The sequence below is a fragment of the Ilumatobacter coccineus YM16-304 genome (assembly GCF_000348785.1).
GTDB lineage: Bacteria > Actinomycetota > Acidimicrobiia > Acidimicrobiales > Ilumatobacteraceae > Ilumatobacter_A > Ilumatobacter_A coccineus.
This window is the reverse complement of sequence record NC_020520.1, coordinates 3,047,494-3,105,164: the sequence shown is the minus strand read 5'-3', so window position 1 is coordinate 3,105,164 and position 57,671 is coordinate 3,047,494. Positions and strand designations below refer to the sequence as shown.

51 protein-coding genes, 1 tRNA gene and 1 other RNA gene (2 of these 53 only partly in view) are annotated in these 57,671 nt (G+C 67.7%); 39 read left to right on the top strand and 14 right to left on the bottom strand.

Annotated elements, in window-relative coordinates; genetic code table 11:
* From YM304_RS14025 to YM304_RS14015, 3 genes are all read right to left on the bottom strand, one after another.
* Nucleotides 1-943, bottom strand: the 5' portion of a protein-coding gene (locus YM304_RS14025; protein ID WP_015442356.1) for a S41 family peptidase. 449 nt of this gene lie to the left of the window's left edge; only the first 943 of its 1,392 coding nucleotides appear in the window; it begins with the start codon at nt 941-943; its stop codon lies off the left edge, out of view.
* Between the two features lie 99 nt (nt 944-1,042).
* Nucleotides 1,043-3,532, bottom strand: a complete 2,490-nt coding sequence (locus tag YM304_RS14020; protein ID WP_015442355.1) for an ABC transporter permease — start codon at nt 3,530-3,532, stop codon at nt 1,043-1,045.
* A gap of 101 nt (nt 3,533-3,633) precedes the next feature.
* Nucleotides 3,634-4,431, bottom strand: a complete 798-nt coding sequence (locus YM304_RS14015) for an ABC transporter ATP-binding protein (protein ID WP_015442354.1) — start codon at nt 4,429-4,431, stop codon at nt 3,634-3,636.
* Between the two features lie 378 nt (nt 4,432-4,809).
* Between YM304_RS14015 and YM304_RS24795 the strand changes: the two genes are divergently transcribed.
* The 4 genes from YM304_RS24795 (at nt 4,810) to YM304_RS13995 (ending at nt 7,459) form a co-directional block, all read left to right on the top strand.
* Nucleotides 4,810-5,031: a hypothetical protein gene (locus YM304_RS24795; RefSeq protein WP_041298317.1), complete on the top strand. Its 222-nt coding sequence runs from the start codon at nt 4,810-4,812 to the stop codon at nt 5,029-5,031.
* Nucleotides 5,032-5,115: 84 nt separating this feature from the next.
* Nucleotides 5,116-5,835: a DUF4386 family protein gene (locus tag YM304_RS14005; RefSeq protein ID WP_015442351.1), complete on the top strand. Its 720-nt coding sequence runs from the start codon at nt 5,116-5,118 to the stop codon at nt 5,833-5,835.
* A 105-nt stretch (nt 5,836-5,940) separates the two neighbouring features.
* Nucleotides 5,941-6,477 carry a glycine cleavage system protein R gene (locus YM304_RS14000; protein WP_015442350.1) on the top strand — a complete coding sequence of 179 codons (537 nt, stop codon included), beginning with the start codon at nt 5,941-5,943 and terminating at the stop codon, nt 6,475-6,477.
* A 118-nt stretch (nt 6,478-6,595) separates the two neighbouring features.
* Nucleotides 6,596-7,459, top strand: a complete 864-nt coding sequence (locus tag YM304_RS13995) for a universal stress protein (RefSeq protein WP_015442349.1) — start codon at nt 6,596-6,598, stop codon at nt 7,457-7,459.
* Between the two features lie 52 nt (nt 7,460-7,511).
* On the opposite strand, the gene YM304_RS13990 is transcribed toward YM304_RS13995, so the two are convergent.
* Nucleotides 7,512-8,585 (bottom strand): AI-2E family transporter, encoded by a 1,074-nt coding sequence (locus YM304_RS13990; protein WP_015442348.1) that lies wholly within the window; start codon nt 8,583-8,585, stop codon nt 7,512-7,514.
* A 21-nt stretch (nt 8,586-8,606) separates the two neighbouring features.
* Between YM304_RS13990 and YM304_RS13985 the strand changes: the two genes are divergently transcribed.
* The 6 genes from YM304_RS13985 to YM304_RS13955 all read left to right on the top strand — a co-directional run bounded on the left by YM304_RS13985 (nt 8,607) and on the right by YM304_RS13955 (nt 15,625).
* On the top strand, nt 8,607-9,746 hold the full coding sequence (locus tag YM304_RS13985; protein ID WP_015442347.1) for an AI-2E family transporter: 1,140 nt from the start codon (nt 8,607-8,609) through the stop codon (nt 9,744-9,746).
* 194 nt (nt 9,747-9,940) lie between these two features.
* Complete coding sequence (locus tag YM304_RS13975) at nt 9,941-11,401, top strand: ABC transporter substrate-binding protein (protein ID WP_015442346.1); 1,461 nt, start codon at nt 9,941-9,943, stop codon at nt 11,399-11,401.
* Between the two features lie 135 nt (nt 11,402-11,536).
* Nucleotides 11,537-12,313: a HalD/BesD family halogenase gene (locus tag YM304_RS13970; protein WP_015442345.1), complete on the top strand. Its 777-nt coding sequence runs from the start codon at nt 11,537-11,539 to the stop codon at nt 12,311-12,313.
* 120 nt (nt 12,314-12,433) lie between these two features.
* Nucleotides 12,434-13,309, top strand: a complete 876-nt coding sequence (locus YM304_RS13965; RefSeq protein ID WP_015442344.1) for an LLM class flavin-dependent oxidoreductase — start codon at nt 12,434-12,436, stop codon at nt 13,307-13,309.
* 38 nt (nt 13,310-13,347) lie between these two features.
* On the top strand, nt 13,348-14,214 hold the full coding sequence (locus YM304_RS13960) for a pirin family protein (RefSeq protein ID WP_015442343.1): 867 nt from the start codon (nt 13,348-13,350) through the stop codon (nt 14,212-14,214).
* A 184-nt stretch (nt 14,215-14,398) separates the two neighbouring features.
* Nucleotides 14,399-15,625: a Fic family protein gene (locus YM304_RS13955; RefSeq protein ID WP_015442342.1), complete on the top strand. Its 1,227-nt coding sequence runs from the start codon at nt 14,399-14,401 to the stop codon at nt 15,623-15,625.
* 165 nt (nt 15,626-15,790) lie between these two features.
* On the opposite strand, the gene ssrA is transcribed toward YM304_RS13955, so the two are convergent.
* Nucleotides 15,791-16,176: a transfer-messenger RNA gene (gene ssrA / locus YM304_RS23465) on the bottom strand.
* A 48-nt stretch (nt 16,177-16,224) separates the two neighbouring features.
* Entirely contained in the window at nt 16,225-16,665 is a 441-nt protein-coding gene (locus tag YM304_RS24045; protein ID WP_162142073.1) for a cupredoxin domain-containing protein, read from the bottom strand.
* Nucleotides 16,666-16,923: 258 nt separating this feature from the next.
* Here YM304_RS24045 and YM304_RS13945 point away from each other — a divergent pair, with 258 nt between their 5' ends.
* Nucleotides 16,924-18,315, top strand: a complete 1,392-nt coding sequence (locus tag YM304_RS13945; protein WP_015442340.1) for a hypothetical protein — start codon at nt 16,924-16,926, stop codon at nt 18,313-18,315.
* 173 nt (nt 18,316-18,488) lie between these two features.
* Entirely contained in the window at nt 18,489-20,069 is a 1,581-nt protein-coding gene (locus tag YM304_RS13940) for a septum formation family protein (RefSeq protein ID WP_015442339.1), read from the top strand.
* A 30-nt stretch (nt 20,070-20,099) separates the two neighbouring features.
* Here the strand turns inward: YM304_RS13940 and smpB are convergent, their stop codons facing one another.
* Entirely contained in the window at nt 20,100-20,621 is a 522-nt protein-coding gene (gene smpB / locus YM304_RS13935; protein WP_015442338.1) for an SsrA-binding protein SmpB, read from the bottom strand.
* A gap of 43 nt (nt 20,622-20,664) precedes the next feature.
* On the opposite strand from smpB, the gene YM304_RS13930 reads away from it, so the two are divergent.
* The 8 genes from YM304_RS13930 to rdgB all read left to right on the top strand — a co-directional run bounded on the left by YM304_RS13930 (nt 20,665) and on the right by rdgB (nt 28,818).
* A complete protein-coding gene (locus tag YM304_RS13930; protein ID WP_015442337.1) occupies nt 20,665-21,081 on the top strand; it encodes a Mov34/MPN/PAD-1 family protein in 417 nt (138 codons plus the stop codon).
* A 120-nt stretch (nt 21,082-21,201) separates the two neighbouring features.
* Complete coding sequence (locus YM304_RS25220) at nt 21,202-22,734, top strand: DUF2510 domain-containing protein (protein ID WP_015442336.1); 1,533 nt, start codon at nt 21,202-21,204, stop codon at nt 22,732-22,734.
* A gap of 81 nt (nt 22,735-22,815) precedes the next feature.
* Nucleotides 22,816-23,802: a PLP-dependent cysteine synthase family protein gene (locus tag YM304_RS13920; RefSeq protein WP_231897594.1), complete on the top strand. Its 987-nt coding sequence runs from the start codon at nt 22,816-22,818 to the stop codon at nt 23,800-23,802.
* 172 nt (nt 23,803-23,974) lie between these two features.
* Entirely contained in the window at nt 23,975-25,708 is a 1,734-nt protein-coding gene (locus tag YM304_RS22665) for a hypothetical protein (protein ID WP_162142072.1), read from the top strand.
* Nucleotides 25,709-25,718: 10 nt separating this feature from the next.
* A complete protein-coding gene (locus tag YM304_RS13910; RefSeq protein WP_154723462.1) occupies nt 25,719-26,561 on the top strand; it encodes a hypothetical protein in 843 nt (280 codons plus the stop codon).
* Nucleotides 26,562-26,617: 56 nt separating this feature from the next.
* On the top strand, nt 26,618-27,427 hold the full coding sequence (gene murI / locus YM304_RS13905) for a glutamate racemase (RefSeq protein WP_015442332.1): 810 nt from the start codon (nt 26,618-26,620) through the stop codon (nt 27,425-27,427).
* 10 nt (nt 27,428-27,437) lie between these two features.
* A complete protein-coding gene (gene rph / locus YM304_RS13900) occupies nt 27,438-28,214 on the top strand; it encodes a ribonuclease PH (RefSeq protein WP_015442331.1) in 777 nt (258 codons plus the stop codon).
* Between the two features lie 19 nt (nt 28,215-28,233).
* On the top strand, nt 28,234-28,818 hold the full coding sequence (gene rdgB / locus YM304_RS13895) for an RdgB/HAM1 family non-canonical purine NTP pyrophosphatase (protein ID WP_015442330.1): 585 nt from the start codon (nt 28,234-28,236) through the stop codon (nt 28,816-28,818).
* Here the strand turns inward: rdgB and YM304_RS13890 are convergent.
* A complete protein-coding gene (locus YM304_RS13890; RefSeq protein ID WP_015442329.1) occupies nt 28,796-29,755 on the bottom strand; it encodes an endonuclease/exonuclease/phosphatase family protein in 960 nt (319 codons plus the stop codon). The genes rdgB and YM304_RS13890 overlap by 23 nt on opposite strands.
* 96 nt (nt 29,756-29,851) lie before the next feature.
* Between YM304_RS13890 and YM304_RS13885 the strand changes: the two genes are divergently transcribed.
* A tRNA-Leu gene (locus tag YM304_RS13885) sits at nt 29,852-29,925 on the top strand.
* Between the two features lie 77 nt (nt 29,926-30,002).
* Nucleotides 30,003-32,753 carry a putative bifunctional diguanylate cyclase/phosphodiesterase gene (locus YM304_RS22660; protein WP_015442328.1) on the top strand — a complete coding sequence of 917 codons (2,751 nt, stop codon included), beginning with the start codon at nt 30,003-30,005 and terminating at the stop codon, nt 32,751-32,753.
* 57 nt (nt 32,754-32,810) lie between these two features.
* Here YM304_RS22660 and YM304_RS13875 read toward each other — a convergent pair whose 3' ends face one another.
* Nucleotides 32,811-35,249, bottom strand: a complete 2,439-nt coding sequence (locus YM304_RS13875) for a helicase HerA-like domain-containing protein (RefSeq protein WP_015442327.1) — start codon at nt 35,247-35,249, stop codon at nt 32,811-32,813.
* Nucleotides 35,250-35,285: 36 nt separating this feature from the next.
* On the opposite strand from YM304_RS13875, the gene YM304_RS13870 reads away from it, so the two are divergent.
* Nucleotides 35,286-35,948, top strand: a complete 663-nt coding sequence (locus YM304_RS13870; protein ID WP_015442326.1) for a DUF2461 domain-containing protein — start codon at nt 35,286-35,288, stop codon at nt 35,946-35,948.
* A gap of 21 nt (nt 35,949-35,969) precedes the next feature.
* Here YM304_RS13870 and YM304_RS13865 read toward each other — a convergent pair whose 3' ends face one another.
* A complete protein-coding gene (locus tag YM304_RS13865; protein ID WP_015442325.1) occupies nt 35,970-36,806 on the bottom strand; it encodes an aminoglycoside N(3)-acetyltransferase in 837 nt (278 codons plus the stop codon).
* 64 nt (nt 36,807-36,870) lie between these two features.
* On the opposite strand from YM304_RS13865, the gene YM304_RS13860 reads away from it, so the two are divergent.
* Nucleotides 36,871-37,146, top strand: coding sequence for a hypothetical protein (locus YM304_RS13860; protein ID WP_015442324.1), 276 nt, complete (start codon nt 36,871-36,873; stop codon nt 37,144-37,146).
* 7 nt (nt 37,147-37,153) lie between these two features.
* On the opposite strand, the gene YM304_RS13855 is transcribed toward YM304_RS13860, so the two are convergent.
* Together YM304_RS13855 and YM304_RS13850 are read right to left on the bottom strand one after the other, a co-directional pair.
* Nucleotides 37,154-37,702, bottom strand: coding sequence for a hypothetical protein (locus YM304_RS13855; protein ID WP_015442323.1), 549 nt, complete (start codon nt 37,700-37,702; stop codon nt 37,154-37,156).
* A 132-nt stretch (nt 37,703-37,834) separates the two neighbouring features.
* On the bottom strand, nt 37,835-38,653 hold the full coding sequence (locus tag YM304_RS13850) for an SDR family oxidoreductase (RefSeq protein WP_015442322.1): 819 nt from the start codon (nt 38,651-38,653) through the stop codon (nt 37,835-37,837).
* A 114-nt stretch (nt 38,654-38,767) separates the two neighbouring features.
* Between YM304_RS13850 and YM304_RS13845 the strand changes: the two genes are divergently transcribed.
* The 3 genes from YM304_RS13845 (at nt 38,768) to YM304_RS13835 (ending at nt 44,205) form a co-directional block, all read left to right on the top strand.
* The gene (locus YM304_RS13845; RefSeq protein ID WP_083908590.1) at nt 38,768-40,297 is read left to right on the top strand and encodes a pyridoxal-phosphate dependent enzyme; all 1,530 of its coding nucleotides are present in this window, start codon (nt 38,768-38,770) and stop codon (nt 40,295-40,297) included.
* Between the two features lie 6 nt (nt 40,298-40,303).
* A complete protein-coding gene (locus YM304_RS13840) occupies nt 40,304-41,590 on the top strand; it encodes a pyridoxal-phosphate dependent enzyme (RefSeq protein WP_041298311.1) in 1,287 nt (428 codons plus the stop codon).
* 179 nt (nt 41,591-41,769) lie between these two features.
* Complete coding sequence (locus YM304_RS13835; protein WP_015442319.1) at nt 41,770-44,205, top strand: TolB family protein; 2,436 nt, start codon at nt 41,770-41,772, stop codon at nt 44,203-44,205.
* Between the two features lie 133 nt (nt 44,206-44,338).
* Here the strand turns inward: YM304_RS13835 and YM304_RS13830 are convergent, their stop codons facing one another.
* Nucleotides 44,339-45,526 (bottom strand): COG1470 family protein, encoded by a 1,188-nt coding sequence (locus YM304_RS13830; RefSeq protein ID WP_015442318.1) that lies wholly within the window; start codon nt 45,524-45,526, stop codon nt 44,339-44,341.
* Between the two features lie 151 nt (nt 45,527-45,677).
* Between YM304_RS13830 and YM304_RS13825 the strand changes: the two genes are divergently transcribed.
* Complete coding sequence (locus tag YM304_RS13825) at nt 45,678-46,274, top strand: ATP-dependent Clp protease proteolytic subunit (RefSeq protein ID WP_015442317.1); 597 nt, start codon at nt 45,678-45,680, stop codon at nt 46,272-46,274.
* Between the two features lie 85 nt (nt 46,275-46,359).
* On the opposite strand, the gene YM304_RS13820 is transcribed toward YM304_RS13825, so the two are convergent.
* The gene (locus tag YM304_RS13820; RefSeq protein WP_015442316.1) at nt 46,360-46,824 is read right to left on the bottom strand and encodes a hypothetical protein; all 465 of its coding nucleotides are present in this window, start codon (nt 46,822-46,824) and stop codon (nt 46,360-46,362) included.
* Nucleotides 46,825-46,983: 159 nt separating this feature from the next.
* Between YM304_RS13820 and YM304_RS13815 the strand changes: the two genes are divergently transcribed.
* The 11 genes from YM304_RS13815 to dxr form a co-directional block, all read left to right on the top strand.
* Nucleotides 46,984-48,504, top strand: coding sequence for a YifB family Mg chelatase-like AAA ATPase (locus tag YM304_RS13815; protein ID WP_015442315.1), 1,521 nt, complete (start codon nt 46,984-46,986; stop codon nt 48,502-48,504).
* Nucleotides 48,501-49,625 (top strand): DNA-processing protein DprA, encoded by a 1,125-nt coding sequence (dprA, locus tag YM304_RS22655; RefSeq protein ID WP_015442314.1) that lies wholly within the window; start codon nt 48,501-48,503, stop codon nt 49,623-49,625. Before YM304_RS13815 ends, dprA begins: the two co-directional genes overlap by 4 nt.
* Before the next feature lie 96 nt (nt 49,626-49,721).
* Nucleotides 49,722-50,600 carry a tyrosine-type recombinase/integrase gene (locus YM304_RS13805; RefSeq protein ID WP_015442313.1) on the top strand — a complete coding sequence of 293 codons (879 nt, stop codon included), beginning with the start codon at nt 49,722-49,724 and terminating at the stop codon, nt 50,598-50,600.
* Nucleotides 50,597-51,358, top strand: coding sequence for a FliA/WhiG family RNA polymerase sigma factor (locus tag YM304_RS13800; RefSeq protein ID WP_015442312.1), 762 nt, complete (start codon nt 50,597-50,599; stop codon nt 51,356-51,358). Before YM304_RS13805 ends, YM304_RS13800 begins: the two co-directional genes overlap by 4 nt.
* Before the next feature lie 72 nt (nt 51,359-51,430).
* On the top strand, nt 51,431-51,949 hold the full coding sequence (locus YM304_RS22650) for a murein hydrolase activator EnvC family protein (protein ID WP_015442311.1): 519 nt from the start codon (nt 51,431-51,433) through the stop codon (nt 51,947-51,949).
* Between the two features lie 195 nt (nt 51,950-52,144).
* Nucleotides 52,145-53,086, top strand: a complete 942-nt coding sequence (gene rpsB, locus YM304_RS13790) for a 30S ribosomal protein S2 (RefSeq protein WP_015442310.1) — start codon at nt 52,145-52,147, stop codon at nt 53,084-53,086.
* 5 nt (nt 53,087-53,091) lie between these two features.
* Nucleotides 53,092-53,880, top strand: coding sequence for a translation elongation factor Ts (gene tsf / locus YM304_RS13785; RefSeq protein WP_015442309.1), 789 nt, complete (start codon nt 53,092-53,094; stop codon nt 53,878-53,880).
* Between the two features lie 339 nt (nt 53,881-54,219).
* Nucleotides 54,220-54,951, top strand: coding sequence for a UMP kinase (pyrH, locus tag YM304_RS13780; RefSeq protein WP_015442308.1), 732 nt, complete (start codon nt 54,220-54,222; stop codon nt 54,949-54,951).
* Nucleotides 54,952-55,021: 70 nt separating this feature from the next.
* Nucleotides 55,022-55,579: a ribosome recycling factor gene (frr, locus tag YM304_RS13775; protein ID WP_015442307.1), complete on the top strand. Its 558-nt coding sequence runs from the start codon at nt 55,022-55,024 to the stop codon at nt 55,577-55,579.
* 36 nt (nt 55,580-55,615) lie between these two features.
* Nucleotides 55,616-57,151 carry a phosphatidate cytidylyltransferase gene (locus YM304_RS22645; protein WP_051071437.1) on the top strand — a complete coding sequence of 512 codons (1,536 nt, stop codon included), beginning with the start codon at nt 55,616-55,618 and terminating at the stop codon, nt 57,149-57,151.
* 19 nt (nt 57,152-57,170) lie between these two features.
* Nucleotides 57,171-57,671, top strand: the beginning of a protein-coding gene (gene dxr / locus YM304_RS13765) for a 1-deoxy-D-xylulose-5-phosphate reductoisomerase (RefSeq protein WP_015442305.1). 657 nt of this gene lie beyond the right edge of the window; only the first 501 of its 1,158 coding nucleotides appear in the window; the start codon lies at nt 57,171-57,173; its stop codon lies beyond the right edge, outside the window.

Here is a 57,671-nt window from a genome sequence, read left to right as displayed (position 1 = left end):
CGACGAGACGATCGACCGCTGCGTCGAGGTCGGCGATCGCCTCGTCGAGTCCGGCGGTGAGGGCCGCTCGGTCGGCGGCAGCGTCGTCGGTGCCGGAGAGCCCTTCGAACGCGGTCATGACGAGGTAGCCGACGTCGGGCGCGCCGTCGACCGTGCCCCACGCGATGGTGCCCGACGCATCGGTGCGCGGGTCGACGATGCGCTCGAACGTCGCCTCGAACTCGGCGCCGATGAGTTCGCCGAGGTCGGCGTCGGGCGCCAGGTCGGGCATGTCGAACGCCGCCCGATCGATGTCGAGTTCGAGTTCGTCGAACGTGGTGTGGCCGTCGCCGAGGTCGACCATGAACGAGACGAGCGCCTCCTGCAGCCCATCGGCTTCGTTGCCGACCGTCGCGGCGATGGCGTCGAACCGTTCGGACCAGTCGATCCCGCGTTCGTCGAAGAACGGGTAGTGCGTGGAGAACGCTTCGTCGAGCGCCGTCAGGGCGTCGGCGGGTGTGCTGTCGCACTCGGGTGCCGCGACGAGTGGCCGGAGTGAGTAGTCGGTGGTCGGGCCGACGAGGTCGAGCGTGATCACACCGCCGTCGTCGTCGGCATGGTCGACCGGGAAGTCGTTGTCGAACGGTTCGCCCGCGGTGCAGGTGCTCGCGGTGACGTACAGCGGTGTCACCTGGTCGCCGTCGACGGCGAGCACGGTGCCGTAGCCCGACAACTCGTAGGCCCCGTCGGGGAGGGCGAGCTCGCCGTCGACGACCGGCGCAACTCGCCCGCGGTCGACACCTGGGTTGCTGACCGAGGCGTCGCCCGAGTCGGCTGCCGCCGGCTCGCTTGCCGCGTCGGTGGTCTCCGACGCGGCATCGCCGTCCGACGAGCCGCAGGCGGCGAGCAGTGCCGATGCGGCGAGCGCTGCGGCGGCAATGTGTGTTCGTTGATGTTGGGTCATGGAAATCTCCAGAGGGTCGCGGGACGGTGGTCCCGACATGGGAGGGGTGGAACGTGCAGTGACTCGGCGGATCGACCGTGGCGAACCGACACGGACCGGTCAGCTGGTGCTGATGGCATCGAGGACGTTGCGGCGAGCCGCCGAGCGAGCTGGCAGCGCGGCGGCTGCCGTCCCGGCGAGGAGCGCGCCGATCACGATCGCGACGAGCGTCGACGACGGAACGGTGGCGCTGCGGAACCCGTCGTCGGCGAGCGTCGAGATCACGGCCGAGGTGAACCCGAGGCCCATCGCGAGTCCGAGCGTGGTGCCGAACAGGGCGATGAGGATCGCTTCGAGGCGGATCGAGCGTCGGAGCTGACGCCGGCTCAGGCCGACGGCACGCAGCACGCCGAGCTCGCGAGTGCGCTCGTGGATCGAGAGCCCGATGGTGGTGGCGATGCCGAGCACGGCGATCACCACGGCGAGACCGAGGAGGCCGAGCACGAGCGAGAGGACCGTGTCGAGCGGTCCCGCGAGCGCGGTCGCGTAGTCGTCGACCGTCCCGAGCAGCGCGGTGGGCACGCCGTCGGTGATGGATTCGGCAGTCGCGATCGCGTCGGCGTCGCCGTCGAACAGCACCACCTGATCGAGGCCGATGCCGTGCTCGGCCGCGGTCTCGTACGAGGTCACCAGCGCGGGGAGTGCGTTGGTCTGTTCGATCACCGCGCTCACCCGGAACTGCTCGGTGACACCGTCGGCGAACCCGATCTCGATGCGATCGCCGACCGACCACGAGCGGTCGTCGGCGAGCTCGTCGCCGATCACGACATCCTCCGAATCGGCGGTGATCTGTCCGTCGAGCACGTCGATCGACAACAGGCCGTCGGCGTCGACGAGGTCGATTCCGCCGATCGCTTCCATCTCGCCGTCGACGCGCACGGCGAGCGACTGGATCGGGAGGCTGGACGTGCCGGGCAGTTCTGCGAGCGCAGCTCCGAGGTCCATGGGGAGGCCGGGGTTCGAGCCGGCGGGCCGGATCACCCGGTCGGCGGTGATCACGTCGACGGCATCGCCGCGGATCGACGCACTCGCGGTCGATGCGAACATCGATGCACCCGCGACGAGCATCACGCCGACGGTCAGCGCCGAGGCGGTCGCTGCCGTGCGCTTGGGGTTGCGGAGCGCGTTGGCCGCGGCCAGGCGACCACTGGCGCCCATGTGGCGGAGCGGCATCGAGAGCACACGTGCCAGCGGGCGCACGATGACGGGTCCGAGGACCAGCGTGGCGTGGAACAGCGCGATGCTGCCGAGGCCGACCTTGCCGGGCGAGGCCTGCGAGATTCCCTGTACGAGGGCCGCGGTGCCGACGGCGGCGAGGAGCGATCCACCGACGACGCGTTTGCGGGACGTGGAGTCGGGTTCGATGCTGGCGTCGCGCATCGCGGCCACCGGGGCGACCCGAGCGGCACGTCGGGCGGGCACGATCGCGGCGCCGACGGTGACGACGATGCCGGCCACGAAGGCGGCGACGATCGTCGACGACTGGACGACGAGTGACCCGCCCGGGAACTCGAGGCCGACCTGTGCGAGCAACCACGTCAACGCCTTGGCCACACCCAGTCCGGAGGCGAGCCCGGCGATCGCCGCGATGGTGCCGATCATCGCCGCTTCGATGACGACCGAACCGAGCACCTGGCCGCGGCTGGCCCCGATGGCTCGAACGAGCGCGAGCTCCTTCGTGCGCTGGGCGACGGTGATCGTGAACGTGTTGGCGATGGTGAACGAACCGACGAAGAGCGCGATCCCTCCGAAGACCAGGAGGATCGTCTCGAAGATCCCGATCGCGTCGCCGAGATCGTCCTTCTGTTCGGCGGCTCGCTGCGCGCCGGTCACGACGTCGAGACCCGGCAGCGAGGCAGCGAGGGTCGATGCGAGTTCGGTGTCCGACACCGAGCCGTCTCCACGGGCGAGGAACCATTCCGCGGTGCCAGGGTCACCGAGCCGCTGTTCGGCGTCGGCGTCGGTGAAGAAGGTGAACGCCGAGTTGGCGACGCCGGGTACGCCGTCGAGGCGAGCGAGGCCGGTGACGACGAAGGTCTCGCGCCCGGCCGACGTGATCAACTCGACCCGGTCGCCGGTGGTCACGCCGGCTTCGTCGGCGCCGTCGAGTCCGAGGACCACCTCACCTGGTCGGTCTGGTGGTCGACCCGAGTCGAGTTCGAACATCGAGAGTTCGGTGTCGTCGATCCAGTTGAGCCCGACGCTCTGGAGCAGGTCGAGCGCCTTCCCGTCGGTGTCGAGGATCTGCGTGTAGCCCTCCCAGTACGGCGCCGCGGCGGCGATGCCAGGAGTGCTGCGGATCTGGTCGAGGTCGTCGAGCGGAACGGGCGCTCGGAGCGTGAACACCTCGTCTTCGCCGACGGGTTCGCCGCGGACGACGACGCCGACGCCGGAGGACACTTCGTCGAGTGCCGTCGAAATCGACGCGGTCATGGTGTCGGCGAGGATCATGGTCCCCGTGGTGAAGGCGACGCCGAGGACGATGGCGATCGCCGTGGTGACGAGACGCAGTTTCTTGGCGATGAGGCTGCGGAGTGAGAGTCGGAACATGATGGGCTGCTTTCGATGTCGAGGGATGTCGTTGGGTGTGGGTGTGTCGTCGAGCGGGGGCGTCGAGCGAGTGGCTGCTGATGTGACGTTGCCGTGAGCGGTCAGCGACCGAATCGCTTCATGCGGTCGAGGACCCGGTCGGACGTGGGGTCGGACATCTCGTCGACGATGTGCCCGTCGGCGAGGAACACGACTCGGTCGGCGTACGCCGCGGCGACCGGGTCGTGGGTGACCATCACCACGGTCTGGCCGAGCTGGTGGACGGCGTTGCGCAGGAAGGCGAGGATCTCGCTGCCGGAGCGGCTGTCGAGGTTGCCCGTCGGCTCGTCGCCGAACACGATCTCGGGCCGGCTGACCAGCGCACGGGCGACCGCCACGCGCTGCTGCTGACCGCCTGAGAGTTCGGCGGGGCGATGACCGAGCCGTGAGCCGAGGCCCACCGTGTCGACGATCGACTCGAACCATTCCCGGTCGGGCTTGCGGCCGGCGAGGTCGAGCGGAAGGAGGATGTTCTCCTCCGCCGTGAGCGTGGGGACGAGGTTGAACGCCTGGAAGATGAAGCCGATGCGATCGCGTCGCAGCCGGGTGAGTTCCTTGTCGGACAGCGTCGACAGTTCGACGTCGCCGATCGACACCGATCCCGACGTGAGCGTGTCGAGCCCGGCGACGGTCTGCATCAGCGTCGACTTGCCGGATCCCGACGGGCCCATGATGGCCGTGAAGCGACCTCGTTCGAAGGCGACGGTGACGCCGTCGAGAGCGTGGACGGCGGCGTCGCCTCGTCCGTAGGCCTTGACCGCATCGGTGGCCGACGCGGCGATCGATCGGAGCTGCTGCGGTGCAGCCGGCGGGGGAGTAGCGGGAGCGGCGGGGTGCTGGAGCGTGTCGGTTCGAGACATGGGGTTTCCTTCGTTCGGGTACGAGCCGAATCGCTCGTACGACTTGACGGATCCCACTGTCGGGGCGACCAGGGTGACCTGGTATCCCTCCGACGCGCATCTCACCCGGGTGACACCCCCACCACCCGTGAGGATGATTTCTGCCCAGGCTCGATGTCGTCGCGTGAGGGTGATTTCTGCCCAGGCTCAGAATCGTCGCGTGGGGGTGATTTCTGGCCAGGCTCGAAATCGTCGCGTGAGGGTGATTCTTGCCCAGGCTCGATGTGGTCGCGTGGGGGCGATTTTTGGCCAGGCTCGAAATCGTCGCGGGTGGCTCACCCGGGTGATCGCGGGTGACGGGCGATGCGGGGTCACCCGGAACGAGGCGACCGTGGGGTCATGTCAGAACGCACGACCTACGAGATCGAGATCCGGGGCCGGGCCAGTGAGCGAGCGCTCCGTCCCGTGGCCGACGAGTTCTCGATCGAAACCACCGACGCGGGCAACACCCGCATGATCGGGCTGATCCGTGACCCGTCACATCTCAACGGAATCCTCAGCCATTTCACCTCGCTCAACATCGAGGTGGTGCGCATCACGCCCACCTCCGACCAGCGCTGAGCACGTCGACGCCGGGAGGCGCACGACCCCCCCCACCTCTCAACAACAACCAACAATCACCCACCTTCAGACAAGGAGCACGCCATGACCCTTCACCTTCCACACACCGCCGACTCGTCCACCGTTCGTCCCCGCTTCCAACGTGCCGGCGGCATCGCCGCACTCGTCGCGGCGGCGACCTTCGTGTTCGGCATCGCGATGTTCGCGACCACCATGTCCGACTACACCGACCCCGACTCGACGCCCGCCGAAGCCGTCGACTTCCTCGTCGATCACCAGGGATCGCTGCTCGCCTGGTACCTCGGTATCTACATCGTCTTCGGTACGGCACTCGTCCCGATGGCACTGGCGCTCCACGAGCGTCTGCGTTCGGCCGCATCGTTGATGGTGCCCTCGGCGACCGTCTTCGGGTTCGTCTGGGTGGGCCTCATGTTCGCCACCGGAATGATCTCGAACATCGGCATCGAAGTCGTCGCCGACCTGGCCGAGACCGATGCCCAACAGGCCACGGCAGTGTGGTCGTCGATCGACGCCGTGACCGACGGACTCGGCGGCGGCAACGAGCTCGTCGGCGGTATCTGGGTCCTGCTCGTCTCGCTGGTCGCACTCCGCACGAACGTGCTCCCTCGGTCGCTGAACATCCTCGGCATCGTCAGCGCGGTGGCCGGCGTCGCCACGGTCATCCCGGCCTTCGAAGTGATCGAGATGGTCTTCGGGCTGGGCCTGATCGTCTGGTTCGTCTGGGTCGGAATCGCACTGCTGCGCTCGGAAGCGCCGGCGACCGTGGACCGCTCGATGGCCTGATCGGCCCGGCGATCGGCACGGCGGCAGCGCGTGCGATCGCGCCGGTGGACACCCCCGTGTTCGCGGCGTTGATCGCGCCGTCGCGCGGCGTGCCATAGTGACGGCATGATCGAACTGGTGTTGACCATCATCGGGCGTGACCGAGCCGGAGTCGTCGCGTCGCTCGCCGACGTGGTGCGCTTCCACGACGCGAACTGGAAGCGGAGCGAGCTGGCCGAGATCGCTGGCACGTTCGCCGGTGTGGTGGTCGTCGAGGTCGGCGATGATCGAGTCGACGAGCTCCTCGCCAACCTGCTGATCCTGCGCGATCAGGGACTGCACGTCACGGCGCAGCAGGTCGAGGCACCGACCTCGGCACCCGACGCCGAGGAGGTGCGCCTCCGTCTGACCGGCGACGATCGTCCGGGCGTGGTGCACGAGATCTCGAGCGCGATCAGCGAGCGCGGCATCAGTATCTCGCGTCTCGGAACGGTCACCGACCTGCCGGGTTCGAACGGAGGCAAGCGCTTCGAGATCACCGTGCAGCTGTCGATCCCGGTCGGCACCGACCTCGATGCCGTGCTCGACGCGATCAGCGAACTCGCCGTGAGCCTCGACGTCGCCCTCGACGTCGAAGACCTCACCGGCGACGACGCCGGCTGAGCGGCCCGACTCGGCAACACGGTCCGCGAGCCACGAACGCGGGCCACCGGGTGGAGGGCTCGCCGATTTGTGACTCAAGCCCCTAACGGCGACCGGTGACGACTCCCAGGATGGAGTCATGAGCAAGAAGATCACCGCTGGGTACAACGGAAGCGAAGCGTCGTCGGAGGCGGTTCGATGGGCGGCGAACGAGGCGCGAACCCGCGGCGTGCCGCTGCGGGTGGTGACGTGTCCGGATCTCCCTCCGACGACGAGCGCAGCTGCGTTCGGGACAGGCGCCGTGTACGACGCCGAACGGTCGCTGGCCGAAGTCAACGCCGAGACGGTTCGCTCCATGATCGGCGAGTCCCATCCTGAGGTGGCACTCGTCGTCGACATCGTGCCGGGGTCGCCGACCTCCGCGCTGCTCGAGGGCTTGGAGCCTCACGACCTCGTCGCCGTCGGCGCGAGCAGCCACGAAGGCGCCGCGCTCTTCTGGGTGGGCTCGACGACGCGCCACCTGGCGCATCACAGCCCGTGTCCGGTCGTGGTGGTCCGCGGGGCTGCCAGCCGAGGGACGCCCGATCGCGTGGTCGTCGGCGTCGACGGGTCGGAGAGCTCGGACGCCGCCCTGCGCTGGGCCGCCGACGAAGCGGACCTCCACGGGGCTGAACTCGTGGTGGTGCACGCATGGGACTACCCGTACCGGCCGACCGACGTCGGTTCGGCACAGGGACACGACATCACCGAGGTCGATGCGGCGTGCACGCTCGACACCGCCGTCGAAGCAGCGCGCGAGCGTTGCGCCGCCACCGTGACCCCAGCGCTGGTGGAGGGCGGACCCGTCGATGCGCTCCTCCAGACGGCACGCGACGGCGACCTCCTGGTGGTGGGATCGCGCGGCCGCGGTGCGCTGCGCTCACGGATCTTCGGGTCGACCGCCAACAGCGTCCTCGACGCCGCTGCGGTGCCCGTGGTGATCGTCCGACCCGACGACGCCTGATCACATCGGCGCCGGGCACCGGACGCCGGCGCCGAGATGCCAGGCCCGACCGTCAGGCAGGCGCGTCGGAGGCCGGAGCTGCGTCGGCTTCGTGCAGGCGGTGGCTGCTGTCGATCGCGTGCAGCACCGACAGTCCGAAGATCGCCGTGATCGTGCCGAACAGGGCGCCTCCGAACCCGTAGAGCTCCCAGCCCAGCAGTGCCACCACGATCGGCACGGCGGGTCCGACGTACAGCGTCGCCGAGTCGACTCGCCGACGAACGACGATGATCTCGAGTGACGACACGACGACCAGGAACGCGGCGACGACACCGATCGTGGTCGCGTCGGTCGTGGCGGCGGCGAACAGCAACACCCCGATGCCGGCGGTCGGAATGCCGACGTACGGAATCGCCGACAGCATGCCGACGAGCAGGGCGAGGACGAACGGACCGGGTAGGTCGAGCCACCAGAAGACCGGCCACGCGACCAGCGTCAGCGCAACCGCCTGGGCGGCCGCGGCCCAGATGTAGGCCACCCATCGGGAGTAGGCGGCCGCAGCGACCTCCTCGACGTGCGACCGTCGGCGATCGCCCGGGATCTGAGCGATCGCCGAACTCGCCCATCGAGGTCCGTAGACCACGAGGAAGAGCATCAGGATCCCGGTGACGATGTAGGTCGACGCGGTCGACGGTGAACGCTCGAGCTGGGCGCCGAGCCCGAAGCGTTCTTCGATGCCTTCGGCGAAGTTCGTGACCCGCTCGGTCAGTCCGAAGTCCTGGGCGATCGTGTGCCGCTCTTCGATCTCGGCCGCCGCGGCGGGAGCCTCGTCGACGATGCGGTCGACGCTGTCGACGATGGTCGACGCGATACCCACCCACGCCGCGACGAGCGTGATGGCGAGTCCGGCGATGACGACGATCACCGCCAGCGCGTGCGGAACGTGGCGGTCGAGTCGGGTGATCAACGGCGCGAGGAGTGCCGCGACCAACGCGCAGGCCAACCCCCAGCCGAGCGGACGGCTGGCGGCGCTGAGCAGTGATGCCAGCAGGAGCGCGGCGAGCACGACACCCAGCAACAGGAGCAGTGTGCGGACCTCGATCTCGAGGCGCAACGTCGACCGCTGGCCATCGACGGCAGGTTCCATGGCGCCCTACGATACGTCGCCATGACCGGCGCTGATGCTGCTGCAGAGTCTGATGCGGCCGGCCGTCCGGTCACCGTCGACTTCAGCACCCGAACGTTGCTGAGCGCGGTCGTCGTGATCGTGCTCGCGCTGGGCGTCTTCGCGGCGTTCAGGACGGGTGTCGACGCACTCACGAAGATCGGGATCGGCCTGGTGTTGGCCGTCGCGCTCAACCCGCTCGTCGCTGCGGTCGAGCGGCGAGGGCCATCACGTCGCTCGGCGGCGGCGATCGTCGGCGCGATCTTCGCACTGGGCGCGGTCGTGTTGGTCTTCTTGATCGGCCCGGCGACGATCGAGCAGGCGCAGAACTTCGAGGAAGAGCTCCCCGAGACGATCGAGGGCTTCTACGAGCTCCCGCTCGTCGGTTCGTGGCTGTCGGAGAACGACGCGCGTGACAAGGTCGACGAGTTCATCGCCGACCTGCCGACCAAGATCGACAACGACAGCATCGCCGACCTCGCGAACTCGCTGGTGGGTGGGGCGGTGTCGACGGCGATCGTGCTCGTCGTCGCGTTCGCCGTGATGATCGATGGCGTTCGACTCGTCAACCTGGTCAGGTCGCTGATCCCCGAACGGCATCGTCCGGCTGCCGACCACTACGCACGCGTCCTGTACGACACGTTCGGCAACTACTTCGGTGGCTCGCTCACGGTCGCCGCGATGATGGGTCTGTACGTGCTGGTGATCGGGCTCGTCTTCGGGGTACCGCTGGCGCCGATTGCCGCGGTGTGGGCGATGTTCACCGACCTGGTCCCGCAGATCGGTGGCTTCCTCGGCGGAGCGTTCCTCACGCTGCTCGCGCTCTCCGAGAGTGTGCCCACCGCGTTGATCGTCGGTGCGCTCTTCGTGATCTACATGAACTTCGAGAACCACGTGATCCAGCCGGCGATCATCGGAGAGGCCGTCGACCTCACACCACCGGCGACGATGATGGCGGCGCTCGTCGGTGGAGCCGCCGGGGGAGTGCCGGGTGCACTGGTCGCCACGCCGCTGGTCGGTGCCGGCAAGCGGTTGTACCTCGAGCTGCGGTATCCCGGCGAGCATCGTGGTGCCAGCGAACGTGAGGGCTTCGTGCAACGCCTCCGGTCGCTGTTCGGCCGGGGCGACTCGAACGACGACTGACGGTCTCACTGCCACAGCCACGTCATCGGGTACTCGCGGCGGGCGGAGTCGGCCTGCGAACTTTCTCGCTCCGACTCGCCCGATGAATTGACCGATGGGTTAATTTGCGAGTGGGGAAAGTTCAGTCGCAGTCTGCGACCGGACTTTGCTGTATGCGAATACACATTCATCCAACACAGGGGGAACCGATTCCGATGACCAGACGATCGAAGAAGGTGCTGGGGCTCGCGTTGAGCTTCGGGCTCCTCGCAGCAGCCTGCGGGAGCGATGACGACGGCGCCGAGGCGCCCGACGACGCGCCAGCCGAGACCACCGCGGAGGAGCCGGCCGACGCCGACGAACCCGCCGACGCCGACGAGCCTGCCGACGCCGATGAGCCTGCCGACGCCGATGAACCGGCAGACGCAGGCGAACCGATGGAGGAGCCGACTGGCGAACCGTTCAAGATCGGTGTGCAGAACGCGGAGGGCGACCCCAACGGTTCGTTCCCCGAGTACAGCATCGCCATCGAAGCTGCGGCCGAGTACATCAACACCGAACTCGGTGGCCTGGGCGGACGCCCGATCGAACTCGAGCTCTGCTCGATGGTGATCTCGCCCGACGATTCGCAGCGGTGTGCCAACGAGCTCAGCGCGGCGGGTGTCGACATGGCACTCTCGACGCTGAACTTCTTCGGCAACCACTTCAGCATCTACGCCGGTTCGAACATTCCGGTCATCGTCGGCACGCCGCTGACGATCGCTGACTTCACCTCGCCGGGCGTGTTCTCGGTCGGTGCTGGCGGCGGTTGCCTCGGTGTGCACACCGGACTCATCGAGTTCGCCACGAACCAGCTGGAGGAGCTCGAAGGCATCGACGTCCAGCGCGTCGCCGTGCCGTGGGCCGACACGCCTCCCGGCGTGGTCTGCTACAACGACCTCGAAGCCAAGCCGCTCGACGTGCTCAACGGCTCCGAGCCCGGCGATTCCGCCCGAGCCGGTGAGAAGCCCGACCTGGAGCACATCGGTGTGCCGGTCGCTCCGGCATCGCCCGACGTGACGCCGCAGGCGACCGAGGTGCTCTCGTTCGATCCTGACGTGATCATCTTCTCGGCGCAGGGCGCTGACTGCTGGAACTTCCTCGATGCACTCGGCCGCCTCGGCTGGACGCCTGATGAGATCCCGTTGGTCTTCTCGAGCTCGTGCACCGACTTCGACGCGATGCGTGCCGCCGGTGATCTGGCCAAGGGCATCTACCTCGTCGGCAGCTCCAGCGGCCTGCTCTCGCCGCTCGACAGCCTCGAAGGTGACCGCCTCGACGACGCGACGATCTACCAGACCAAGGGCATCGAGTACGGCATGACCGAGGACGACGTCTTCAAGACGTTCGCCAGCGCAGGCTTCGCCGCCATGATGAACATCTGGGAGATCGCCGACGGGCTCGATGGTGAGGTCACGGCCGAGTCGCTCGCCGCGGGACTCGCAGCCACCGACGGAACGAAGTCGGCATACGGCAGCACCCCGCTCGACTGCGCCAACGCTCCGGCCCCGTACGTCGCCGTGTGCAACTCGTCGGTCGGCGCCAACATCTGGGACGGCGACAAGCTCGTGCTCGTCGATCCTGAGTTCTCCGGCCTCGACCTCGTCGCCGGCACCGAACTCCGCCCCGGCGGCTGATCAACCCGTTCCTCGGCAGCACCGCAGGTGCGCCGCTGGCGAGCAACGTCGAATCGGGGGCGCTCCAGCTACGGCTGGGGCGCCCCTTGCGCGTTCCGTCTGCGCTGCGGCCACACTGTCGGCAAGGAGCAACAGATGAGCGACACACACCTCGACACCGAACGGCACCCCATCTCCGACGCCGATTTCATCTTCCGGTGCAAGGACCGGCTCGATCGCGACGGCGCGCTCGTCCTCGCCGGGTTCGCTCGGCGCGAAACGATCGACATGGTCGTCGAGCAGTCGGCGGGACGCGCCGCCGACGCCTTCTATGCGAACACCACGCACAACGTGTACCTCTCGGCGTCGGACCCGGCGCTCGGTGACGATCATCCGTTCAACCGCCAAGTGGTGAGCAGCAAGGGACTCATCGCCGACGACGAGATTCCCGCGGACTCACCGTTGCGTGCCATCTACGGCGACGGCTCGTTCCGGGCGTTTCTGTGTGGGGTGCTCGGCATCGACGAGATCCATCCGTACGCCGACGATCTCTCGTCGATCAACATCCACTTCGCCGCGGCCGGAATGGAACTCGGGTGGCACTTCGACAACTCGTCGTTCGCCGTCACGATGCTGCTCCAGGCTGCGGAGGGCGGCGCCCGCTTCGAGCATGTTCCAGAAGTGCGCCATGCCGACTCCGGCGACATGGCGTTCGAACGTGTCGGCAAGATTCTCGACGGTGAGGAAGCGGTGCAGACGCTCGACTTCGAACCGGGCGACCTCGTGATGTTCCGCGGGAGAGATGCGCTTCACCGGGTGACGCCCACCGAGGGTGGCACCACGCGGCTGCTCGTCGTCTTCGCGTTCAACGACCGGCCTGGAGTCGCGCTGTCGGAGTCGGCGATGACCACCTTCTACGGACGCACCGCCTGAGTCGAAGTCGAACGCTGCGACCACGTCGACGACTCATTGAGTCGGGCGTGCGGCGGCATCACCTCGCACCGAACCTGCGGGAGTGACGATCGGACGCAGCGGCCGTGGCAACCTGTGCCCATGACGAAGTTCGGATGGTTGTCGCCGGTCGCTGGGCACGCAGGGAGCGGGTTTCAGCCGATCGTGATGTATCAGGAGGAGCACATCCTCCCGCAGGCGCTTCCGCACTTCGACTCGCTGTGGATCGCCGATCACTTCTACGGCTTCGACGCCGACAAGAAAGAGGGCTTCCTCGAAGCATGGGTGACGCTCACCTGGCTCGCCGCCCGCTTTCCCGACGTGATGCTGTGTCACCACGTGCTCGGTCACGGCTACCGGAACCCGGCGCTCACCGCCAAGATGGCCTCGACGCTCCAGGTGCTGTCGGGCAACCGGTTCATCCTCGGCATCGGCGCCGGGTGGCGTGAAGACGAGTACGAGTCGTACGGCTACGAGTTCCCGTCCAACGCCACGCGTCTGCGCCAACTCGAAGAGGTCGTGCAGATCTGCAAGCTGATGTGGACCGACGAACACCCGACCTTCGACGGGCAGTACTTCCGCATCGACGACGCCGCGGCCACGCCACGCCCCGACGTCGTGCCGCCGATCTGTATCGGCAGTTCCGGTGAGCAGATCGGGCTCCCGATCGTCGGCCGTCACGCCGACATCTGGAACGGCTCGCATCGTGGCGGTGACGAGGCCTGGACGCGCATGCGTGACATCGTCCGATCGTCGGCGGCCGACGCCGGGCGCGATCCCGACAGCATCGAATGCAGCATCACCGTGGGCGGCGACCTCCCCGAGTCCGATGCCGAGTCTGCGGCCTGGGTCGAACGTCTCGGCCATCTCCGGAGCCTCGGTGCCGATTACTTCATCATGGACTTCGGTCACCCGCTCGATGTCGAGCCGGCGCTCCGCTTCGCCGAGCAGGTCATCGCTCCCATGAAGGCGGGCTGACGCCGAATATTCAGCCGAGCGCAGTGGTTGCACCCCACATGAACCGTTCCGCCATCGAGCTTCGCATCGACCCCCGTGAGCGCTCCGTCGGGTCGTCGACGGTGCGGCGTCTCCTGCCGTTTCGGGAACGACGAATGGTCGGCCCGTTCACGTTCGCCGATCTGATCGGGCCGGAAGAACTCTCCGACGCCACGTCTCCGGCGATCGACGCCCACCCGCACATCGGGCTCGCGACGGTCACCTATCTCCTCGACGGGCGCATGGTGCATCGCGACTCGACCGGCGCGGTCGCCACGATCGAGCCGGGCGCCGTGAACTGGATGACGGCGGGTGCGGGCGTGACGCACACCGAGCGCGCTCATCCCGACGACGCCGACGTCCAGCGATCGCTGCACGGATTGCAGACCTGGGTGGCGCTGCCCACCGAGTCGGAAGAGACCGACGCCGCCTTCGAGCACGCCGACGCGTCGGCCCTCCCCGTCGAATCGGTCGGCGGCTCGGGCATCCGCCTTGCGGTGGGGACCGGTTGGGGGATGGAGTCGCCGATCGTCGGCTCGTCGCCGCTGGCGCTTGCCGAAGTGGCGCTCGCGGCGGGGGCCCCGGTGCCGATCTCGACGCCCCACCCCGAGATCGCGGTGCTGTCGATCGACGGCACCGTGGAGGTCAACGGCGAACGCGTCGATCCCGGACGGCTCGCCGTGCTCGACACGTCACAGAAGCTGCTGCTCAGGGGATCGGGGACGGCGATGGTGCTCGGCGGGGAACCGCTCGGCAAGCGCCACATGTTCTGGAACTTCGTGCACAGCGACCCCGACCGCATCGAGCAGGCGAAGGACGACTGGCTGCAACAGCGCTTCCCGCTCGTGCCCGGCGACCACGAGCCGTATGTTCCGTTGCCGGGTTAGACGAGCGACCGCCGTCGAGGTCTCGGCTCCCCGACCGCCATCATCGGGTTGGTAATCGCCAGCCGGACGCACTCGACCTCGTACCCAATCGCGCCGTGTGTGGATCGAAGCTTCAAAGCTGTTCGGAACGGTCCTTATTCAGTGTTTCGACGAAACTAAGAATAAGGGTGATTAGTGTTCACACATGGAGCAAGCGGATCACAAGCCGATCGGACCGAGTTCTGATGCTTCCTCGCGGACAGGCTGGCCGCCGATCGAGTTCGAGGACTGCGGCTGGGAGAGTGCAATCGACATACCGCGCCGCTGGCAGTCGACCTTTTCGGGCCCCTACCGTGCAGCGGTCGTGTCAGAGATCGGTCAGCTCGAGCCGGTCTTGCCGGCTGCGACGTCGGCACTTGCCGACGAAGCCACAGCCGAGTTGGTTCGCTTCGACGCCGAGATGGGATCGGAGATCGCTCCGTTCGCCGCAATCCTGCTGCGCGCAGAATCGGCTGCGTCGTCACGCATCGAGAACCTGACCGCCTCGGCACAGGCGGTGGCCCTCGCCGAACTCGGAGACACATCGAGACGCAACGCAACAGAGATCGTCGCCAATACAACCGCCATGACGGCGGCGATCGCCCTCGCCGACCGGCTCGATGCTGCAGCCATCCTCGCCATGCATTCAGCACTGATGGAGGAGCACGATCCGGAGATCGCCGGAAGATGGCGCTCCGCCCAGGTGTGGATCGGATCGAGCAACTACGGACCGCACACAGCCGCGTTCGTCCCGCCGCATCACGAACGGGTCGTCGCTGCGATCGACGATCTCGTTCAGTTCATGCAGCGCGACGACCTGCCGGTCCTGGCGCAGGCCGCGATAGCCCACGCTCAGTTCGAAACGATCCACCCGTTTCCCGACGGCAACGGGAGAACCGGTCGGGCGATCGTGCACTGCTTGCTTCGAGGCAAGCGATTGACGCACCAAGTGACGATCCCGATCTCGGCTGGACTACTCACCGATACCGACAGCTACTTCGACGCGCTCAACGCCTACCGGGACGGTGACCCTCAGCCGATCGTCGAACGATTCGCCGAGGCCAGTTTCGACAGCATCGTCAATGGGCGCGAACTCGGTGCCGAACTCAGCGCGATTCGTGCAGCGTGGAGTGAGGCGGTCGGTAGCCGGCGTCAGGCGATCGTCTGGAGGGCGCTCGATGTCGTCTTTCGTCATCCCGTTCTCAACAATGCGCTCGTCATGAGCGTGCTCGGTGTCTCAGCAATGGGGGCAGAAGCTGCGATCTCCGAGCTCGTGGAGATCGGAGCGTTGAAGGAGATCACTGGCGGGCGACGCAATCGCAAGTATGCATCGCTCCCGGTCCTGGCAGCGCTCGATGCCTTCGCCGAACGCGCTGGACGCCGATCCCACTGAACGTCCTGATCGTCGCCACGTCCTGCTGGCACCCTCACCCTGGACACCACCCGCACCTACCAACCCACCGGCAAACCACAAGGCGGCCCCACAGGACCCCGAAAACGAACAAACCCGAACCCCTGACGGGGGTTCGGGTGTCCGGGATGTCTCGCGACATCACATTGGTGGAGCTGGGGGGAATCGAACCCCCGTCCATCAGCCGGTGTACGTGCTTGCTACGACCATTCCCGGCATTGTCTCTGACGCTGAGACACCGACGGGTCGGCTGCAGGCTCGAGGCCTGCCACGCTCAGTCTTTCCTGAAAGTCAGCAGTCTTTCCCGCTGGCAGTGGTCTTTCCCACCGTCATCCCTCACTTCTGTTGCCGGGCTGTGATGGAGTGGCCCCGTGCGACATTTCTGCTCACGATGACTCTTCACTACCTGATCAGATCAGGCGGCGAGAGCGAACTGCTCATCGGCAATTCTGTTGGTTTCCCCGTTTTACGAGTCTGAGAAACTCGGGTCGCAAACTCGAACAGCGTTACTGACGTCGAAACCAGTCAGCCCCGTGGTCGAACATGCATGTTCTATGTGCAGACCAGTGTACCGGGAGGGGTCAGTTCACCACGACGGTGGCTCGCATCGTCGGATGGATCTCGCAGAAGTACGCGAACGAGCCCGCCTCGTCGAACGTGACCTCGAAGGTCTCGTCTTGACCGAACTCGCCTGAGTCGAACGAGACTGCTTGGCCGTCGTTGGCGGTCACGGTGTGGGCGAACGGGTCGGTGTTGGTGAAGCTGACCGTGTCGCCGACAGCGACCGTTGTTTCGAGTGGGTCGAATCGCGAACCGGCGATCCCGACCGACGTGGACGAACCCTCGGAACCAGCATCTGCTGCGTCGTCGGTGTCCGGTTCGGCCCGGGGGGATTCTGCCGACGCCGGAGCGTCTGCTGTGGAATCGTCGTCGGAGTCGGAGTCGCCGCTGCACGCAGCCATGGTGAGGGCGAGCACGGCGGTGGCGGCTGCGATTTTCTTGGGGGTGGGGGTTGAACGCATGGTGCAGGTTCGCATCTCGGCAACGTTCAGATCACGATGGTGCGCGATTTAGTAGATAATTGGTTGGTTCGGCGAGGAATGGGAACCCCTCCTCATGTGGCCGTTCGAGTCGCTCACCCCGCCGGTGAAGAAAATCTTCAACGGCAGTGATCCAGATGGATCCCACGAGCGAACCATCCACACGAGTTCGCCAGACGAACTCACGATCCGGTCAGAACGGATCACATCGTGAACACCCCACAAGGAGAACCCCCAACAATGCGCTATTCAGCTCGCAAGATGCTCGCCCTCACCGCCGTGGTCTCGATGACCGCCGCCGCCTGTGGCAGCGACAGCAACGACGCCGATCCGGTCACGACCGACGCCGTCGCCGAGGCTCCGGTCACCGAGGCCCCCGCCGACGAGGCGATGGAAGAGGAAGCCGAAGCCCCCGCCGAAGAAGAAGCCATGGAAGAGGAAGCCATGGAAGAAGGAATGGAAGAAGAAGGCATGGAAGAGGAGGGCACCGAAGAAGAGGCGCCTGCTGAAGCCGCCGCCTTCGCCGTCGACGACGGCGCATCCTCGCTCCGTGCGACGCTCACCAGCCTGCTCCAGGAGCACGTCTACCTCGCCGGCGTCGCATTCGAGACAGCGCTCGACGCTGGCGGCGACCTCGAGGAGCCGGCGACCGCCGCAGCGGTCGCAGCACTCGACGAGAACACCGTCGCCCTCGCCGACGCGGTCGGCTCGATCGCAGGAGAAGAGAACGGTGAAGCGTTCCTCGGTCTCTGGCGTGAGCACATCGGCTTCTTCGTCGACTACACGCTCGGCGAAGCAACCGGCAACGCAGACATGAAGGCCCAGGCCCTCACCGATCTCGAGGGCTACCAGCAAGCTGCTGGCGCCTTCTTCGAAGAGATCACCGGCGGAGCCATTCAGGCCGACGTTCTCGTCGGCGGCCTCGAGGAGCACGTTGCGACCCTCACGACCGCCATCGACGCTCTCGTCGCTGGCGAGACGGATGCCTTCGACAAGCTGCAGGCCGCAGCGCAGCACATGAGCGGCGCCGCCAACCTGCTGGCGACCGGCATCGTCGAGGCCCTGCCCGACACCTTCCCTGGTGCGACCGACAGCCAGCCGGCCGAAGTTCGCTCGACCCTCACCTTCCAACTGCAAGAGCACGTCTACCTCGCTGGCATCGCCATCGAGCAGGCGCTCGAAGCCGGCGGCGACCTCGAGGCTCCGGCCGTGCAGGCCGCAGTCGCAACGCTCGACGGCAACACCGTCCGGTTGTCGGAGACCGTTGCGTCGGTTGCAGGTGAAGAGAACGGTGAGGCCTTCAAGGGTCTCTGGCGTGAGCACATCGGCTTCTTCGTCGACTACACGCTCGGCGTGGCCACCGGCGACGACGAGATGGTCGCCCAGGCGCTGACCGATCTCGAGGGCTACCAGCAGGCAGCCGGCGCCTTCTTCGAGGAGATCACCGGCGGCGAGATCACTCCCGACGCCCTGATCCCGGGTCTCGAGGAGCACGTCGCAACCCTGACCGCGGCCATCGATTCGCTGGCCGCAGGCGACACGGCTGCGTTCACGCAGCTCCGTGCGGCCGGTCAGCACATGCCGATGGCGGCGCTGCTGCTGTCGACCGGCATCGTGGCAGCCATCAGCTGACGACCCTGGCCGATTCTCGCTGAATCGGCTGGACAATCTCCCCCAATCGAATGGGCCCCGCTTCACCGAAGCGGGGCCCATTCGCGCCCGGGATTCGCTCGCTGCGGGGTGATCGAGTGTGCGGGCAGCGACTCGTTCACGACGGGTTCACGAGCGAGGGTCACGATGGTTACATGAGCGCACCACGTCGACCTTCGTCCGTTCTCGCCACGCTGCTCGTGGCGGCGATCGGTATCGCCGCCTGTGGGGGAGGGTCCGACGACGACGCCTCCGTGACCGCAGTGCCCGACACGGCGACCTCGGAGACGGCCCCACCGCCGACCGATCCGCCCGTCACCGATCCGCCGGCAACCGATCCACCCGCCACCGACCCACCGACCTCCGACGAACCGGTCGGCACCGAGCCGCCGGCAACGATGCCCACCCCTCCGGTCACGTGTGGCGAAAAAGTCGAGCTGGGCGAGTACGCGGTGGTCGACTGCGATGAGCCGCATGATTCCGAACTCGTCTCGCTGCTGCCGCCGCCGCAGCAGAACGCGCCCCGTGACGAAGCCGACTTCGAGGCGACGCTGGCAAGGTTCTGTCTGCCCGACGTGGCGTCGTACACCGGCAAGGATCTGTCGGTCGTGACGGTCGAGATCGGCTTCGTCTCGCCCACACCGCTCGGCGAGTCGTTCGAGGACCCCGTCGAGTGCTGGGTGACGATGACCGCCGAACGGAGCCTGGTCGGCTCGATCGCCGAGGTCGGGCTCGACGCAGCCCTCGGCGACGCCACGTTCCTGAGCTCGCTCGAACCCGGCGACTGCTACTCGATGGTCGACGAACAGCTCGACTCCTTCGACATCGTCCGACTCGACCCCTGCGACGCCGAAGGGGTCGAACAGGTCGTGGCGTTCGTGCCCCTCGAGTCACGTGCCTACCCGGGCCAGGACGAGCTGGTCGACGAAGCCTTCGCGCTGTGCGACGCCGCCGTCGCCGACACCACGGTCGACATGATCTCGTCCACCGTCGCAGTCGTGTACCCCGACGAGATCGGATGGACCGTGGCAGAGCAGCGTGGCGCAGCGTGCGTCGCGTACATCGACACCGGTGACGCCGAGCCCGTCTGCGCCATCCAGATCCCCAGCGAAGGGCACGACCCCGTCGACTGCGCCGAGCCGCACGACTCCGAGTTCGCCGGCTTCGTCACGCCGCCCGACAGCGACCTTCCGACCGACCCGATCGAGGCCGAGATCCTCGTGACCGAGCTCTGTGCACCGACGGTGTCGGAGTACCTGGGCGGGCGCGATCTCTCGACGTCGGGAGTGGGCGTCGGGTTCGACGCGAACACCGGCCTCGGCGAACCGTTCGGCGACGACATCAACTGCTGGGTCGTCGTCGGGTCACCAGGCGCACTCGACGCCGCGATCGCCGAGGTCGGCCTCGAGGCCGCCATGGGCGAACACCGGATCATCGCCGAACTCGACCCGGGCACCTGCTTCACGTTCGCCCCCGACACCTACGACCTCGGGTTCGTCGTCGATTGCACGACGCCCGATGCGCTGATGGCCGTCGGGCTCGTCAGCGTCGACGACGACGGACCGTGGCCCGGTGACGATCCGCTCCGAGCGATCCGGTTCGACCTCTGCAGCGCCGTGCTCGCCGAGACATCACTCTCCGTCGACCCGACCAGCGTGTCGGGCACCTTCCCGAACGAGATCGGGTGGGAAGCGCTCGGCCGTCGCTACATCTCGTGCGACGCCGTGCCCGCCTGATCGAGCTACGACGTGCGGTCGCCTCGACGATCAGTCGTCGAGGTGGCCGTACTTGTTGCGCAGGTTGAGCGCCGTGGTCATCTCTCGATCGGCGTCTCGCTCGGCGAGGTTGTGGCGCTTGTCGCTCTTGCTGCGACCCTTCGCCAACCCGAGCTCCATTTTCGCCCGGCCGCCCTTCCAGTACAGCCGCAGCGGCACGATCGTGAGACCGCCCTGGGCGGTGCGCATGTCGAGCTTGTCGATCTCGGCACGGTTGAGCAGGAGCTTGCGCTCGCGGTCTGGGTCGTGGGCACCGAACCCGATCGCGTTGGTGTACGGCGGGATGTGGATGCCGTCGATCCACATCTCACCGCGACGCACACGGGCGTAGCCCTCGGCGATCTGCGCGTTGCCTTCGCGGAGGCTCTTGACCTCGCTGCCGGTGAGGACCATGCCGGCTTCGTACGTGTCGAGGATCTCGTAGTCACGGTAGGCGCGCTTGTAGCTGGCGATCAGCTTGGTGCCGTCGTCGGTGCCCTTGCTCTTCTTGGTCTTCTTGCCCTTCTTCGCCATGACCACGCCGAGGGTATCTGGACGGGTGGGTAGCCTCGCTGCTGTGTTTCAGCTCACTCGTGACGTGTACGCGCAGATGGTCGGTGCAGCGCTCGACGCCTACCCGCTCGAGTTCTGCGGGCTGGCCGCAGGTCCGACCGCCGTCGGTGGGGGACCGGGCAGCGTCGGACGGGTGTTCTACCCCTGTCGAAACGACGCCGAATCGGCGCGGGTGTACACGATCAACGCACACGACTACATGCGCGCCGAGGCCGATGCCGACGACCACGACTGGGAGATCAACTGTGTCGTGCACTCGCACACGCACTCCGAGCCCTACCCGAGCCCGACCGACGTGTCGGCAGCCATTTCGCCCGACTGGCACTACGTGATCGTCAGCCTGAAGCGCGAGGCGCCCGAAGTGCGGAGCTACCGCATCGTCGACGGTGAGATCGTCGCCGAGCCGCTGGCGATCGTCTGAGTCAGGCGATCGGTCCGATCCGCCGACCGGGTCGAGTCCGGTCAGCGATGCCGTGCGAGCACTCGCGGACTCGCGTCCGACGCCGGACACTTCGGCGCGTCGGCCTCTACGCTCGAACCTGTGACTGACCCAGGATGGTTTCCCGACGAGCGTGATCCGTCGCAACTGCGCTGGTGGGACGGCACGGCGTGGACCGAGCATCGTGCTCCCGCCGTACCGCCTGAGCGCGTGGTGACCGGGTTCGACCAGCAGCCGGTCGGACCTCCACAGACGCCCCCGAGGGCCATGACGACGCCCGGCGACTTCGGCGTGGTCGGCGGCGGCTCGACGGTGACGGCACCGGCGTCGGGGACGCCGTTCTGGAAACGCAGCGGCGTCATCGTCGTGGCGGCGTTGGTGGCCATCGTCGCAGTCGGTGGCGTGATCGCCGCCGTGGTGTCGAGCGGAAGCGACGACGACGCCGCACCGACCACCGACCCCGCCATCACGGAGCCGATCGACACCAGGCCCGAGGCAGAACCCGAACCCGAACCCGAGCCCGAGCCGGAATCCGAGCCCGAGCCCGAGCCAGAGCCCGAACCCGAACCCGAGCCGGAACCCGAACCGGAGGTCGTCGACGTCGCGATCGCCAACGGATCGCGCGAGCGCCCCTACCGTTTCGGCGAGCTGGTACCCGTCACGTGGTCGTCGTTCGGTGACGCCGACGGCTCGGTCTGGAACACGGTGATCGGGGCACCGCGTGACGTCACGGCCGACGTGCTCGCCGAGAACCAGTTCAACGATCCACCGCCCGACGGCGTGACCTTCCTCGGCTTCGACGTCGAGATGACGCTCGTCGACGCCGCGGTCGAACCGATCGCCCCCGGCTTCAACCTCGGATGGGAGGTGCTCGGCGGCGTGACCGCGACGGTGTACGACTCCACCACGATCGAGACCGACAGCTTCGGCTGTGGGGTCACCCCGACGCCGTTCGGAGACTTCACCGAGGCCTTCGCCGGCGGCACGCTCTCCGGGCTCGTGTGCATCCCGGTGCCGACCGTCGACGTCGGCGATCCCAGCACTCAGGTCGCGCTCTCCTTCTCCGACCGTCGCGTCGTGTTCGCCGCCGACGGTCTCGACGGACCCGACCCGCTTCCCGTTCCGACGCCCTCGGTCACGCAGGTCGGAGCGGAGCCCACCGACGGGTCACGCACCGCGCCGCACCCGTACGACACGCCGGTCGAGGTCGTGTTCGACGCGGTCGGTGACGCCGACGGCTCGGTGTGGACCACCGCCATCTCGGCACCGCGTGACATCACCGATGCCGTCGCCGCCGAGAACCAGTTCAACGATCCTCCCGCCGACGGCCTGCTGTTCGTCGGCTTCGACGTGTCGATGCAGTTGGTGAGCGCCGACGTCGAACCGCTGGCACCCGGATTCGGTGTCAACTGGGAGCTCCTGGGCGGAGCGACGGCCCTGGCTCACGATCAGTTCGGAACCGGCCTCGGTTGCGGCGTGGTGCCCTCGGCCTTCGACGATTTCGGCGAAGTGCTGGTCGGCGGCACGCTCAGCGGCACGATCTGCATCCCCGTTCCGGCCGCCGACCTCGACGACCCCGGAACCGCTGTGTCGATGAACTTCGGCCCGGGCGTACGCGTCATCTTCAACTCCTGACCTGCCGCAGACGCATTCCCGACTATTAGGATCGGGATTGTCGGAATACCTGCCGTTTCGCACGGTTGGAGAAGGAGCAGCATGAGTACCACCACCCCCACCCTCGCTCCCATGCCCATCACCCGCCACGCCGACGTGCTCGGGATGATCGGCAACACCCCGATGGTCGACGTCTCGAACCTGTCGCCGAACCCGAACGTGCGCATCCTCGCCAAGATGGAGATGCAGAACCCCTTCGGTTCGGTGAAGGATCGCATCGCCAAGCGGATGATCGAATCGGCCGAAGCCGACGGCCGCCTGCAGCCGGGTCAGACGATCCTCGAACCTTCGTCGGGCAACACCGGCATCGCCCTCGCCGCGATCGCCCAGCTCAAGGGGTATCCGATCAAGATCCTGATGCCGACGTCGGTCTCGGTCGAGCGGCGTCAGATGCTCGAGATCTTCGGTGCGGAGATCATCTTGACCCCTGGCGAAGAGGGCTCGAACGGCGCCGTCGCCCGAGCGACGCAGATGGCCGCGGAGCACCCCGACTGGTTCTTCCCGTACCAGTACGCCAACGACTCCAACCCCCGGGCGCACTACGAGGGCACGGGTCCCGAGATCATCCGTGACGTCCCCGAGATCACGCACTTCGTCGCCGGCCTCGGCACGAGCGGCACGCTGATGGGGACCGGCACCTACCTCAAAGAGCACGATCCGACCATCCAGATCGTCGCCGTCGAACCACCGCTCGGCGAACGCGTCGAAGGACTCCGCAACATCGGCGAGGGCTACATCCCGCCCGTGTTCGAGAACTGGAACGGTTACGACCTCCTCGACCGCAAGCGCGTCGTTCGGCCGCGAGAGTCGATCGAATGGACGCGCCGTCTCGTGCACGAATGCGGCATCTTCGCGGGCATCTCTGCCGGTGCCGCGATGGCGGGCGCCGCGAAGGTGGCCGGGCAGATCGAGTCGGGCACCATCGTGTTCATCGTGTGCGACGGTGGCTGGAAGTACCTGTCGACGGGCGCGTACACCGACGACCTCGACGTGGCCGAGGCCAACGCCGAGAAGATCATCTACTTCTGAGCAACGTCTGAAGCGAGGCGCGAGCGCCGCGTGGAGTGGTGTCGGATTCAAGGTCGTGTGAATCGGCGCCGAAGTCAGAGGTGTGTCGCAACCTCCACCGCCGCCGCCGACCAGTTCGGACGGCGTGACCGCTCCGCCCGCACTTCCATCGTTGCCGGGCTGGGAACCTGCGGTGTCACCAACGCCGTCGCCCGCTGCTCCAGCGACGCCTGAGCCGACTCTCTCGGCGTTCGCGCCGATCGACGTACCCGAAGCACCCGTCACGCCTGCCCCGACGTCGTCTCCTGTGGGCGGGACCATCACCCTCGGTGGTTCATCGCTTCCGAAGCTCGCCCTCGTCGACGGCGCGGCTGCGACGATCCCGACCGAGGCGGCAGCACCGCTCGACGCCGATGCCCACGCCGGTGCCGTCCCGCCGTCCGTGCCTCTCGTCGCTGCGACGATGCCCGCCGACGCGGTCGACTCCGCTGCCGACCCGGTCACTCCGACGGCGACCGGGCCACTCCCGACACTTGCTCCCGTCGGCGATGCGCCGATCGCTGCGTCGCCCCCGGCGTCGCCCGTCGACGCCCTCACGCCCACAGCCGATCCGATTGCTCCGTCGCCGGCCCCGGTCGCTTCGATGGCCGCTTCGACGGCTCCGGCGATCGATCCCGCCGCGCCCGCGACCGATCCGATGGCGCCGGCGATCGATCCGATGGCGCCTGCTGTGGATCCGATGGCGCCCGCTGGTGCGGCACTGCCGACCGCCGTCGCTCCGCAGCTCCCGACCATCGCCCCGCCGCAGCCGGCAGCAGCTGCGCCGGCGGCGGCAACGAGTGCGATCCCCGGGACCGAAGGTCTCACGATCGAGCAGATCCAAGCGATCCAGAGCGCCCAGTCCGGTGCCCGGCCGACCGCGGCCCGTCGCGTCGGTAAGCGGTCGACCGGTCAGCAGATCCGACGCGTCGTCCTCGCAGCCATTCTCGTCGGCGGCCTCGGCGCGGGAGCCCGCTTCGGGTTCGACGAGTACGAGCGACGCCAGGCGGAGTCGGACACCGCAGCGGCACAGGAAGCGTCCACGTTCCTGCCGGCGATCGGAAGTGGCCTGCCCACCGCGGCCGCCGAGCGACCCAGCGGTCGCTACATGCACGTCGTCGTCGACGTCGAGAACGCCACCGACTCCATCACCACCACGATCCGCCACGATCTCTCGTCCGGTGCGATCACCATCGACGAGACCGGCACCGACGACGGCGAGCCCTTCGCGTACATGATCGACGTTCGCGGCGACACGATCGCCGCTCGGCCGGATTCGTCGAGCCCCTGGGTCGCCGTGACCGACGATCCGTTGTTCGCCGAGAGCGTCGCCGAGTCGCGACAGATCGCGGCAGGAGCGATCGTCTTCGGCGACATCGTGCCGCCCGAGATGGTGCCCTACGTACGCGTGCTCTCGGAGACCGACGAGGTGCTTCCTGTCGTTCCGCTCGACGTGGTCGTCGACACCGCCCTGGAGAACGACGACGATGCCGACGACGGCGGTCGGATCTCGACGTCGGGCAACTCCGACGGCATGCTCGACGACGTGATCGACAACGTGGTGCCCGACGAACCTGCGTCGACGTCGACGCGACCGGGCGTCGTTCGGCCGGCCGGTCCGACCACGGTGCGCCACTACGAGATCCAACTCGACACCGACGGATTCTCCGAACAGTTCCCGTTCATGTACGCCGACGCATTCTTCGGCGTGCGTTTCGAGGAGACGATCGGCCTGTGGGTCGACGACCTCGGCATCGTGCGACAGATCGAACTCGGTGGCGACTCCGATGCCTCGATCGTGTTCACGTACCACGACATCGCGCCGGCGCTGCCCGGCTTCCAGGACGTCGGCATCGTCCCCGTGCCGATGGCCGAGCAGGAGAGCTGAGATGCACCCCATGAACACAGACCCGGCACAGTCATCGGCCCCCGCTCGTTCGAGCAACATCGGCCGTCGGGTCGGCGGCATCGTCGGACGAGTCGTTTCGCTCGCCGTGATCGGCGGCGCCGCAGTCGGCGGCTGGATCGCCGTCGAGACGTTCGCACTCCCGCAACTCGACGCCAGCGCAGCCCCAGCGGTGCGCGCCACCAACCCGTGGCCGGTCGAGTATCCCGAGCCCGACGCCGCCGCATTCGCGTCGTTCACGATGACATACGAGCTCGACGGTCAGGTCACGCACACGATGACCCACGACGCGGCGACCCTGCGGACTCGGATGACGTTCTACGACGACGCCGGGGCGCTCGACCACCTCACCGAAGCAGCGGGCAACGAGTTCTGGCGGTCGAGTCCGAGCGAGCCCGAGTGGCGGCTCGCCGACGTGGCCGAGACGAACCGCGATCGCGTGCTCGGCTTGCGGCGCGTTCGCCCGATGAACGTCAACGAGATCATTCCGCCGCTGGCCTACCCGTTCGTCGAGATCACCGCCGAGGAGTCGGCCGGCGACTACGACCGCTACCGCATCACCCTCGACACCGACGCGTTCCAGGCGCGCCTTCCCCACGAGTTCCACGACTGGGCCCTCCGGGTCGTGTCGGGTTCGGGCGTGACCACCGAATGGGCGCTCGAAGTGCGTCCCGACGGCTACGTCGCCCGATGGGAAGGCCGATCGGCGAGCACCGAGACGTGGGTCGAACCGACGGCGACACCGGTCTTCGAGTCGTCGTTGGCGCCCAGAACACCGCTGGCCGACCTCGACCCGGCCGACGACGTCAGCGCCGAACGCGTCGACGACGACTGACCCCGTCGAGTCGCCCGACGATCAGGGCGGTGCCGCTCCACGTAGGATCTCGGGCGATGGATCGGCCGATCGGAATGTTCGACTCCGGCTTCGGTGGGCTCACCGTGGCTCGGGCCACGATCGACCTGTTGCCCAACGAGGACCTCGTCTACATCGGCGACACCGGGCGGTACCCGTACGGATCGAAGCCACTCGACGACGTGCGCGAGTACGCCCACGAACTGGCCTGGAGCCTGGTGCGTGACTACGAGGCGAAAGCCGTGGTGGTCGCCTGCAACACCGCAACAGCCGCTGGACTCGACGAACTCCGCCGCGAACTTCCCGTTCCGGTGATCGACGTCGTACGGCCAGGAGCTCGAGCGCTCGTCGGCACCACCACGACCGGTCGGGTCGGCGTGATCGGCACGGTCGGCACGATGTCGTCGGGCGCGTACGTGCGCGCCGTGGCCGACACCGGTGTGCCTGTCTCCCTGTCGAGCGCGGCGTGCCCGGGCTTCGTCGAGTTCGTCGAACGCGGACAGACCACCGGTGACGAGGTGACCGTGCTCGCCGAACGGCTGCTCGCACCGCTCGTCGGCGCCGACATCGACGCCCTCCTCCTCGGGTGCACGCACTACCCGTTCCTCGCTCGCACGATCGGCGACGTGATGGGACCCGACGTCACGCTGGTCAGTTCGGCCGACGAGACAGCGTTCGCGGTGCAGCGCCGCCTCACCGAGGAGGGGTTGCTGCGCGAGGCTTCGTCACGCACCGGAGTCCATCGGTTCGCCTCGAGCGGTGACATCGACGTCTTCCGTGAGCTCGGCAGCCGGCTCCTCGGCCCCGAGCTCGACGCCACCGAGCCGTGGCCACCCACGAGCCGGTAGCTTCTCCGACATGTCACGCCCAGACGGCCGCGCCGCCGACGAACTCCGCCCGCTCTCGTTTCAACGCGACTTCACCGAGATGGCCGAAGGCTCCGTGCTCGTCAGCTTCGGCAACACCCGCGTGCTGTGCACCGCGAGCATCGACGACGACGTGCCCCGATGGATGCGCAACTCCGGCAAGGGCTGGGTCACCGCCGAGTACTCGATGCTCCCCGGCGCCTCGCCCGAGCGGATCAGCCGTGAAGCAGCCAAGGGCAAGCAGAGCGGCCGCACCGTCGAGATCCAGCGGCTCATCGCCCGTTCGCTGCGCGCTGCGTGCGACATGAAGGTGCTCGGCGAGCGCCAGGTCACCGTCGACTGCGACGTGCTCCAGGCCGACGGCGGCACACGCACCGCGAGCATCTGCGGCGGCTTCGTCGCACTGCACGACGCGTTGCAGCGGCTGGTCATCGCCGGTGAGCTCGCCGCCAACCCGCTGCACTCGTTCTGCTCGGCCATCAGCGTCGGCATCGTCGACGGCACCGCCGTGCTCGACCTCCCGTACATCGAGGACTCGACCGCCGAGGTCGACATGAACGTGGTCATGCTCCGCTCGGTCGGCGCCAACGGTCAGCCCGAAGGCGAGGCTCGTTTCGTCGAAGTGCAGGGCACCGCCGAAGGCATGGCGTTCTCACGCTCGCAGCTCGACACCCTGGTCGGTCTCGCCGAGGGCGGTCTGCTCACCATCTCCGACGCGCAGGCAGCCGTCATCGCCGAACCGCCGGCACCGCGCCCCGCGCAGCGTTGAGCTGAGTACCGAGATCGCCATGACGCTCCCGCAGCTCGTCTGTGCATCGGCAAATCCCGACAAGGTCGCCGAGATCCAGGCGCTGCTCGCCGACGTCGTCGACCTGCTGCCGCGCCCCGCCGAGGTGCCCGACGTGGTCGAAGATGCCGACACGCTCGTCGGCAACGCTCGACTCAAGGCCGCGGCCATCGTCGCTGCGACGGGGCTCCCAGCGGTGGCCGACGACACCGGACTCGAGGTCGATGCGCTCGGTGGTGCCCCGGGCGTCTACACCGCTCGCTACGCGGGGGAGGGCTGCTCGTACGCCGACAACCGGGCCAAGATGCTCGACGAACTGCGCGGGATCGACGACCGGCGCGCCGCGTTCAAGACCGTGGCGATGGTCGTCTGGCCCGATGGCACCGAACTCGCCGTCGAAGGCGTCTGCCCCGGCACGATCGCCACCGCCGAGCGTGGCGACGGCGGTTTCGGCTACGACTCGATCTTCGTGCCCGACGAGGCCGACGGTCTCACGTTCAGCGAGATGGGCGCCGACGCGAAACACGCGATCTCCCATCGGGGTCGCGCGTTTCGGGCGCTGCTCAGCGAGCTGGCGACACGGTGACCACGAAGCCCGTGTGATCGCTGCCGGGCACCCGGAAGTTGTCGACGTCGGTCGACACCAACCCGTTGCCGGTCAACGCGTGATCGAGTCGGACGAACGGCGGAACGAACTCGTCGGTCGGCCACGAGGTCGACCATCCACGACCGTTGGCCATGTGCGCGTCGGTCAGCCCTCGCCGGAGCAGTCGGCGAAACACCGGATGCCAGTACGAGGCGTTGAAATCGCCGATCACGAGGGTCGGACTCGTGCCGCGACTCGCGACGTCGCCGATGAGGGCGAGGTCGTCTCGCCAGCCGCTGAAGTTGAAGATCGGCGTCGGCGGATGCACGGCGAGGATGCGGATCGGGCCGTCGGGGCCCTGCGCCACGACGTCGATCGAGTAGTTGATCGTGCCGGGCGGGGTGTCGGGCTCCAGCGGATGACGCGACCACACCGCCATGCCGCCGGCCTGCAGACCGTCGCGATCCTCCCGATGCGGGAAGTCGTCGACGATCGGATGATCGAGCAGCACCGCCTGGTGCTCGGCCGTGTACTCGCTGAACACGATCACGTCGAGGTCGTGGGTGACGAGTTCGTCGGCCACCTCGTCGGTGCGGACGTTGGAGTACAACAGGTTGACCGCGCCAACCCGAAGGCCGCTCGCCCCGTCGGCAGGCGAAGGCTGCGACGGCGGGAAGACGAGCGGCACCGCGAGCAGCAGGATCGCCGTGCCGACGGCCGATGCCGTGAGGCCGACACCGTGCCATCGCCGCCACCACGCGATGGCAGCGATCGCGGCGACGACCGGGAGGAAGTACGGGGTGAGCGTCTGCAACGTGGCGATCAGCCGAGTTCCGTCGGAGCCGATGGTCTGCGTGAGCATCACCATGCCGACGGCGGCGACGACGAGCCACGCCACCGCTTCTCCGATTCGCTCCCACCGAGCGCCGTTGCTCACGTCGGCAGGCTACGCACTGGGCGCCCGGCCGGGGGAGCATCTTCGTGCAGCGAGAGGTGGCTCCCGTAGATTGGGCGCCGTGGCTCAGCGAGTCGCGCCGACGTAGCCCAATTGGCAGAGGCACGGTCTTTAGGTGGCCGGCAGTGTGGGTTCGAGTCCCATCGTCGGCACCGTCCCCTCGGGGACCGTCCGAATGTGTCGCACTTCCGGGCTCAAGTGCGGGGCGGGTAGTGCCGATGTTGCGTCAATGCTCGTTTCGCGCCGCCTCGGAGGACTGCCGCTCGCCGTCTACGTGGTCGCGCTCCTGCTCATCCCGCTGCTGGGTGTCGGCATCTTCAGTTTCCGGGAGATCGAACGCAACAACGAGTCGGCCAACGCGGCGTCGTCGTTGTCGGAGGCATCGGCCATCCACGCGAGCGCAGCGTCGCTCCTGGTCCCGCTCGAAGTCGACCGCGTCGCCTCGTTGGGTCTCGTTCGAATCCACGAACTCGGGCTCGATCCCGACCTCGTCAAGAGCATGTTGGGCCTCGACCTCGACGCGCTGGTCGCCGAGAACGACGTTCGTCTCGACGCCGCCTTCGACGCGCTCGAGGCGTCGTTGGCCTCGCCCGACACGGTCGAACGCAGCGAAGACGTCGTGGCGATCCGCGAGCTCATCGAGACCGAGGGGGCACGCTCGGCCGACGGCATGGCGACGTTCGAGACCGTCGAACGCAGCTTCGAGAACGCCTTCTCCTACGTCGAGAGTCTGCTGAGTCGCTCGAACAGCACGTTGCTCGACGCCGAGTACGTCGCTCCGGAGGCGATCGCCCTCGTGCGTCGTCTGAACCTCGTCGTCGACGTGATCCTCACCGCGCGGCAAGAGGCCGAGACCTTCGGCTCCATCGTCTTCGGCGAAGGCGCCTCGGCTCCGTCCGACATGATGTCGGACGGCATCCGCCATGTCGACGCGCTCGACGCGGCATCGAGCGTCGACCCCGTGGCCATCACCCAGTTGCGCAACGTGTACTCCGATCTGCCCGCCATGCCGGAGGGCCTGGATTCCACGCCGTTCGACAGCATGGAATCACTCGCTTCCGTCGACTTCGACAGCATCACCGATGCGTTGCTCGGGCACATCGAGTACCTCGAACTGGTCGCCGAGTTCAGCGTCGACCGCGCCGACGCGGTCAGCGGTGAAGTCGACGACTGGGCGCGCAACGCCAGCGACCGCAACCGGTCGACGCTGCTGTTCTTCGCCGCCGTCGGACTCGCGTCGCTTGCATTCGGTCTGGTCGTCATCCGGTCGTTCGCCAAGCCGCTCAATGCCTTGTGCGACCAAGCCGAGCGGATCAGCAGCGGCGAACTGTCCGCGGACCCGCTCGAACTCGCGGGTCCGAGCGACGTGCGCAAGGTCACGGGGGCCATCAACGACATGGCCAGCACGCTCGCGCTCGTCGACGATCACATGCAGGCGCTCGCCGTGGCCGAGAACGGCGAAGGGCCCGAGTTGCAGGATCTCCCGGGGCACGTCGGTGCCTCGATGCGCACCTCGATGGAGCGCGTGACCGCGCTGACCGCTCGTCTGCAGGCGAGCGAGGCTCGCCTCGCCGAGGAGGCACGGATCGACAACCTGACCGGGCTCCCGAACCGGTTCGCCGTGCTCGAGTACCTCGACCGCGAGCTTCGCTCGCTGCCGAAGCCGGGCATGACGTCGGGCAAGGTCACGTCGACCGGTGTGATGTTCGTCGACATCGACGGCTTCAAGAGCGTCAACGACACCCACGGTCACGCGGTCGGCGACGTCGTGTTGCGTGAGATCGCCCAACGTCTGAGCGGCTCGATCCGCGAGATCGACTTCGTGGCACGCCTCGGTGGCGACGAGTTCTTGATCGTCATCAGCGACGTCGCCGACACGGGCAACCTGATCACATTCGGTGAACGCATGATCGAACAGGTCGAGCAGCCCTACGTCGTCGGTGAGCAACTGTTCGGTGTGTCGGCGAGTGTCGGCGTCACGGTGATCGAACCCGGAGATCACTCCATGTCCGCGGTCGAGCGTGCCGATGCGGCCGTGTATCAGGCGAAGCGCCGCGGCCGACGACGTGTCGAGATGTTCGACAAGGAACTGCAGCGTTCGATCGAGCAGCAGGCCGAGCTCGAACTCGCGTTGCGTCAGGCGATCCAGCACGACGAGCTGCGCATCTATCTCCAACCGCTCGCCGACATGACCACCGGTCACGCTGCGGGCGCCGAGGCACTCGTGCGGTGGGAGCGGCCCGGAGTCGGACTGGTTCCCCCAGCCGACTTCATCCCCATCGCGGAGCGCTCCGGGCTCATCTTCGAACTCGAACGCTGGGTGCTCGAGGCGGCGTGCCGTTGCATCGCCGAGTGGACGTTGGCAGGTCGGGGTGCGGGTATGCGGCTCGCGGTCAACATCTCCGGTCGGCATCTGATCGAAGGTGAACTGGTGGCCGACCTCGACGCAGCACTGGCGGCCACCGGCGCCGATCCGGGCCTGCTCGAGATCGAGCTGACCGAATCGCAACTGCTCGACGACGTCGAGCGGGCGAGCGACGTGCTCGCCGCCGTTCGCAGCCGAGGCGTCAAGGTCGCCATCGACGACTTCGGCACCGGCTACTCGTCGATGACGTACCTCCAGAAGCTGCCCGTCGACGTCGTGAAGATCGACCGGAGCTTCATCGCGACGGCGACCGCGAACGAGTTCGACTCGACGATCGTCGAGTCGGTCGTGACGATCGGCCGAGCGCTCTCGCTCGACATCGTCGCCGAAGGCATCGAGACCTTCGACCAACTCGCCTATGCGATCGAGGCGGGCGTCACCCTCGGACAGGGCTTCTTGTTCGCACGTCCGATGCCGGTCGGCGAAGCCGAGAGCATCTTGTTCGGTCCGCCGCTCTTCGACGCCGAACGGGTTCGGCGCGAGGCCGGGCTCGGCCCGGTGCCGTGGAGTGCGCTGCCACCCGCTGGTGCACCGATCGACCTGCCGGTGAACTGATCGGCGTCGCCGAGTCCGGCGACCGCCTGCTCCTGAGAGCCGCTCTGCGATGGGCGGTTACTCGACCGGCAGCCAGGCGAGCGCGATCTGCGTCACCTTGACGTCGCTCTTCTCCAGGCCGACGGTGAGCGTCTCGGTCTCCTTCGCGACGTCCATCCACTTCGCGTCGATCGCGGTGACGTCCTCGGCGAGATCGAGTTCGAGGTCGGCGACGTCGGCGGTGAGCCGCTCGATCTTGTTCTCCTGCGCTTCGGTGCGTTCGCTCGCTGCCTTGGTCGATCCGCGTCGACGTGCCGCGGTGCCGGCCTTGCCGAGCAGCCCGCCGAGCAGTCCGCCCTTCGACTTGCGTCCGCCGAGCAGCCCGCCGAGCACCGAACCGGCGGTCGACAACAGTTCGGAGTTGCGCTTGCTCTTACTCTGCTCTTCGAGCACCTCCAGACGGTCTTCGGCAGCCTCGATCTGGTCGCGGAGGCGACGGGCCTTCGTCTCGTACTTGTCGCGCAGCTTCGCGATCTCCTCGTCGGCCTTGTCGTCGGCGATCTTCAGGCAGCGAGCCTCGAACTCGGCCGGGTCTTCCCCCGGCCGGCCGTAGAGCTTGAGCGCCTTGTTGGTGGGGAGTTCGACCGTCATCGTGCGGACGAGGTGATCGCGGATGTCGGTCTCGAGGCCCGACCAGAACGTCTTGTTCTTCACCTTCGCTTCGGTCAGGAGGTAGACGGCGCCATCGGGAGCGTCGGTGCGGAGGTCGCGATCGTCGTAGTCGACCTGCACCATCGTCGACACGTCGACCTGCTCGCCGAGCGGATGGATGACGCACTCGAACTCGTCGTCGTGCACGAGGTCGGCCTTGGTCTCGTCGTAGCGGAGCGCCACGCGGGCCACGACGGCTGCATCGAGGCGCTGGCCGCGTGAGTCGCCGCCGACGTCGCGTAGCCAGGGTGCGGCGACGTCGACGTAGCGGATCGCGACGCCGTCGGCGGTCTCGGGCATCACCGCCGACTCGTCGTCGGCGAGCGCCGGCTCGGGGGCGGCGGCGCCCGGCACCGGCGTGGGTTTCCCGACGATGCCACTGCTCGCCGCAGGTGCCGCGGCCGTCTCGGCCTCCACCCGCTCGGACGACATCATCTGTTCGATCTGGTCGCGGGTCATCGGTCCACGCAGATACGACATCGCCCAACGGGTCGTGAACACCTCGGGCTGGTCCTTCCCGGCCCGGCGCAACATGAACTCGCGCTTGCCGAGCCCCGAGATGGTGTCGCCGACCGCGCCGATGTCGACGCCACCGGCCGCCGACGACATGCCGTCGAGCAGGCGCGCCTTGTCACGATCGGTCTGCAACCGTCCGATCATCCACGTGCCGGCGTTCGAGAGTGCCTTGTAGTCGACGTCGACCGGGTTCTGCGTCGAGAGCACGACGCCGACGCCGAAGGCACGCGCCTGCTTCATGAGCAGCATGATCGGCTTCTTCGTGGGCGGATTGGCAGTGGGCGGGAGATAGCCGGCGACCTCGTCCATGTAGAGCATGGCGCGCAGGTCGGTGGTGCCCGACTGGCGGCGCATCCAGGTGACGAGCTTCGACAGGATCAGCGACGTGACGAACTGGCGCTCCTCGTCGGACAGATGCGCGGTGGTGACGATCGCGCAGCGCGGCTTGCCGTCGGGACCGAACATCATCGAGTCGATGTCGAGCGGAGGACCCGCCGCCCACGACGCGAACGACGGCGACGCCAGCAGACCGTTGAGCTGCATCGCCAGCTTCATGCGATCGGCCTCGGGGAAGAACTGGTCGAGTTCGAACACGCCGAGCTTGCGGATCGGTGGCGTCGCGATCATCCCGACCAACGTCATCAGGTCGAGCGCCTTGCCCTCGCTCCACGAGTGGTTGATCAGGTTCGACAGCAGGATGTGCTCACGGCTCGACAGGGGGTCGACGTCGATGCCCACCAGCGCCAGGAGACCCGACACGTACCCCTCGATCTCGTCGCCGACGACCTCGGGATCACTCATGTCGACGGGGACCTGCAGCGAGCCGACGATGTTCATCGGCACGCCCGCCTGTGAGCCGGGCGTGTAGATCGTGAAGTCGGTCTTCGCTCGGAGCTCACCGATGTCGGCCCCGCCGAGGCCCCAACCGCCGAGGCCCTTGGTCCAGAGCGCGGCCTGGTCGGCGGCGAACTGGTCGGGGGTCTTGCCGGCGTTGTTCGCCTGGGCTTCGTCGATCCACGGCCGGAAGTCGCTGGCAGCGAGATCGGGAAACGTGAGGCAGAGGTTGGTGAGGTCGCCCTTCGGATCGATGGCGATGACCGGCAGCCCCGACTTCAGCGCCTCTTCGATGACGATCACGCCGAGGCCGGTCTTGCCGGAGCCGGTCATGCCCACGATCACGCCGTGCGTCGTGAGCTTGTCGGTCGCCACGTGGACGTGCGACGTGTCGTCGTCGGTGGTGCGTTCGTGCGTGGAGGGGTCGATCGTTCCGCCCAGGAAGAGGTCTGCCATGGCCCGGAGAGTAGTGGAGGTATACCGTCGCGGGTCATGGCCTTCGCCGGATTTCCCTCGGAAGCGATCGAGTTCTACGAGCAACTCGCCGACGACAACTCGAAGGCGTTCTGGGCCGAGAACAAGCATCGATTCGTCGAACACGTCAAGGGCCCGATGACGGAGTTGACCGAGGCGCTCGACGACTACGGGCCATTTCACCTGTTCCGGCCGCACAACGACCTGCGGTTCTCGAAGAACAAACCGCCGTACAAGACGCATCAGGGCGCCTACGGCGAGTCGGAGGGTGGCCACGGCCAGTACGTGCAGTTCTCGGCCGACGGACTCATGGTCGGCATCGGCTACTACGCCATGGCGAGAGACCAACTCAAACGGTTTCGCGATGCCGTCGTCGCGGATGCGACCGGCGACGAGATCGCTCGACTCGTCGCCGACGCCGCGAAGCGGAAGTACGAGATCGGGGCGATCGACGAGTTGAAGACGGCGCCCCGGGGCTACGACAAGACACACCCTCGCATCGAACTCATCCGTCGCAAGGGACTCATGTTGTCGAAGAACTTCGGAGCTCCGAAGTGGGTGCACACGAAGCAGGCCGAGAAGAAGATCCGCGAGTGCTGGGAAGGTGCTCGCGACGTGTGCGACTGGCTCGACGCGCACGTCGGGCCGAGCACCGAACCACCCAGCGACCGCCCGTTCTGACTACTCGCGAGCGGCGCCGGCTCAGGTCGCCGTGTCGCCGAGCGACGCCGGGCGGTTGGCGCTCATCCACGTCGCGGCGAAGTCGACCACCGCCCGCTGCGAGGCGAGGCGAGCGACGCCGGTGCCGACCGGCCCGACACGTTCGATGTCGGTGGTGGCCAACGCCTCGCCGATCTGATCGAAGTCGTCCTCGTTCGCCTCCAGATCGGTCCAGGTGACCCACTGGCGTTCGCCGTCGATGAGCATCGGTGCCGACTCCTCGACGTGCTGCTTGCCGACCCAGTCGGCGCGGTGCTCGGCGAGGTGCAGCGACGTGTTGTTGCCGTGGCCGACGCCGAGCAGCAGGATCTGCGCGTCGGCGTCGTAGAGGCGGGCGAGCGGCGACGTGTGGCCGAATGCGGGTGACACCGGATGCTCGGCGACGAGGTCGACGGCGGCCGGGCCGTTGGCAGCGAACGAGACGAGCGGATGCGGGCTGCGGATCGTCGAAGGGTGCTGCCGGAAGCAGTCGACGACCTGCCCCATCGCTCGGGTCGGTGTCAGATGAGCGTCGTAGGCGGGCAGGTTGGCGCGCACGTCGTCGAGCCAGTCGGCCGGGACGGGAGGGTCGGACCAGTTCGCCGGATCGCTGAGCTGCCCCGACTGCGTCGGCATCACGATGGTGCCCGCCGCACCGACGGCGGCGAGCAGCGCTTCGACCGCGGACTGCGGGCCACCGGCGACCCACCCCAGTGCCGAGAGCGACGAGTGGACGATGACGACGTCACCGTGGGTGACGCCGAGGTCGCGGAGCTCGTGAGTGAGCGATGACGCGGTCACCGGCCGCGGCGTGGCGGCGATCGCATCGGCTTCGGTCACAGTGTCACCCTGGCACGTCCCGCCACGCCGACCCAGCAGATTTCGCGCTTGCTACGGTGACCGCATGCACCCGCCCGACCCCAACCTGGTTATCTCCGTCCCGGATGGAAATAACCAGGTTGCGCGGAAGCGGGGCGGGGTGCGTCGGTTGGTGTCGGGCGATTGGCGGGTGTCGGCCGTGATGCTGGCCATCGTCGCGCTGTTCTTCTGCGTGCCGATCACCCGACTGCTCCGCCTCGAGTTCCCGCTGGCGCCGTGGGTGGTGGCATTCGCGATCATCGGGCTCGGCACCTGGTGGCTCGTGCCCGAGCGGCACCGAGGTCAGCAACCGCGTCGCTGACCGTCGATCAGGACTCGTCGCCAGAACCGAGCAGCAGGGTGGCGACCGAGGTCAGGTCGTCGAGGCCGAGCACCGGGGGCGTGCCGCCGAACGTGACGCTCGAGATCGTCAGCGTCTTGTCGCCGACGCCGACCACGAGTTGCGAGCGTTCGTCCGACTCGTAGAACGCTGCGCCGTCGCCGAGGCCCGAGACTTCCTCGGGCGTGCCGTACTGAGCGTCTTCGTCCGCTCGCACATCGGCGTAGCTCGTGCTGCCGGACCGCGCTGAGTCGCTCCCGATGAAGACCTCGGCATTGCCCATCGAGACGTAGCACGAGAGCACACCCTTCTGCGGGTTCGCCGTCATCCGCTGACCGTCGAGGAGTTCGGCAACGGCATCGGCGGGCACGGCGTCGCACAGTTCGTCACTCGTGGTCGAAGCGAGCAACGTCGAGATGTCGGGAGCGCTGCTCGACTCCGAGTCGCCGCCGCAGGCCGTGAGGGCGAGCGCTGCAACGGCCAGCGTCGCCGCTTCGGTGATGAGACGTCGGCGAGTGGGGGTCGTGGTGGTGTTCACGGTGGGCTCCGATGAGGTTCGATGTGGGCGTCGCCGAGATGTCTCGGCGACGGACAGCAACCTAGGAACGTCCCATTAATCCGGCATCAACGGTGTTCCTGGCGGAGCTCGGTGGGCGTTTGCGTGCGTGGCTCAGCGGTGAGGTGACGGTTCGTTGCGTTCGGGGAAGCCGCCCGGTGGCAGCGCCGACATCGGGCCCTGCACGGTGAGACCGCCGTCGACGTACAGCGTCTCGCCGGTGATGAACCGAGCGGTGGGCGACACGAGGAACACTGCGGCGTTGGCGATGTCGGACACGTGACCGACGTGGGGGAGTGGCTGCTCGACGAACCCGTCGCCGACGCCCTCCTCGTACGTGTTGTCGTAGGCGTCGGTGCGGAACTGGCCCGGGGCGACGCAGTTGATCCGGACCTTCGGCCCCCACTCGTACGCGAGCGTCTTCGAGAGTTCGACGACGCCGGCGCGAGCGGACGCGCTGTGCGCGATGCCGGGAATGCCCCGGCCCACCGTGGCGACGATGTTGCAGATCGATCCGCCGCCCGCGTCGAGCATGATGTTGCCGAAGGCCTGCACCATGTTCCACGTGCCGTTCAGGTTGAGGTCGATGACCGTGCGCCACCCGTTGGGGCTGAAGTCGCGCGCCTTCTGTGGGAACTGTCCGCCGGCATTGTTGATCAGGATGTCGATGTCGCCCTGACGTTGGGCGAGCGCGGTCACGGTGTCGAGATCGCGGATGTCGACCAGGTCGGTCGTGACCGGCCGGCCCGACATGGCGGTGATCTCGGCGGCGGTCTCGTCGAGCACCTCGGCGCGGCGGGCGGCGATCACGACGTCGGCGCCGGCCATCGACAGCCCGGTGGCGATCGCCTTGCCGATCCCGGTTCCGCCGCCGGTGACGAGCGCCTTGCGTCCGTCGAGCAGGTCGCTGGCGTACATCGCGAACTCGTTCATGTGCGCAGCCTGACATTCGGGTGGGGGTGCGTGACGAAATGGACGGGTGGAAACGCGTCACAGCCCGATCTGTTTGACAGAATGTAAAGCGTGACCGACACCGTGACCGACCCCATGACCGAGCCGGCCGACGACGCCGTGACCACGCACGCCCTCGAGAACCAGTTCGGACTCGCCGACCGCATCGTCGATGCGGGCGCGATCGCGAACAGCGTCGAGCGCTTCCGCGAACAGGGCATCACCCTGCCGACGTTCGCTCAGCTCGCCGACCCGACCACGTTTGATCATGACGAGCGTGTCGGCGACGCCGATCCGCAGGGGCCGGATGCTCGCAACCTCTGGCGCGTCCACTGGTACAACGACCTGAGCGGCGATCGGGTGCAGGTGCCCGACCACGTCGTGTTGCCGCCTGAACTGACCGGTGTGCCGTCGCCGATCATCGTCGTGTTCGGCGACCGCTTTCCGATGATCACCGCGCACAAGGTGCTCGCCGCCTACTCGTGCCTCGCGCCCCGCATCGTCACCGGCCAGTTCGACCCGACCGTGCACCGCGCCGTGTGGCCATCGACCGGCAACTACGCCCGCGGCGGCATCGCGATCTCGAAGATCATGGCGAGCCGTGGCGTCGCGATTCTTCCCGAGGGCATGAGCCAGGAACGCTTCGACTGGCTCGACACCTGGTGCGCCAACCCCGAAGAAGACGTCATCAAGACGTACGGCACCGAATCGAACGTGAAGGAGATCTACGACGCCTGCAACGAGTTGGCGAAGGATCCCGGCAACTTCATCCTCAACCAGTTCTCGGAGTTCGGCAATCACCTCGGTCACTACACCGTCACCGGCCGGGCGCTCGGCCACGTGTTCGAGCAGGTGCGCGCCGACTCCGGCCGTGACCTCCGCCTCGCCGCGTTCACCAGCGCCACCGGATCGGCCGGCACGATCGCCGCGGGCGACCGGCTCAAGGAGGAGTACGGCTCCAAGACCATCGCCGTCGAAGCGCTCGAATGCCCCACCATGCTCGAGAACGGGTACGGCGAGCACAACATCCAGGGCATCGGCGACAAGCACATCCCGCTGATCCACAACGTCACCAACACCGACGGCATCGTGGCCATCTCCGACAAGTCGACCGACGAACTCGACCTCGTGTTCAACTCCGAAGCGGGCCGAGCCCACCTCGCGAGCAAGGGCGTGCCCGAAGCGATCGTGGCGCAACTCGAACACTTCGGATTCTCGGCCATCTGCAACACGCTCGCCGCGATCAAGACCTCGAAGATGCTCGGCCTCGGCCCCGACGATGCGCTCATCACCGTGGCGACCGATGGTGCAGCGCTGTACCCGAGTGAGCGGGCGAAGCTGCTCGCCAACCGTTTCGGCGGCGAGTTCACCGCATCGAACGCGGCCGAGGCGTACGGCGAACACCTCGCCAACGTCGACACCGACAACATGATCGAGTGCACCGAAGCCGACCGTCGCCGCATCTTCAACCTCGGCTACTACACGTGGGTCGAGCAGCAGGGCACGCCGTTCGAACTGTTCGAAGCCCGTCGCAGCCAGGACTTCTGGAAGGGCCTGCGTCGCTACGTCGGCGTGTGGGACGACATGATCGACGAGTTCAACGATCAGGTCGCGGCCGGAAGCTGAGACGTGATGCACGCCGTGTTCGGCTGGGAGTGCGCGGTGTGCGCGGCGAAGGTCGACCTCCTCGAGCCGATGCCGTGGCGGTGTCCGAACAGTTCACCGACCGACCGCCACCACGTCCTACAGATGTTGCAGACCGGCGATGCCTCCGTCGTGTCCCCCGGACCGATGGAGTCGACGAATCCCTTCGCTCGCTTCGACCACCGACTGGCCTGGGCGGCGCGAGCGGCAGCGAGGGGGATGACGTCGGCGGCGCGGGCGGCGCTCGTCGCCGAACTCGACGAGGCGGTGCGAGCGGTCGACGGCGTGGGGTTCGTGACGACACCGTTCGAGCGATCGTCGGAGCTGTCGGATCGGCTCGGCTTCTCGTCCGACGGCGGCGTCTGGGTCAAAGACGAGACCGGGGGAGTGGGCGGCAGCCAGAAGGCGCGTCACCTGTTCGGCATCCTGCTCCATCTGCGCTCGCTCGAACTGCTCGGTGAGCTCGACGAGCGTCCCCCGCTCGCGATCGCATCGTGCGGCAACGCCGCCTTGGCCGCGGCCACGCTGGCGAAGGCAGCCGACTGGCCGATCGACGTCTACGTCCCGACGTGGATGAGCGACGGATTCGGGCGCCGGCTCGACGCGCTCGGAGCGACGATCCATCGGTGCGAACGGCGAGACGACGACCCGCCGGGCGACCCGGCCATGTTCCGGTTCCGCGAAGCGGTCGACGCGGGAGCGGTGCCGTTCACGGTGCAGGGTCCCGAGAACGCGCTGTGTCTCGACGGCGGGCGCACCATCGGCTGGGAACTCGCCGAGCAGATCGTTGCCCCGACGGGACCGGGTGAACTCGCCGCCGTCTACGTACAGGTGGGCGGAGGAGCGTTCGCTTCCTGCCTCGGCGCCGGCCTGGTCGAGTCGGGCCGTCGGCCGATGCTCATGGCGGTGCAGGCAGCCGGGTGCGCGCCGCTCGACCGGGCGTGGCGCATGGCGGCGACCCCCACGAGCGACTGGTCGGAGGTGATGGCGCCGTGGCCCGATCCGACGTCGCTGGCCGACGGCATCCTCGACGACGAGACCTACGACTGGATCGGCGTGCTCGACGCGATCCGCGCCACCGGGGGCGACACCGTCGTCGCGTCGGAGTCGAACATCGAACGGGCGCACGAGGTGGCGCTCGACGCCGGATTCGACGCCAGCCCCACCGGAACGGCCGGTCTGGCCGGACTGCTCGAACACAGGGCGTCGGCCGATCCGTGGCTCGGTGGACCGAACACACGCGTCGCCGTCGTCATGAGCGGCGTCACGCGCTGACCGCTCCGGGTGCCACGCCGGCGGCGTAAGAACCGCTGTTCTTCCTGGTCAGCCCCTCGGTCAAGATCTGGTCAGCTGGCCGATTCGCTGAGCGCCGCACAGCCCGAACGAGTACCATTCAGGTCACGTCTGCTCCAATTTCCTCCAGATGGGCCCGCGCAACAGCCGCCGGAGCCCTGGTGGCGGCCGCCGTCGTGGCGGTCGATCTCGTCGGCGCGCCCAGCGGCGCCCAGGAAGCGGAGCAGGTGCTCACGCCGATCACCGGCACCGGTGTCAACGCTGACCAGGCGATTTCCGACGACGGACGCATCGTCGTCTACGAGGAGACCACCATCGTCGACGAGGCCGCGGTGACCCGTGTGCTCATCCACGACCGAGTGGCGGGGACCACGATCGGCGTGCCCGACGCCGGTGCGATGAACCCGTCGATCAGCGGCAACGGCTGCTTCGTCACGTACTCGCGCTTCACGCCGGCGGTCATGGCGGCGACCACGACCAGCACGACCACGACGACCACCACCACGACGACCAGCACCACCACCACGACGACCACCGAGCCGCCTGTGTCGTCGTCGAGCAGCACCACCGAGGCGCCCGATGTCGGCGACGGCGTCGATGGTCTCGAGGTCGATGCGCCACAGGGCCTGGTGGCTCGCCAAGCCGCCGAGGTCGAGACCCCCGCCAGCGCCTCGCTGCACGCATTCGATCGCTGCGCCGATCCGCTGCCGAAGCAGTCGGTGGTCGTGGCCGGCACCATCAGCACCGACCAGCCGATCGGTGCTGCCGCCGTCTCCTACGACGGCGCCGTCATCGCGTACAGCGACGGCGACGACATCGTGCGCATGCAGGGCACCCTCACGGGCTACGCACCCTCGGCGCCGTTCGACAGTGCGCTGAACGCCACTCCCGGCGTGGTGACCGGACCGAACCTCGACATCACCCCCGACGGATCGACCATCGTGTTCGAAGCCGGCGTCGACGCCACCCCCGATGACCCGACCGACGCCGTGTCGTACGGCGTCCACCGGTGGGACGCGGGCACGCCGGCAACCGTGGTGCGCATCGCGTCGAACTCGGTCTCACCGACCGTGTCGGCCGACGGTTCGCTCGTCGCCTTCCAAGCCCGACCCGGATCCGACGCAGAATTCCTCGGCGTCGTCATCCAGACGCACGACCCCGACGGACTCTCGACCAACATCTCGATCGATCCGTTCGGACGGCAGCCCGACCTGTCCGAAGACGGTCGACACGTCGTCTACAACACGATGGCCGAGAGCACCACGCCGTACCTCGCGATGACGTCGTCGGTCGGTGACACCGCAGCGCCGTTCACCGGCGTCTCGGTCATCGATCTCTCCGAAGCCGCGAACGGCGCCGACGCCACCACGTACGCCGTGAGCGGCCCGGTCGTGTCGGCACTCGGTGACGCCGTCGCCTTCGACGCCGACGTGTCGAGTGAACCTGCCGGCACGCCGCAAGTGGTCGCCGTGCGGACGCTGGCGGCCGCCGGACAACTCGACGCCGACGCGTACGACCTCGGCCGAGGTGACGTCGGCGACACCCTCACCGCCACCGCCACCTACACCAACCAAGGCCCCGCCAGCGTCCGATTCGACGCCGACTCGATCAGCATCGAGTCACCGTTCGCACTCGGCGTCAACGACTGTGCCGACTCGGTCGGACCCGGGCAGTCGTGCGAGATCGAGATCACGGTCACCATCGACTCCCTCGAAGACATCTTCGGCTCGATCACCCTCACCACCACGGCCGGGTCGGTCACGGCCGAACTCACGGCCCTCGGCGCGGTCGTCACCACCTCGACCGACCGGGCGACCACCACCACGCCACCCAACACGACGCCGCGGAACACGACCGTCAACACGACCCGCACCACCACGCGCAACACGACCCGTACCACTACGCGCAACACGACCCGCACGACCACGCGCAACACGGTCACCACCGTGTCCGACATCGACCTGCCCCCGACCTTCGAACCCTCGTCGTTCGAGTTCGCACCGACGATCATCAACGCCGGCGCCCGCACCGCGAGCATCGAGATCGTCAACGCCGGGGGCTCGACCCAATCGGTGGCCACGGCGGCGTTCGCCGATCCCGACCTCGGTTTCTCGGTCCTCGCCACCACGTGCACGTCGATCACCGTCGGCGCCCGCTGCTCACTCGACCTCCAGTTCGCTCCCACGACCGAGGGTACGCTCGCCACCGACCTCGTCGTGGCGTTCTCGTCAGGCGACGAGATCCGCGCTGCCGTCAGCGGTGTCGGTGCTCCCGAGCCCACGCTCACCGTGATCCCGGGGGTCGCCACGGTCGGTCAGGTCGTCACGGTGCAGGGCAGCGGCTTCCCCGCCGGCTCGACCGTGTCGCTGGCGTTCGGAGCGCTCGACGACGAACGCGACGTGGTGGTCAACGACAGCGGCGTGTTCAATCTCCCGCTCGTCGTGAGCACCAACACGTCGGCGGGCCCGATGACCGTGACGGTCGCCGGACAGCCCGAATCGTTCGGTGACATCGAGACCGAGATGCTGGTCACCCGCACCACGCGCCGCACCAATCCCGGCGTACTGGGCAGCCTCGGCGCCCGCGTCGGAAGCTGACGCTCGACCAGCCCGATCGGGTTCCCCCTGGAGCAACTCGACGTGGCCAGGCCGGGGGAGTGCATCGCTCCACCAGCGACGATGCGAACAGTCGGTCGAGCATGGCGGCCGACGGCGTCGGCGTGACGCTCGGTTACGAATCGTCGTCGACGAAGCCGAGGATCGTGGCGGCGACTTCGCACGACTCGGTGCCCGGCCCCGGTGTCTCGCACTCCACACGCAGCGAGATCTCGCTGCGGCTGTCGACCCGGTACGGCGCGACCAGATGGAAGTCGAGGTCGCGGAAATTCGCCATGTTCGAGCCCTGCAACACCTGATCGTCACGAAGCAGTTCGACCGTGCCGACGGCACCGGACGGGTTCTGCAGGATGATGTCGGTGATCGAGAGCACACGGCCGCTGCCGTTCTCGTCGAACACGAACGCGGTGGTCTGCGACGACGCAGCGCCGGCCGTGACGTCGAGGCGGAGGTCGACCGGCTCACCGAGCGGGAGTTCGGCGGCTTCGGCCGCAGCGGCTTCGATCTCGTCGACCTGCGTCTGCAGGTCGGCTGACTGGATCTCGTCGAGTTCGGCGGCTTCTTCTCGGGCGATCGACTCGACCTGCGGCTTGAGCACGAACTGCCACGCGAGGGCACTGACCACGAGGGCTCCGACCATGCCGGCGGCGGCGGGACCGAACCACGGCCGCACTCGCGGTCCCTGCTGGTACAGACCCTCGAGGTCGGCGTGCTCGCCGTTGCTGCCGTTGACGTCGACGGTGAACGCGTGCTCGTGGACGGCGCCGCTCCAGAAGCGGGCTCGCGGTGCGAGCCGGAGTTCGACCTTGGCGGTCTTGCCCGGGTCGACGTTGATCGCCGGTGCAGCGAGTTCGGCGGTGAGTTCGTCGGGTGCCGACACCTCGATCTCGACCATGAGCGGCACGTTGCCGTTGTTCTCGATGGCGACCTTGTGGCGTCCGGCCGATGCCGACTTCGACTGCGGTGGCTCGAGCCGCGCCGCAAAGCTCGCCGCTTCGAGGATCTCGACCGTGGCGGCTGCGTTGGACGAGTCGCCATCGTGGTCGATCTCGATGACGCAGCTGTGCATGCCGGCCGGCAGATTGGCGTTGGCATCGACGATGACCGGCACCTCGAAGTGCTCGTTCGGATCGAGGTAGATGGTCTCGGTCTGGAGGACCGTTTGTGCTGCCAGACCCCCGGCCGCACCGAGCTTGACCATGCACTCGGCATCGGACTCGTTCTGCAGCGTGAGGGTCAGGGCAACCGTGTCTCCCGGCGCAGCAGAGATTCGCTCGGGCTGGAACGATGCGGTCACCGACATGGCTGCGAACCGTAGCCGTTCGGCGGGGGTTTGAGTGCGTCGTTGCGTCACGTTCCATCGGGATTCACGCGCCGAGCCGATTCGACCCCGGTCTCGGTACTCCGAGCGACACACGGCAGCGCGTGGAGCGACGACCGGTAGGCTCACACCCATGTCAGGCGACGTGTCCTTCCCCCAGGCTCTCGAAGGCGGATTCGATCCGCGCTCCGCAGTGTTCGACCGGTTGTTGAAGAACCGCGTGGTGATGCTCGGCTCCGATGTCAACGACGACATCGCCAACCAGATCTGCGCGCAGCTCCTGTACCTCGAAGGCGAAGATCCTTCGGCCGACATCTGGCTGTACGTCAACAGCCCGGGCGGCTCGGTCACCGCCGGTATGGCGATCTACGACACGATGCAGTTCGTCGGTTGCGACGTCGCCACCGTGTGTCTCGGCCTCGCCGCCTCGATGGGGCAGTTCCTGCTCACCGCCGGTGCAGCGGGCAAGCGCTACGTGCTCCCCAACGCTCGCGTCATGATGCATCAGCCGCTCGCCGGTCTGCGCGGTCAGGCGTCCGACATCCAGATCCAGGCCGAGCAGCTCCGCTACACCAAGAAGCGCATGGCCGAACTCATCGCCTTCCACTCGGGCAAAGACCTCGAGCAGATCCAGGCCGACTCCGAGCGTGACCGTTGGTTCACGGCCGAAGAGGCCAAGGAATACGGTCTGTGCGACTCGGTCATCCTGCGCCGCGGCGAGATCGTCTGATCCGCTCGAGCGACTGATTCTCGGCGCATCGCCGAGACCGGCCGCCAGCAGGCGTTGCGTGGCCGACTCTGGTCGGTTTCGCCGATCAGTTGTCGTGCGCCACGAGCGTAGCGAGCGGCCCCAGGTCGACGGCGCAGTTGTCGGCGAGCCACGAGCTGACCGCTGCTGCGGCCTTCTCCGACTGGAGCGCGCTCACCACCGCGGCCTGCTCCGACTCGGTGTCGCCCGCAATCACGGTGCTCACCGTCTCGTAGTTGGCGATGAGCTGATTCCATTCGGGTTCGATCGCGAGCGGCGCGTACTCGCCGATCTCGCGGTACAGGTCGATGTAGGGCTCGATGTCGTCGGCGAACTCGAGGTTCGGGCTGACGAGTTCGGCCTTGTTGGCGTCGACCTCGCCGCAGAAGCGTTCGGCGTCCCCGCCGCTGTCTCCGCCACACGCTGCCGCGATCGTGGCGAGGCCCGCCACGAGCACGGCTCGGGTGCTGGTGCGTCCGACTCGATGATGGACCGACATCATGGTCGCATCATCGCAGTTCCGATCGAACATGCCTCGGCACGATGCGAATGTGCCCGACGCGAACTGGTCAGCGATCGCCGGGGTTCCCTCTAACGTGGCTGCTGCCGGTCGTCCGGCCGTGTCGTCAGGCCACGTTCCGCCTCTCCACGATCCCTGCGGTTCGCCGCTCGTCAGCGATCAGGAGAAGCGATGTTTGCTTCCGTCAAGTCAGCCGTGTTGTTCGGTGCCGAAGGCCATCCGACCACCGTCGAGGTCTACGTCGGCGACGGGCTCCCGGGCTTCCACGTCGTCGGGTTGCCCGATGCGACGGTCCGCGAGGCCCGCGATCGGGTCCGTGCCGCGGTCGTGTCGACCGGGGTGAAGTTCCCCGACGACAAGGTCATCGTCAACCTCGCGCCCTCGCAGCAGCGCAAGTCGGGGTCGGGACTCGACCTCGCGATCGCGCTGGGTGTGCTGGTCGCCGACGGTCACGTCCCTGCCGAGTCGTTGCTCGGGCTGGCGTTCGTCGGCGAGTTGGGGCTCGACGGATCGTTGCGGGCGTTGCCCGGCATCGCGCCGATGGTGGGTGTGCTCGGCGACGTCGACGTGGTGGTGCCGGTGGCGTCGGCGATCGAGGCCCAGGTCGCGTCGAGGGGCCGGGTGCGCGCCGTGGCGACGCTGCGCGAGTTGGTCGACACGCTCGCCTTCGAGGCGCCGTGGCCCGATCACGACTGGCCGCAGCCCAGCCACGTCGCACCGCTCGAACCCGACATGGCCGAGGTGCGCGGCCAACCCGTGGCGCGACGGGCGCTCGAACTCGCCGCGGCCGGCGGCCACCACTGCCTGTTCGTCGGCCCACCAGGTGCGGGCAAGACCATGCTCGCGTCGCGCCTCACCGGGTTGCTGCCCGACCTCGATCTCGATCAGGCCCTCGAGACCACCATGGTCCACTCGGCGGCAGGCGTGCCATTGCCGCCCGGCGGGCTGGTCGTCCGGCCACCGTTCCGTGCGCCGCACCACACCAGTTCGCAGGTGTCGATCGTCGGCGGCGGGTCACACACGTTGCGGCCCGGCGAGATCAGCATCTCCACGGGCGGTGTGTTGTTCCTCGACGAACTGCCCGAGTTCGCGCCGGCGGTCATCGAGACCCTCCGGCAACCACTCGAAGCCGGCACCGTGCACGTCGCTCGCGCATCGGTGAGCGCCGTGATGCCCGCGCACTTCCAGTTGATCGCGGCGATGAATCCGTGTCCGTGCGGCGGGGGAGCGCCCGGATCGTGCGAGTGCGGCGAAGAACGGATCCGCAAGTATCTGCGGCGGGTGTCGGGTGCGGTGCTCGACCGGTTCGATCTCCGGGTGGCGGTCACCCGACCGGCTGTCGACGAGTTGCTGTCGGTCGACAGCAACGAGAGCACCGCGGTCGTCGCCGCGCGGGTCGCGGCGGCGCGTGATCTGGCGATCGCCCGACAGGGTTGCCTCAACGCACAACTCGCACCTCGAGCGCTCGACGACGTCGCCCCGGTCGACGAGGCCGCCCGAGGGATCCTGCGCTCCGAGATGGAGGCCGAGCGTCTCACCGGCCGCGGCTACCACCGCGTGCGCCGGGTCGCCCGCACCATCGCCGATCTGGGGCCCGACCCCGACGCGGTGATCGGCGAACCGACGCTGGCGCTCGCGTTGAGCATGCGCAGCTCGCTCACGACGACTCGCTCACGGAGGTTCGCGGCATGACCGACCCCCGCTGGTTCGTCGCCGCGCTCGCCGGGTTCACCAACATGACCACCGCCCGCCTCGCTGCGCTGCTCAACCACCGAACACCCGAGGCCGCGTTCGCCGCGGCAGCGGGCCACACCGACCCCACCGACGCGCTCGCGTCGATGTTCGAACGGAGTCCCGGGCTGAGAGCCCACTGGCAGCGGTCGGGCACCGAGCGTGATCCCGAGGCGGTCGGCCGAGCGTGCGAACGGCTCGGCGTGTCGGTGGTGCTTCCCGACGACGACGCGTATCCCCGCATCTTGGTCGACGACCCGCAACGGCCCGCCGTGCTGTTCATGCAGGGCGACCCCGCCGCGCTCGCGCAGCGGAGGGTGGGCATCGTCGGCACTCGCAACCCCACGCAGCAGGGGTTGCAGACGGCAGTGCGGTTCGGACACGAGCTGTCGGCGGCGGGTGTCGGCGTGGTGTCGGGGCTGGCGAAGGGAATCGATGGCGCAGCACATCGTGGCGCGCTCGCCGTGGTCGGGTCGAAGCCGATCGCCGTCGTCGCCAACGGGCACGGCCAGCCCTATCCGAAGCGCCACGCCACGCTGTGGGCCGAGGTCGCCGAGCGCGGGATCATCGTGTCGGAGTGGCCTCCCGGCACCGCACCCGATGCGTTCCGATTTCCGCAGCGCAACCGGATCCTCGCCGCGCTGTCCGAGATCATCGTGGTGGTCGAGAGCCGAGAACGCGGCGGCAGCCTCATCACGGCGCAGCTCGCCGCCGAGCGCGGCATCGACGTGTTCGCGGTACCGGGCCCGGTCACCGCACGGTCGTCGATCGGCACCAACCAGCTCATCCGAGACGGCGCCGCGGTCGCCACCGATCCCGACGACGTGGTGCTGGCACTCGGTCTCGACGGCCGGCGTGCCGGTCGGGTCCGGTACGACGCTCGTGCCCGGCCGCGGGGGAGTGAGTCGGTCGTGCTCGAACTGTGCCGCCGGGAGCCGCGCGACGTCGAGGGCGTCTCCGAGCAACTCGGCTGCTCGATCGCCGAGGCAGCGATGCTGCTCGCGCGCCTCGAACGCAGCGGCTGGCTGTGCGAGACCGGAGGGTGGTTCGAAGCCGTCGACGAGTGGGCGGTGTACCTGTGATCGAGCGTCGAGGGCAGCCGAAGGCGGTGGCCGGTGTGACCTGCGTTCGATGCGCCATCACACATCACGGGAGACCGGCCTTCTACCATTGCCCGGATGGAGCGCTGGAGAATCGACCAATTCGTCGACTCCCTGACCTCGTTGTCCGACAACACGGTGGCCAGCTATGCCTCCGACATCCGGGCCTTCGCCGAGTGGTGCGAGCGCAGCGAACTCGTCGATCCGGCGCTGGTCAAGCGGGCGACGATTCGCCGCTACCTGGCGTTCCTCACCACACGGCAGTTCGCTCGACGCACCATCGCCCGCAAGACGGCGTCGATTCGCCGGTACTGCCGGTGGCTCGTCAGCAACGGGTACGCCGCCGCGGACGCAACCGCCGGCGTGTCGGTGCCCGGTGGCGACGGACGCCTCCCACGGGTGCTCGATGGCCGCGAGCTCTCGTCGTTGCTCGACAACGCCTCCGTCCGCTCCGACGACGAACCCGAATGGCGGCGCCGTCGCGACGACGCGCTGCTCGAGGTCTTGTACGGGTCGGGTCTGCGCGTCGGCGAGCTGTGCGCACTCACCACCTCGTCGCTGCAACTCGACCAGGGAGCGGCCACGGTCTGGGGCAAGGGCTCCAAAGAGCGCCGGGTGCCACTCAGCGAGCCGGCCATCGCCGCACTCCAGTCGTGGTTGGCGATTCGACACGACGTCGTGCCCGCCGAACGCGGCGACCTGCTCTTCGGCAACGAGCGAGGCAACCCGCTCACGCCGCGCGACGTGCGACGCGTCATCGACCGTCGCTCCGCCGTACCGACTCATCCGCACGCGCTGCGTCACAGCTTCGCGACCCACCTCCTCGATGGCGGTGCCGATCTCCGAGCTGTGCAGGAACTCCTGGGGCATTCAGACGTGGCCACCACGCAGCGTTACACTCACGTCAGCCGAGAACGTCTCTCGGCGGCCTACCGCGAGGCACACCCCAGAGCATGAGCATCGTTCCAGAAGACGCCGACCTGCACATGCAGTGGAACCGGTGGTTGAAGCGCCAGAACACCGCGGCGCGCGACCACCTCATCGTCCACTACTCACCGCTGGTCAAGTTCGTGGCCGGTCGTATCGGTGCCGGCCTCCCGTCGAGCGTCGACGCCGGTGACCTCATCGGTTCGGGTGTCTTCGGTCTGATGGACGCCATCGATCGCTTCGAACCCGACCGTGGCGTGAAGTTCGAGACGTTCGCCGTGCCCCGCATCCGCGGCGCCATCTACGACGGACTCCGGCAGCTCGACTGGGTGCCCCGTTCGGTGCGCAGCCGAGCCCGCGACGTCGAACGGGCCTTCTCCGAACTCGAGCACAAGCTCGGCCGAGCCCCGAGCGACGAAGAACTCGCCGAGCAACTCCGCATCACTGAGAAAGAACTCGCGAAGTGGCTGTCGTCGATCGCCAGCACCACGATCGGCCCGCTCGACCGTGCCATCGCCGCCGGCGCCGAGCCTGCAGCCGCCGACGACGCGGCGCACCACTCGCCGTCGGCCGTCATCGAAGACAAAGAACTCAGCGCACTGATGCGTGACGAGATCAAGCGTCTCCCCGAACGCGAGAAGCTCGTCTTGTCGCTGTACTACGACGAGGGCCTGACCCTCGCCGAGATCGGCGAAGTCCTCGGCGTCACCGAGAGCCGCGTGTCGCAGATCCACACCAAGTCGGTCCTGCACCTTCGTTCGCGCCTCACCGCCGCCGGCGTCGGCTGATCATTCGGCGTCGCCGAGCGCGGCGCCCTCTCGACGCTTCGGCGTCCTCGTTCGACGATCGAAGGAGGAGCCATGCGCGCATGCGCACCCATCACCGTCGCCGCCGGCGTCCTCGTCGCTGTGCTGCTGTCACCGTCACCGGCGGTCGCTGCCACCTGCTGGACACCGCCCGTCTCCGGGGTGGTGACCGATCCGTTTCGCGAACCGCCCTGTCCGTACTGCGCCGGCAACCGGGGCATCGAGTACGCGGTGGGTACCCGCACGCCGGTACGTGCCGTCGCCGCCGGCGTGGTCGACTGGAGCGGCACGGTCGCCGGAACCCGCTACGTCGTGGTGCGTCACACCAACGGTTGGCGGGCCACCTACGGGCAGCTCGACTCATCGACGCTGTCGACCGGCGACCGAGTGCTGGCCCGCACCGTGGTGGGGCGAGCGAGCGGTACCGCCTACTTCGGGCTGCGGCGGGGCGACGACTACATCGATCCGGCCCCGTTCCTCGGGCATCTGGTCGGTCGACCGCGCCTCGTTCCGATCGACGGCACGCGTGCACGGGCGGCGCCCGCTCCCAGACTTCGCTGCGCCGCCTCGTGACTTCGCATGACCTGCCGTGATCCTGCGTGACGCTCGCTGCGCGATGGCGTAGTGGCGGTGCGCCGACCCCGATAGCGTGTACCGCTGGCGAATCGACCGATTCGCCGTACGCCAATACTGTCTCATCGGTCAACAGCGGTCGCCGGCACCAGCCGGCGCCGATCGATGGGAACAACCGCACACAGGAGAAACATCATGGCCGTCATCTCGATGCGTCAAATGCTCGACGCCGGTGCCCACTTCGGGCACCAGACACGCCGTTGGAACCCGAAGATGAAGCGTTTCATCTTCGGTGAGCGCAACGGCATCTACATCATCGACCTGCAGCAGACGCTCGGCCGGGTCGACTCCGCCTACAGCTTCGTCCGCGACCTCGTCGCCGGCGGTGGCAACATCTTGTTCGTCGGCACCAAGAAGCAGGCGCAGGACCCGATCAAGAGCTACGCCGAGAAGTGCGGCATGCCCTACGTCAACGAGCGTTGGCTCGGCGGCATGCTCACCAACTTCGAAACGATCTCGAAGCGCGTCTCGAAGATGCTTGAGTACGAGCGCATGAAGACCTCCGGCGAGTTCGACGTCATGATCAAGAAGGAAGCGCTCCTCCTCGACCGTGAGCTCACCAAGCTCCAGCGCAACCTCGGCGGCATGCGCAGCCTGAAGAAGGCGCCCGACGCCATCTTCGTGCTCGACACGCTCAAGGAGCACATCGCCGTCACCGAAGCTCGCAAGCTCGGCATCCCCGTCGTCGCCGTCGTCGACACCAACGTCGACCCCGAAGTCGTCACCTACCCGATCCCGGGCAACGACGACGCCATCCGCTCGAACAGCCTCTTCGCTCGCGTCATCGCCGACGCCGTCGCCGAAGGCCGCTTCATCGCACAGAAGCGCAACCCGGCACCGGCTCCGGCCGTCGAGAAGACGCCCGAAGAGATCGCTGCGTTCGAGAACGCTCAGAAGGCAGCCCGTGACGCCGCCGCGCAGGCCCAGGCCGACCGCGACGCCCGTCTCGCCACCGCCGAAGCAGCACCTGCAGCCGCCCCGGCCGAAGCGCCGGCCGCTGCTGAGGCCCCGGCCGCCGCTGCCGAAGCAGCACCCGCAGAAACCCCCGCCGAAACCCCCGCCGAAACGGAGAGCTGATCTCAATGGCATTCACAGCACAAGACGTCAAAGCACTCCGCGAGTCCTCGGGCGCCGGAATGATGGACTGCAAGAAAGCACTCCAGGAGAACGACGGCGACATGGAGGCCTCCAAGAAGTGGCTCCGTGAGAAGGGCCTCGCGGCCAGCGCCAAGCGCGAAGACCGTGACGCCACGCAGGGCGTCGTCTCGATGGTCGTCGACGGCAACGTCGGCTCCATCGTCGAACTCAAGTGCGAGACCGACTTCAGCGCCGGTTCCGACTCCTTCAAGGCCGAAGCCGACGCACTCGCCGCGCTCGTCGCCGAGAAGGGCACCGACGCCGTCGCCGAGCGCAACGAGCAGCTCGAAGAGCTCAAGGTCACGCTCAAGGAGAACATCAGCATCGGCCGCGTCGAGCGCGTCGAAGCCGCCGACGGAGCAACCCTCGGCCACTACCAGCACATGCAGGGTGGACGCGGCGTCAACGGCGTTCTCGTCGCCGTTGCCGACGGCAGCGACGAACTCGCTCACGACATCGCCGTGCACATCGCGTTCGCTCGCCCGAAGTTCCTCAGCCGTGACGACGTCCCGGCCGACGTGGTCGCCGCCGAGCGCGAGACGCTCGAGACGATCACCCGCAACGAAGGCAAGCCCGAACAGGCCATCGAGAAGATCGTCGACGGTCGCATCCAAGGCTTCTTCAAGGACGTGGCACTGCTCGACCAGCCGTACGCCAAGGACGACAAGCAGTCGGTCAAGCAGATCCTCGGATCGGCCACCGTCACCGCCTTCGCCCAAGTCGAAATCGGCTGACCGGGGCCAGATCGCCCGATTGCGGCGTCAGCCCTCAGCGCTCGTTGGCAGGAGCCAACTCGGCCTCATGCTTCCTTGCACTCGGACGATCTGACTCCCGCTCAGCAGAGCTGAACTGATGGGTGTGATTGGATGGATGCGGGGTTCCAACTCGGCCTCATGCTTCCTTGCACTCGGACGAGCTGACTCCCGCTCAGCGGGCTGACGCTTCGTTGAGACAGCAGAATTGAATTCGTTGGCGTGAATGCTGACGGTTTTTGAACAGCCCCGGTGTTCGTCTTGTACGGTCACCGGGGCTGTTTCGCGCCCGGAACGATCGAGAACACAGGAATTCGCCACATGACAGAACAACCCCGCCCCGGCTACAAGCGCATCGTCTTCAAACCATCTGGTGAGGCGTTGGCCGGGGAGTCCGGCAAGGGTCTCGACGGTGAAACGCTCGACGCGACCGCGTCCGAGATCATCGATCTGCGACAGAACCTCGGCGTCGACGTCGCAGTCGTCGTCGGCGGCGGCAACTTCTGGCGCGGCCGCCAAGGCTCGATGACCGGCATGGACCCCACACAGTCCGACCACATCGGGATGCTCGGCACCGTGATGAACGCACTCGCGCTGCAGGACGCACTCGAACGCCAAGGCCAGGAGACCCGCGTCCAGTCGGCCATCGAGATGCCGCGAATCGCCGAGGCCTACATTCGCCGCCGGGCGGTCCGGCACCTCGAGAAGGGGCGCGTCGTCATCTTCGCCGCCGGTACCGGCAACCCGTTCTTCACCACCGACACCGCCGCCGCGCTCCGCGCTGCCGAGATCGAAGCTGAAGTGCTCATCAAGGGCACCCACTCCGGCGTCGACGGTGTGTACAGCGCCGACCCGCGCACCGACGACACAGCCACGAAGTACGACGAGGTGTCATACATGGAAGTCATGACGAAGGACCTCAAGGTCATGGATGCGACCGCCATCGCGTTCTGCCGTGACAACGACATCCCCATCGTCGTGTTCGACATGTCGAAGCCGGGCAGCCTGCGCAGCATCGTCCAAGGTGGCGACGAAGGCACGCTCGTCCGCTGACCAGGACCGATGTTGGCGGCTCCTGGGAGCTGTCCGAGTTCGACCAGGGCATAACGGCTAGCCTGACGGAGTGATCGAAGACATTCTGCTCGAAGCCATGGACAAGATGGACAAGGCCGTCGAACACACCCAGACCCAGTTCGGCACCGTCCGAACCGGTCGCGCGTCTCCGGCGCTCGTCGAACGTCTCAACGTCGACTACTACGGCGCCCCGGTGCCGTTGCAGCAGCTCGCCTCCATCTCGGTGCCCGAGGCGCGACAGTTGCTCATCAAGCCGCACGACCGCGGCGCACTCGACGCCATCGAGAAGGCGATCCGCGAGAGCGATCTCGGTGTCAACCCCAACAACGACGGCATCGCCATCCGCCTGTCGCTGCCGCAGCTCACCGAAGAGCGGCGCAAGGAGTACGTCAAGGTCGCCAAGAACATGGCCGAAGACGGCCGCATCGCGCTGCGCAACACGCGCCGTGACGCCCGCAAGGCGCTCGAAGGGCTCGAGAAGGACTCCGAGATCTCCGCCGACGATCTCGAACGGGCCGAGAAAGAACTCGACAAGGTCACGAGCGGGCACGTCGAACACATCGACCAAGCGCTGAACCGCAAAGAACAGGAACTCCTGGAAGTCTGACGGGCACGCCCGGCGACCTGGAAGCAGAGAATCAACATGACTGACGACATCTGGCGACACGACGAAGGATCCGAGGGCAGCGCCCGCCGACCCGGCCGTTTCGAGTCGCAAATGGACGACTTCAACGACGACGAGTTCGGCGGACCGCTGTTCGGCGACGACTCGGGCGGCGTGTCGTCGACGGCCACCACCGGCGCCACCGACCGCGTGTCAGCCGACCCGTCAGGACCCGGTCTCAGCTTCGACGACGACGACACCGGATCGCTCCCGCACTGGACCGAACCACCAACGGGCGAGATGCCCAAGATCGAAGCCGCCGGCAACGACGACTCCGCAGACGAAGACCTCGACGTGTGGTCGACCTTCACCTCCGAGTCGCCGGTCTGGAAGGAAGGCGACAGCGTCGACGCCCCGTCGGGCACGCTCACCCGCTCCGACGACCAGGCGCTGCCCTCCGACCCCACCGGCGAATTGAGCTGGGAAGACGACCCGAGCAGCGACATCGAAGTCACCGGGTCGACCGACGTCGTCGCCGCAGCAGCGGCGGCCGCAGCGGCTGCCCCGACGGCGATGACCGAGACCGTCGACGCCGTCGCGCCTCGCGAACCCGCTCGCATCACCATCGGCACCGACCCCTCGGGCATGCCCCGTCGCCCCGAACCGACCCGCCGCGGCGGCCCACCACAGCGCCCGCCGACCGCAGGTGTCCCGACCGGTTCCGACAAGCGCAACCTCCCGGTCGCGGTCTTCTCCGGCCTGCTCCTGGCCGCGGTGTTCCTCGGACTCACGATGTTCGTGGGGCCGCTCGGTTCGCTCATCTTCGTCGCGGTCGCCCTCGCGATCGCTGGTGTCGAGTACTTCGGCAAGGTGACCGAGAAGGGGTACCGCCCGGCGGTTGCCCCGGGTGTCGTCGCCATCGTCGCCGCTCCACTCGCCGGCTATTGGCTCGCCGAATTCGGCCTGCCGCTGGTCATCGTGTTCGCGTTCATGGCGGGTTCGATCGGCTTCATCGGGGCCAGTTCCATCGAGTCGGGCCCCATGCCCAACATGGCCATCACCATGCTCGGCGTCATCTGGATCGGCCTCATGGGGTCGTACGCAGGCATGCTGCTCGACTGGTCGAACGGCTTCGGCGGTGGCACCAACTGGGGGACCGACACGCTCGTGTTGCTCGCCATCGGTGTGGTCGCCAACGACGTCGGCGCCTACTTCGTCGGCAGTGCGTTCGGACGCACCCCGTTGCGCGGCTGGATCAGCCCGGCCAAGTCGGTCGAGGGGTTCCTCGGCGGTGCCGTGCTCACCCTGATCGTCATGGTCATCATCGGCCTGCAGGAGTGGAGCGACACCTGGAGCGACATGAGCCACCTCCTCATGCTCGGCGTGGTCATCCTGATCCTCGCACCACTCGGTGACCTCACCGAGTCGATGTTCAAGCGCAACCTCGACGTCAAGGACTTCGGCACGCTCATCAGCGGCCACGGCGGCGTCCTCGACCGCTTCGACGGCTTCCTGTTCACGTTGCCGGCGGTCTACTACCTCTTCCGCGTCGTCGAACCGTACGCGGCACTCTGATCGTCCGGCGCATCGCCAGATGACCACTCGAGTTGCGCTCGCCGGCTCGACCGGATCGATCGGCACCCAGACCCTCGACGTCGTCCGCGCCGAGAACGAACGAGCCCCAGGGAGCTACGACGTCGTCGCGCTCGCGGCCGGTTCATCGGCCGACCTGGTCATCGAGCAAGCTCGCGAATTCCACCCGCAGCTGATCGCCGTCGCCGACGACGACGCCAGACGCCGTGTTGCCGAGGCCCTACCCGACTGCACGGTGGTCGCCGAACTCGGTGCCGTCGTCGAACCAGCCGACGTGGTGGTGAACGGCGTGGTCGGCTTCGCCGGACTCGCCATCACCGTCGACACGCTGCGTGCCGGCAAGCGTCTCGCGCTGGCCAACAAGGAGAGCCTCATCGCCGCCGGGCCCGTCGTGCAACCGCTCCGGGCCACGCCAGGCGCCGAGTTGGTGCCGGTCGACAGCGAGCACTGCGCGCTCCACATGTGTCTGCGTTCGTCGTTCGCGCCCGAGCGCGAGGTCAGC

Coding starts and splice junctions, on each gene's coding strand:
- YM304_RS14000 (WP_015442350.1), top strand. CDS start 5,941: ATGATCGAACTGGTGTTGACCATCATCGGGCGTGACCGAGCCGGAGTC.
- YM304_RS13870 (WP_015442326.1), top strand. CDS start 35,286: ATGGCCTTCGCCGGATTTCCCTCGGAAGCGATCGAGTTCTACGAGCAA.
- YM304_RS13995 (WP_015442349.1), top strand. CDS start 6,596: ATGAGCAAGAAGATCACCGCTGGGTACAACGGAAGCGAAGCGTCGTCG.
- YM304_RS13875 (WP_015442327.1), bottom strand. CDS start 35,249: ATGGCAGACCTCTTCCTGGGCGGAACGATCGACCCCTCCACGCACGAA.
- YM304_RS13820 (WP_015442316.1), bottom strand. CDS start 46,824: ATGTTCGATCGGAACTGCGATGATGCGACCATGATGTCGGTCCATCAT.
- YM304_RS13830 (WP_015442318.1), bottom strand. CDS start 45,526: ATGTCGGTGACCGCATCGTTCCAGCCCGAGCGAATCTCTGCTGCGCCG.
- rpsB (WP_015442310.1), top strand. CDS start 52,145: ATGGCCGTCATCTCGATGCGTCAAATGCTCGACGCCGGTGCCCACTTC.
- YM304_RS13815 (WP_015442315.1), top strand. CDS start 46,984: ATGTTTGCTTCCGTCAAGTCAGCCGTGTTGTTCGGTGCCGAAGGCCAT.
- YM304_RS13920 (WP_231897594.1), top strand. CDS start 22,816: ATGAGTACCACCACCCCCACCCTCGCTCCCATGCCCATCACCCGCCAC.
- YM304_RS13955 (WP_015442342.1), top strand. CDS start 14,399: ATGGAGCAAGCGGATCACAAGCCGATCGGACCGAGTTCTGATGCTTCC.
- YM304_RS13860 (WP_015442324.1), top strand. CDS start 36,871: ATGCACCCGCCCGACCCCAACCTGGTTATCTCCGTCCCGGATGGAAAT.
- YM304_RS13975 (WP_015442346.1), top strand. CDS start 9,941: ATGACCAGACGATCGAAGAAGGTGCTGGGGCTCGCGTTGAGCTTCGGG.
- YM304_RS13910 (WP_154723462.1), top strand. CDS start 25,719: ATGAACACAGACCCGGCACAGTCATCGGCCCCCGCTCGTTCGAGCAAC.
- YM304_RS13805 (WP_015442313.1), top strand. CDS start 49,722: ATGGAGCGCTGGAGAATCGACCAATTCGTCGACTCCCTGACCTCGTTG.
- YM304_RS13850 (WP_015442322.1), bottom strand. CDS start 38,653: ATGAACGAGTTCGCGATGTACGCCAGCGACCTGCTCGACGGACGCAAG.
- rdgB (WP_015442330.1), top strand. CDS start 28,234: ATGACGCTCCCGCAGCTCGTCTGTGCATCGGCAAATCCCGACAAGGTC.
- YM304_RS24795 (WP_041298317.1), top strand. CDS start 4,810: ATGTCAGAACGCACGACCTACGAGATCGAGATCCGGGGCCGGGCCAGT.
- murI (WP_015442332.1), top strand. CDS start 26,618: ATGGATCGGCCGATCGGAATGTTCGACTCCGGCTTCGGTGGGCTCACC.
- YM304_RS14005 (WP_015442351.1), top strand. CDS start 5,116: ATGACCCTTCACCTTCCACACACCGCCGACTCGTCCACCGTTCGTCCC.
- dprA (WP_015442314.1), top strand. CDS start 48,501: ATGACCGACCCCCGCTGGTTCGTCGCCGCGCTCGCCGGGTTCACCAAC.
- YM304_RS13845 (WP_083908590.1), top strand. CDS start 38,768: ATGACCGAGCCGGCCGACGACGCCGTGACCACGCACGCCCTCGAGAAC.
- YM304_RS13985 (WP_015442347.1), top strand. CDS start 8,607: ATGACCGGCGCTGATGCTGCTGCAGAGTCTGATGCGGCCGGCCGTCCG.
- YM304_RS14015 (WP_015442354.1), bottom strand. CDS start 4,431: ATGTCTCGAACCGACACGCTCCAGCACCCCGCCGCTCCCGCTACTCCC.
- YM304_RS13840 (WP_041298311.1), top strand. CDS start 40,304: ATGCACGCCGTGTTCGGCTGGGAGTGCGCGGTGTGCGCGGCGAAGGTC.
- pyrH (WP_015442308.1), top strand. CDS start 54,220: ATGACAGAACAACCCCGCCCCGGCTACAAGCGCATCGTCTTCAAACCA.
- YM304_RS13970 (WP_015442345.1), top strand. CDS start 11,537: ATGAGCGACACACACCTCGACACCGAACGGCACCCCATCTCCGACGCC.
- YM304_RS13945 (WP_015442340.1), top strand. CDS start 16,924: ATGCGCTATTCAGCTCGCAAGATGCTCGCCCTCACCGCCGTGGTCTCG.
- YM304_RS22650 (WP_015442311.1), top strand. CDS start 51,431: ATGCGCGCATGCGCACCCATCACCGTCGCCGCCGGCGTCCTCGTCGCT.
- rph (WP_015442331.1), top strand. CDS start 27,438: ATGTCACGCCCAGACGGCCGCGCCGCCGACGAACTCCGCCCGCTCTCG.
- YM304_RS24045 (WP_162142073.1), bottom strand. CDS start 16,665: ATGCGTTCAACCCCCACCCCCAAGAAAATCGCAGCCGCCACCGCCGTG.
- YM304_RS13965 (WP_015442344.1), top strand. CDS start 12,434: ATGACGAAGTTCGGATGGTTGTCGCCGGTCGCTGGGCACGCAGGGAGC.
- YM304_RS13990 (WP_015442348.1), bottom strand. CDS start 8,585: ATGGAACCTGCCGTCGATGGCCAGCGGTCGACGTTGCGCCTCGAGATC.
- YM304_RS13960 (WP_015442343.1), top strand. CDS start 13,348: ATGAACCGTTCCGCCATCGAGCTTCGCATCGACCCCCGTGAGCGCTCC.
- YM304_RS22645 (WP_051071437.1), top strand. CDS start 55,616: ATGACTGACGACATCTGGCGACACGACGAAGGATCCGAGGGCAGCGCC.
- smpB (WP_015442338.1), bottom strand. CDS start 20,621: ATGGCGAAGAAGGGCAAGAAGACCAAGAAGAGCAAGGGCACCGACGAC.
- tsf (WP_015442309.1), top strand. CDS start 53,092: ATGGCATTCACAGCACAAGACGTCAAAGCACTCCGCGAGTCCTCGGGC.
- YM304_RS22660 (WP_015442328.1), top strand. CDS start 30,003: ATGCTCGTTTCGCGCCGCCTCGGAGGACTGCCGCTCGCCGTCTACGTG.
- YM304_RS13825 (WP_015442317.1), top strand. CDS start 45,678: ATGTCAGGCGACGTGTCCTTCCCCCAGGCTCTCGAAGGCGGATTCGAT.
- YM304_RS13940 (WP_015442339.1), top strand. CDS start 18,489: ATGAGCGCACCACGTCGACCTTCGTCCGTTCTCGCCACGCTGCTCGTG.
- YM304_RS14020 (WP_015442355.1), bottom strand. CDS start 3,532: ATGTTCCGACTCTCACTCCGCAGCCTCATCGCCAAGAAACTGCGTCTC.
- YM304_RS13800 (WP_015442312.1), top strand. CDS start 50,597: ATGAGCATCGTTCCAGAAGACGCCGACCTGCACATGCAGTGGAACCGG.